General features: G+C 66.5%; 38 protein-coding genes, 1 pseudogene and 2 riboswitches (1 of these 41 cut by a window edge). Of the genes and pseudogenes, 21 read left to right on the forward strand and 18 right to left on the reverse strand.

Going from position 1 to position 57,671, the window contains the following annotated elements; all coding sequences use genetic code 11:
- Positions 1 to 11: 11 nt before the first annotated feature.
- Positions 12 to 839 (reverse strand): LytTR family DNA-binding domain-containing protein, encoded by an 828-nt coding sequence (locus ASE67_RS03515; RefSeq protein WP_055756770.1) that lies wholly within the window; start codon positions 837 to 839, stop codon positions 12 to 14.
- A 136-nt stretch (positions 840 to 975) separates the two neighbouring features.
- Between ASE67_RS03515 and ASE67_RS03520 the strand changes: the two genes are divergently transcribed.
- The 8 genes from ASE67_RS03520 to ASE67_RS18095 all read left to right on the forward strand — a co-directional run bounded on the left by ASE67_RS03520 (position 976) and on the right by ASE67_RS18095 (position 11,386).
- Positions 976 to 2,121 (forward strand): acyltransferase family protein, encoded by a 1,146-nt coding sequence (locus ASE67_RS03520; protein ID WP_055756773.1) that lies wholly within the window; start codon positions 976 to 978, stop codon positions 2,119 to 2,121.
- Between the two features lie 407 nt (positions 2,122 to 2,528).
- Positions 2,529 to 4,547 carry an HAD family hydrolase gene (locus tag ASE67_RS03525; protein ID WP_055756775.1) on the forward strand — a complete coding sequence of 673 codons (2,019 nt, stop codon included), beginning with the start codon at positions 2,529 to 2,531 and terminating at the stop codon, positions 4,545 to 4,547.
- Positions 4,544 to 5,686, forward strand: coding sequence for a glycosyltransferase (locus ASE67_RS03530; RefSeq protein ID WP_055756776.1), 1,143 nt, complete (start codon positions 4,544 to 4,546; stop codon positions 5,684 to 5,686). The genes ASE67_RS03525 and ASE67_RS03530 overlap by 4 nt, the downstream gene beginning before the upstream one ends.
- The gene (locus ASE67_RS03535) at positions 5,683 to 6,609 is read left to right on the forward strand and encodes a galactosyltransferase-related protein (RefSeq protein WP_055756779.1); all 927 of its coding nucleotides are present in this window, start codon (positions 5,683 to 5,685) and stop codon (positions 6,607 to 6,609) included. The genes ASE67_RS03530 and ASE67_RS03535 overlap by 4 nt, the downstream gene beginning before the upstream one ends.
- Positions 6,606 to 7,679, forward strand: coding sequence for a glycosyltransferase (locus tag ASE67_RS03540; protein WP_055756781.1), 1,074 nt, complete (start codon positions 6,606 to 6,608; stop codon positions 7,677 to 7,679). The genes ASE67_RS03535 and ASE67_RS03540 overlap by 4 nt, the downstream gene beginning before the upstream one ends.
- A 168-nt stretch (positions 7,680 to 7,847) precedes the next feature.
- Positions 7,848 to 8,384, forward strand: a complete 537-nt coding sequence (locus tag ASE67_RS03545) for an RNA polymerase sigma factor (RefSeq protein ID WP_235511776.1) — start codon at positions 7,848 to 7,850, stop codon at positions 8,382 to 8,384.
- Between the two features lie 107 nt (positions 8,385 to 8,491).
- Positions 8,492 to 10,237 carry a VWA domain-containing protein gene (locus ASE67_RS03550; protein ID WP_235511777.1) on the forward strand — a complete coding sequence of 582 codons (1,746 nt, stop codon included), beginning with the start codon at positions 8,492 to 8,494 and terminating at the stop codon, positions 10,235 to 10,237.
- 132 nt (positions 10,238 to 10,369) lie between these two features.
- Positions 10,370 to 11,386, forward strand: a complete 1,017-nt coding sequence (locus ASE67_RS18095; RefSeq protein ID WP_156348498.1) for a hypothetical protein — start codon at positions 10,370 to 10,372, stop codon at positions 11,384 to 11,386.
- 31 nt (positions 11,387 to 11,417) lie between these two features.
- Here ASE67_RS18095 and ASE67_RS03560 read toward each other — a convergent pair whose 3' ends face one another.
- The gene (locus ASE67_RS03560; protein WP_055756786.1) at positions 11,418 to 12,149 is read right to left on the reverse strand and encodes a glycine-rich domain-containing protein; all 732 of its coding nucleotides are present in this window, start codon (positions 12,147 to 12,149) and stop codon (positions 11,418 to 11,420) included.
- 103 nt (positions 12,150 to 12,252) lie between these two features.
- On the opposite strand from ASE67_RS03560, the gene ASE67_RS03565 reads away from it, so the two are divergent.
- On the forward strand, positions 12,253 to 13,302 hold the full coding sequence (locus tag ASE67_RS03565; RefSeq protein ID WP_055756790.1) for a hypothetical protein: 1,050 nt from the start codon (positions 12,253 to 12,255) through the stop codon (positions 13,300 to 13,302).
- A complete protein-coding gene (locus ASE67_RS03570) occupies positions 13,296 to 14,318 on the forward strand; it encodes a hypothetical protein (RefSeq protein ID WP_055756791.1) in 1,023 nt (340 codons plus the stop codon). Before ASE67_RS03565 ends, ASE67_RS03570 begins: the two co-directional genes overlap by 7 nt.
- A gap of 133 nt (positions 14,319 to 14,451) precedes the next feature.
- Here the strand turns inward: ASE67_RS03570 and ASE67_RS03575 are convergent, their stop codons facing one another.
- The 5 genes from ASE67_RS03575 to ASE67_RS03595 form a co-directional block, all read right to left on the reverse strand.
- On the reverse strand, positions 14,452 to 16,611 hold the full coding sequence (locus tag ASE67_RS03575; protein WP_055756980.1) for a TonB-dependent siderophore receptor: 2,160 nt from the start codon (positions 16,609 to 16,611) through the stop codon (positions 14,452 to 14,454).
- A 227-nt stretch (positions 16,612 to 16,838) separates the two neighbouring features.
- Positions 16,839 to 17,336, reverse strand: a complete 498-nt coding sequence (locus ASE67_RS03580) for a flavin reductase family protein (protein WP_055756794.1) — start codon at positions 17,334 to 17,336, stop codon at positions 16,839 to 16,841.
- Positions 17,333 to 18,343: a bile acid:sodium symporter family protein gene (locus tag ASE67_RS03585; protein WP_055756796.1), complete on the reverse strand. Its 1,011-nt coding sequence runs from the start codon at positions 18,341 to 18,343 to the stop codon at positions 17,333 to 17,335. Before ASE67_RS03585 ends, ASE67_RS03580 begins: the two co-directional genes overlap by 4 nt.
- A gap of 78 nt (positions 18,344 to 18,421) precedes the next feature.
- Entirely contained in the window at positions 18,422 to 19,450 is a 1,029-nt protein-coding gene (locus ASE67_RS03590; protein ID WP_200922149.1) for a methionine synthase, read from the reverse strand.
- A gap of 25 nt (positions 19,451 to 19,475) precedes the next feature.
- On the reverse strand, positions 19,476 to 20,459 hold the full coding sequence (locus ASE67_RS03595) for a DUF1852 domain-containing protein (RefSeq protein ID WP_055756798.1): 984 nt from the start codon (positions 20,457 to 20,459) through the stop codon (positions 19,476 to 19,478).
- Positions 20,460 to 20,586: 127 nt separating this feature from the next.
- A riboswitch (cobalamin riboswitch) is annotated at positions 20,587 to 20,809 on the reverse strand.
- Between the two features lie 127 nt (positions 20,810 to 20,936).
- A riboswitch (cobalamin riboswitch) is annotated at positions 20,937 to 21,137 on the forward strand.
- A gap of 107 nt (positions 21,138 to 21,244) precedes the next feature.
- On the opposite strand from ASE67_RS03595, the gene ASE67_RS03600 reads away from it, so the two are divergent.
- The 5 genes and pseudogenes from ASE67_RS03600 to ASE67_RS03620 form a co-directional block, all read left to right on the forward strand.
- Positions 21,245 to 22,009 (forward strand): acyl-CoA thioesterase, encoded by a 765-nt coding sequence (locus ASE67_RS03600; protein WP_055756800.1) that lies wholly within the window; start codon positions 21,245 to 21,247, stop codon positions 22,007 to 22,009.
- 198 nt (positions 22,010 to 22,207) lie between these two features.
- On the forward strand, positions 22,208 to 24,637 hold the full coding sequence (locus tag ASE67_RS03605) for a TonB-dependent receptor plug domain-containing protein (RefSeq protein ID WP_055756801.1): 2,430 nt from the start codon (positions 22,208 to 22,210) through the stop codon (positions 24,635 to 24,637).
- Positions 24,638 to 24,822: 185 nt separating this feature from the next.
- Positions 24,823 to 27,663 (forward strand): TonB-dependent receptor, encoded by a 2,841-nt coding sequence (locus ASE67_RS03610; RefSeq protein ID WP_055756803.1) that lies wholly within the window; start codon positions 24,823 to 24,825, stop codon positions 27,661 to 27,663.
- A gap of 75 nt (positions 27,664 to 27,738) precedes the next feature.
- On the forward strand, positions 27,739 to 28,824 hold the full coding sequence (locus tag ASE67_RS03615) for an arabinan endo-1,5-alpha-L-arabinosidase (protein ID WP_055756805.1): 1,086 nt from the start codon (positions 27,739 to 27,741) through the stop codon (positions 28,822 to 28,824).
- A 14-nt stretch (positions 28,825 to 28,838) separates the two neighbouring features.
- Positions 28,839 to 29,882 (forward strand): annotated as a pseudogene (locus ASE67_RS03620) (glycoside hydrolase family 43 protein); the annotation flags it as partial.
- Positions 29,883 to 29,938: 56 nt separating this feature from the next.
- Here ASE67_RS03620 and ASE67_RS03625 read toward each other — a convergent pair.
- The 3 genes from ASE67_RS03625 to ASE67_RS03635 all read right to left on the reverse strand — a co-directional run bounded on the left by ASE67_RS03625 (position 29,939) and on the right by ASE67_RS03635 (position 33,886).
- The gene (locus ASE67_RS03625) at positions 29,939 to 31,417 is read right to left on the reverse strand and encodes a glycoside hydrolase (protein WP_082456921.1); all 1,479 of its coding nucleotides are present in this window, start codon (positions 31,415 to 31,417) and stop codon (positions 29,939 to 29,941) included.
- Positions 31,417 to 32,922, reverse strand: a complete 1,506-nt coding sequence (locus tag ASE67_RS03630; RefSeq protein WP_200922150.1) for a DUF5597 domain-containing protein — start codon at positions 32,920 to 32,922, stop codon at positions 31,417 to 31,419. The genes ASE67_RS03625 and ASE67_RS03630 overlap by 1 nt, the downstream gene beginning before the upstream one ends.
- A 226-nt stretch (positions 32,923 to 33,148) precedes the next feature.
- Positions 33,149 to 33,886, reverse strand: a complete 738-nt coding sequence (locus ASE67_RS03635) for a FadR/GntR family transcriptional regulator (protein WP_055756807.1) — start codon at positions 33,884 to 33,886, stop codon at positions 33,149 to 33,151.
- A gap of 143 nt (positions 33,887 to 34,029) precedes the next feature.
- Between ASE67_RS03635 and ASE67_RS03640 the strand changes: the two genes are divergently transcribed.
- The 5 genes from ASE67_RS03640 to ASE67_RS03660 all read left to right on the forward strand — a co-directional run bounded on the left by ASE67_RS03640 (position 34,030) and on the right by ASE67_RS03660 (position 43,810).
- Positions 34,030 to 36,849 (forward strand): TonB-dependent receptor, encoded by a 2,820-nt coding sequence (locus ASE67_RS03640; RefSeq protein ID WP_055756810.1) that lies wholly within the window; start codon positions 34,030 to 34,032, stop codon positions 36,847 to 36,849.
- A gap of 101 nt (positions 36,850 to 36,950) precedes the next feature.
- On the forward strand, positions 36,951 to 37,664 hold the full coding sequence (locus tag ASE67_RS03645) for a DUF6445 family protein (RefSeq protein WP_055756811.1): 714 nt from the start codon (positions 36,951 to 36,953) through the stop codon (positions 37,662 to 37,664).
- Positions 37,661 to 39,187: a tryptophan halogenase family protein gene (locus ASE67_RS03650; protein ID WP_055756989.1), complete on the forward strand. Its 1,527-nt coding sequence runs from the start codon at positions 37,661 to 37,663 to the stop codon at positions 39,185 to 39,187. Before ASE67_RS03645 ends, ASE67_RS03650 begins: the two co-directional genes overlap by 4 nt.
- Before the next feature lie 40 nt (positions 39,188 to 39,227).
- Positions 39,228 to 42,449: a glycoside hydrolase family 2 TIM barrel-domain containing protein gene (locus ASE67_RS03655; protein WP_055756992.1), complete on the forward strand. Its 3,222-nt coding sequence runs from the start codon at positions 39,228 to 39,230 to the stop codon at positions 42,447 to 42,449.
- The gene (locus ASE67_RS03660) at positions 42,449 to 43,810 is read left to right on the forward strand and encodes a family 43 glycosylhydrolase (protein ID WP_235511778.1); all 1,362 of its coding nucleotides are present in this window, start codon (positions 42,449 to 42,451) and stop codon (positions 43,808 to 43,810) included. Before ASE67_RS03655 ends, ASE67_RS03660 begins: the two co-directional genes overlap by 1 nt.
- 49 nt (positions 43,811 to 43,859) lie before the next feature.
- Here the strand turns inward: ASE67_RS03660 and ASE67_RS03665 are convergent, their stop codons facing one another.
- The 6 genes from ASE67_RS03665 to ASE67_RS03690 form a co-directional block, all read right to left on the reverse strand.
- Positions 43,860 to 46,796, reverse strand: a complete 2,937-nt coding sequence (locus tag ASE67_RS03665) for a TIM-barrel domain-containing protein (RefSeq protein WP_235511779.1) — start codon at positions 46,794 to 46,796, stop codon at positions 43,860 to 43,862.
- A 65-nt stretch (positions 46,797 to 46,861) separates the two neighbouring features.
- Complete coding sequence (locus ASE67_RS03670) at positions 46,862 to 47,197, reverse strand: hypothetical protein (RefSeq protein WP_055756816.1); 336 nt, start codon at positions 47,195 to 47,197, stop codon at positions 46,862 to 46,864.
- A gap of 112 nt (positions 47,198 to 47,309) precedes the next feature.
- Positions 47,310 to 48,476 (reverse strand): mannonate dehydratase, encoded by a 1,167-nt coding sequence (gene uxuA / locus ASE67_RS03675; RefSeq protein ID WP_055756818.1) that lies wholly within the window; start codon positions 48,474 to 48,476, stop codon positions 47,310 to 47,312.
- Positions 48,477 to 48,592: 116 nt separating this feature from the next.
- On the reverse strand, positions 48,593 to 49,537 hold the full coding sequence (locus ASE67_RS03680) for a glycerophosphodiester phosphodiesterase family protein (RefSeq protein ID WP_235511780.1): 945 nt from the start codon (positions 49,535 to 49,537) through the stop codon (positions 48,593 to 48,595).
- Positions 49,531 to 52,032 (reverse strand): TonB-dependent receptor, encoded by a 2,502-nt coding sequence (locus ASE67_RS03685; protein ID WP_055756820.1) that lies wholly within the window; start codon positions 52,030 to 52,032, stop codon positions 49,531 to 49,533. The genes ASE67_RS03680 and ASE67_RS03685 overlap by 7 nt, the downstream gene beginning before the upstream one ends.
- Before the next feature lie 86 nt (positions 52,033 to 52,118).
- On the reverse strand, positions 52,119 to 53,261 hold the full coding sequence (locus ASE67_RS03690; protein ID WP_235511781.1) for an ROK family transcriptional regulator: 1,143 nt from the start codon (positions 53,259 to 53,261) through the stop codon (positions 52,119 to 52,121).
- A 64-nt stretch (positions 53,262 to 53,325) separates the two neighbouring features.
- Here ASE67_RS03690 and ASE67_RS03695 point away from each other — a divergent pair, with 64 nt between their 5' ends.
- Positions 53,326 to 54,618, forward strand: a complete 1,293-nt coding sequence (locus ASE67_RS03695; RefSeq protein ID WP_055756823.1) for an MFS transporter — start codon at positions 53,326 to 53,328, stop codon at positions 54,616 to 54,618.
- Here the strand turns inward: ASE67_RS03695 and ASE67_RS03700 are convergent.
- Positions 54,588 to 57,107, reverse strand: a complete 2,520-nt coding sequence (locus ASE67_RS03700) for a TonB-dependent receptor (RefSeq protein WP_055756825.1) — start codon at positions 57,105 to 57,107, stop codon at positions 54,588 to 54,590. The two genes, ASE67_RS03695 and ASE67_RS03700, sit on opposite strands and share 31 nt — an antisense overlap.
- Before the next feature lie 354 nt (positions 57,108 to 57,461).
- A protein-coding gene (locus ASE67_RS03705) for an ASCH domain-containing protein (RefSeq protein WP_268795350.1) crosses the window boundary here: on the reverse strand, positions 57,462 to 57,671 show its 3' portion. 210 nt of this gene lie beyond the right edge of the window; the window shows 210 of its 420 coding nt (coding positions 211–420); its start codon lies off the right edge, out of view; its stop codon occupies positions 57,462 to 57,464.

Raw genomic sequence — 57,671 nt, forward strand, 5'->3', positions numbered from 1 at the left:
GATAACGCGAACTATTCGCTTCTGGTCAGTTGATCGCGGTAGCGGCGGCTTCCCGACAGCACCGTTCCGTCGACCAGGCTCACAGCAAAGTCGCCGCTGCGATCGGTTTGGACGCTGCGGATGGCATCGCGACGGACAAGGCGGCTGCGGTGGATACGCGCGAAGGCATCCCCCAACTCGGTTTCGACGCCGGTCAGCGTCGCACGGTGCAGCAATACCCGACCTTCCATATGTATCTCCACGTAATTGCCCGCCGCACAAATGTGGTCGATGGTACCGATCGGCAGCAGATGCCGCGTCGTGCCATCGACGATGGTGAGGGTTGGCCGATCGAGGGGCGTGGCTGTCGGGTTCGATTCGCTCTTGGGCAGTAGATCGCCATGGGCAAGCAGCCACTGGGCCAATGCTGCCAGTCCGGTAAACTGCAAGTACGTCGCCGCATCCTTGCGGAGTTCGTAGAGATAGGGATGGGCGATGCTGCCCACGAAATGATACCCCTCCCCCATCGCGCCATAGGCGAGGTGGCGCAGGACGATCATCAGGGCAACATGCCACGCCGACGCGACCGGCAACCCTAGCAGGAAAATGAACGCCACTACCGACCAGCCCATGCGAGGCGGGCGAACCCGGGCGACGCACCACCAGATCAGCGGCATGATGCTCAACCAGGCGACGACGCTGCTGAGTTCCCAGATCCAGACGTGCGTGCGCGTTTCGCGCACCCCTGCCGCCGCCAGATCGCTGATCGTGGATTCGGCGTTGCCGATGGTCACTACGCCCCAGATGAACAGGAAGCCGGCGAGCAGCACCGCGGCCAGTTTTCGCTGCCCGCCGCTCATCCCTGCCCACCCGCCGTTCGCCCCAGCCTCCGTCACCACCGTCCCTGCCGCCCCACGCCTTACCCCGGCGCACTTACCGAAGCGCCGGTGGTTTCGCTAGCCGCCGCTACATCGAGATTAGGGGGACGGCAGGCATATGACGGGGCGGCATTACGGGATGGACTGGCTACGCATCGGCGCGTTCCAGCTCCTCATTCTATACCATGTCGGCATGGCATTCGTGCCGTGGGACTATCAGGTGAAGCTGGTGACGCCCGGCATTGCGTGGGCAACGATCCCGATGTTCCTGTTGAACCCATGGCGACTGTCGCTGCTGTTCGTCGTGTCCGGCTACGCCAGCGCGGCCTTGTATGCCAAGCAGGGTAGCGGACCCGGATTCTTGCGGTCGCGGATGGCGCGGCTCGGCATCCCGCTGATCTTCGGCATGGCCGTCGTCGTGGTGCCACAACCCTGGGTATGGCTGGTCACCCACTTCGACTATGGTCATGGCTTCGGCTATTTCGTCGTCCACGACTATTACCGGTTCCAGAAGATCGACGGGGTCGCGATGCCGACCTGGATGCACCTTTGGTTCGTCTTCTATCTGCTGGTCTACACGGTTGTGCTAGTCGGCCTGCTCTCGCTGCCGGTCCGTTGGCGTCGCGCCTGCCTCCGTGTGGCCGAGCGCGTGCTCGCGGGGCCACTGCTGCTCCCGGCGGGCATCCTCTGGGTGTATGCCGCACGCAACATCGGCACCGGGTGGGAGGAAAGCCACGCCCTGGTCGGCGACTGGAGCGCCCATGCCGCGTATCTGCCCGCGTTCCTGTTCGGCGCGGCGCTGCGGTGGTCGGACAGGTTGCTGCCTGCGATCGGTCGCTGGTGGCCTGTGGCGTCCGTGGCCGCCCTTGGTGGTTGGCTGGTGCTGGCGAGTACCGAACTGCTGTGGCCGGGCAACACGGTCGCACCGCAATGGGCGTGGACGTCGTTCCAAATTGCCCGTGCGGTCGAGAGCTGGTGCGCGATCATCGCGCTGATCGGCATGGCTGACCGCTTCGCCAACATCGACCATCGCTGGCGTCCCATGCTGGCCGAGGCAGTGTTCCCCTTCTACCTGATCCACCAGACGATCATCGTCGTGGCCGGCTATGCCCTGCTGTTCACGGCAACCGGCCCCCTTGCCCGTTTTGCTATCCTGCTCGTGGTCACGATGCTGGGATGCTGGGCCTTCTACCTGATAGGCAGGCGGATTGATTGGCTGCGGCCGGCGATCGGCCTCAGCCGCCAAGGCAGCATCGTCCGATGATACCGCGCAGCACCCGCCGTTGATCCGGCCGACGCTTCCAGTGACCTTTCCGCGAGAACGACCGCAGCCGCTCAATCTGCCCGCCCATCAGCCAAAACCGGTCGTTCTTCCGCCGCCCTCCCTGAACATGAACCATATCACCACGATTCCGACATTGATCTTTGAACTGGGTGCCGGGCATCTTTTCACACTCTACAATCGCGCATATCGCGAAGGATATCTGATAAGGGATAATGTTTTACGTCCGCCGATATCCCAGATCATCTGAAAATAGACAATTATTGATCCATGTTATTGTTCGAGCTCGTGATGATACGAAATCCTGACAAGCTGAAGATTTAAACCGAAATCCCCGGATACAATTATATAAAATCCACGTTGAGGCCCGAGAAGCAAAAGGGGCGGGCGTGATTATCATTCATTTGGCGCTCGGCGGTTGCCTGAAGGCACCCCCAGTGCATTTTGGTGTGACGGCAGATACCGGTGGGCACATCGCCTATGTCCTCGATGCCGCGACGCATCAGGCGTTGCGGCCTGACGTCGAAGAGGTGCTGATTGTCACCCGCGCGTTCGTGGATACGCGGCTCGATCCGGTTCATGCGCAGCTCGAGGAAACGGTCGCGCCGAAGGTGAGCATCCGTCGGCTCGACACCTCGGATCGGCGCTATCTGGAAAAGGAGGCGCTCGCCGCCGAACTGCCCGCGCTCACCGACGCCTTCTGCGACATGCTGATGCGGATGGAGCGGTTGCCGGACGTGATCCACGCGCACTTCGCCGACGCCGCTGCGGTTGCAATGGCGGCACAGCGCCGGTTCGGCATTCCCTTCGTCTACACCCCGCATGCCCTTGGCATCGACAAGCGGACGCAACGGATCGAGTGCCCCGGCCTCGACGCCCGGATCGCCTCGGAACGCGCCGCGATCGTCGGAGCCTCCGCCATCGTCGTATCGACCGGAGAGGAAGCGTCGCGCCAGATCGGTGGCTATGGCGTCGATCTCGGCGATCGGGTGACGGTTATCGCGCCAGGCGTGCCACGCCGCGGCCGTGTGGCCGGCCCGAATACGCTGGCCGAGCGACTGGGTGACTGGCTCGACCGTCCGGAACTGCCGATCATCCTCGCCATCGCGCGACCGGTTGCCAAGAAGAACCTCGCCACGCTTGCCCACGCCTATGCCGCCGATCCCGTGCTGCGGGCACAGGCGAACCTCGTCATCCTTGCCGGACAGCACGCCCATGTTTCCGGCGAAGAGCGCGCGTCGCTGGATGAGTTGCACGCGATCGCTGCCGCGCCAGGTGTGCGCGGTCGGATAGCCCTGCCGCCTCATCACGATGCCGATGACGTTGCCGCGCTCTATGCGCGGGCGGCGCAAGGGGGCGTCTTCGTCAACCCCGCGCTGCACGAGCCGTTCGGTCTGACACTGGTCGAGGCGGCGGCGGCGGGTGTGCCCGTGGTCGCGACGCGCAACGGCGGACCGGCCGATATCGTCGCGACGATCGGCCACGGATTGCTGGTCGATCCGGAGGACACGGCGGCGATCGGCGAAGCGATCCGCTCGATCATCGGCGATCCCGACCGTCAGCGCGCGTTTGCGACCGCAGCCCGCACCAACGCGGATCGCTATTGCTGGCATCGATACGCCGCCGCGACCCGCACACTCTATGCCGGTCTGGCATCTACGCGTCTGCTTGCCTGCGACATCGACAATACACTGACCGGCTGTGCCGAAGGTGCGCGTGCCTTCGCGGCGTGGCGCGGGACCAGCCCCCTGCCCTTCGTCATTGCGACCGGGCGGGGCTTCGATGCGGCACGGATGATCCTGAAACGTTGGCGGCTGCCGCTGCCGGACGCCTTTATCGTCGATGTCGGCACCCGGTTGATGCTGCCCGATGGCATGGGGGGATGGTACGCCTGCACCGATTACGCGCAAACGCTGGACGCGGGCTGGGATCGGGCGGGTGTCGTCGCGACGCTCGCGCCGCTGGGCGTGACCCCGCAGCCCGCCGCAACGGCAGGACCGCACAAGATCAGCTTTTATGGCGACGCCGACGACGCCCGCCGCATCCGCGCGGTTCTCGCGACCGAGGCGCTGTCAGCCCGCGTGATCTTCTCGCACGGCCGGCTGATCGACGTACTCGCGCCGGCCGGCGGCAAGGCCCAGGCGATCGCCGCCTATGCGGCGCGGTGCGGGCTGACGTTGGCGGACTGTATCGCGGCGGGGGACAGCGGCAACGATGCCGACATGCTGGCAGCCTGTGGCCATGCCATCGTCGTGGGCAATGCCGGGGATGAGCTCGACGATCTTCCCCCGCGACCCGGCCTGTTGCGGGTCGGCCGCCATCATGCCGGCGGCGTGCTGGAGGGACTGGCGATGCTGGGACTGGCGGCAGAAATCTCGACCGATCTGAGCGTATCGGCGGCGGCATGATGCGTCCCTTCGGCTATTTCGTGCATCATCAAGGCCGCGGCCATGCCGAACGCTGCGCCGCGATCGCCCACGCGCTGCCGCCGACGCGGCCGATGACGATCTTCTGCGCGCGCGACGACATATTTCCCGCGCTGCCGCCGCAGGTCGATATCGTCCGCCTGCCCTCACTGTTCGAGGCGACGGGTGACGAGGCGACGACGATGGACTGGGTGCCGACGCCGCAGACGTTGCATTGCGCGCCGCTGGGCTGGCCGGGCATCCGCCGCGCGATGGCGGTGCTGGCGGGGTGGTTCGACACTGCTGATCCGGCGCTGATGATCTGCGATGTTTCGGCGGAGGTTGCGCAGTTGGCACGCATCTGTTCGGTGCCACACGTCAAGATCTTGCAACATGGCGATCGCGGCGATGCCGGGCACCGCGCCGCCTATGACGGGGCGGCGGGACTGCTCGCCCCGTTCCACGCCGATCTTGCCCAGCTCGATTGGGATGCATCGTTCCGGGCGCGGACCTGCTTTGCCGGCGGCCTGGGCGTCGAAACCCACTCGACCGAGCGTGACGTCGCCCGGCAGCGGATCGGCATCGACGCGGGCGAGGAAATGATCCTCGTCTTGTCGGGCGGTGGCGGCGATGGCTTTGCACAGGCACCGATCGGTGTCGGTGCGCGCGCACGTCCGACCGCGCGCTGGATCACGATCGGCAAGGTGCAACGCGACTGGCACGCGACCGAACCCGCCAATGTCGAGCATCGCGGCTGGGTGGACAACGCCGCGGACCATATCGCGGCGGCGGACTGCGTGATTTCCTCGACCGGCAACACCACCTGCCAGCAGGCCCTTGCCGCCGGCCGCCCCTGGCTCGCGGTGCCCGAATGGCGCTATTTCGACGAACAGCATCGCAAGGCCGATGCGCTGGCCGCCGCCGGCGTGGCTACCGTCCGGCCGCACCTGCCCTCGTCGGCGCATGGCTGGACCACAGCGCTGGCCGACACGTTGCGCGATCATCGGCCTGACCGGCAGCGCGCGATGATCGACGACGCGCCTGCCGGGCGTGCCGCCCTTTGGCTCGAAGCACTGGCCGATCGGTTATGGACGCCAAGCGCCAAACCCCATTCCCTCTCTCTGGAGCCTGCCACCCTATGACTTCCGTTTCCGTCGTGACGTTGGCGAAGGGCCGCCCCGATCATCTCGTCAATGTCGTGCGCGGGTTGACGCGCCAGACGATGCGGCCGACCGAGCTGATCGTCGCGGTGATGCAGGACATGCTCTACGACCTGCCGCAAGCCCCCTTTCCCATCCGGCAGATCCGGATCGAGGCCGATGCGCTGCCGCTCGCGATGGCGCGCAACGTCGCGGCAGGTGCGGCGCAGGGAGAAATCCTCGTCTTCCTCGACATGGACTGTATCCCAACCCCGGAACTGGTCGCGGAATATGCCGGCTTCGCCACCAGCTTCGACGGGCTGCTGATGGGTGAGGTGATGTACCTGCCCGGCGGCGCGACGGCAGGCGACTGGTCCTATCCCGGTTTCGCCGCGGTCGCCGAACGGCATTCGGATCGGCGCGGCCCGCCGTCCGAGGGGCTGGAACTCTGCAACGATTATCGCTGCTTCTGGTCACTCAACTTCGCCATGCGGCGCGACACGTTCCTGCGCATCGGCGGGTTCGACGACCGCTATGTCGGCTATGGCGGCGAGGATACCGATTTCGGCAAGACGCTGGATCAGGCTGGGGTGCCGATCGCGTGGATCAAGGGCGGTCTCGCCTACCACCAGTATCACCCCCACCATATGCCGCCGGTCCACCATCTCGACAGTGTCGTCCGCAACGCGCAGCTGTTCGAGGCGAAATGGGGCTATCGCACCATGGGACACTGGCTGCGGGCGTTTAGCCTGATGGGGCTGATCGACGATCTGCCCGGTCGGCCGATCCGCATCCTGCGCGCACCCGACGAGGATGATCGCGCCCTGACCGGCCAGCAGAGCCACCAGCCCTATGCGAACACCGCACGCGTGCTGCGCCAGCTGGAGGCCGCCGCCGCCGGTCCCACGACGGCGGCCGCCGCGTGAGGATCGCCATCCTGGCCCATGTGCGCCAGCCGATCGCCCAGCCCTTTGCCGGCGGCATGGAGGCGCATTGCTGGCAACTGGCGGCAGGATTGCAGGATCGCGGCCACGACGTCGTGCTGTTCGCTTCGGGCGACAGCGATCCGCGTTTCGTGATCGATCCGGTGCTGGCCGAGCATTACGAGCAGACCTTCCCCTGGGCCGAGCATCGCGGCTCCGCACCGCTGATCGCCCATCTCGATGCGGGCTATGCGGCGGCGTGCGATCGGATTGCGACGGGCGGGTTCGATGTGGTCCACAACAACAGCCTGCACCGCTTTCCGCTCGAACGACGGCGGACGGCGGTGGTGCCGACGGTCACCTCGCTGCATGTCCCGCCCTATGACGCGCTGCACTGGTTCGTGCGGGAAAGCCCGTCGCCGCGCCACCGGCTGACCGTCACCTCCGCGCGCCAGCGCGAGGCATGGTGGCCGGGCGGCGCACCGGCGGAGGTGTCGGTACTGCACAACGGTATCGATATCGAGCGCTGGCAGTATTCCCCGCATGGCAATGGCGAAGGCGTGTGGTGCGGCCGCGTTACCCCCAACAAGGGTCCGCACCTCGCCGCGCAGGCCGCCCGTGTCGCCGGCATCCCGCTGACCTTGTTCGGGGTGATCGAGGACCCCGAATATTACGCGGCGGAGGTCGCACCGCTGCTCGGCGACACCATACGCTACGCCGGGCATCGCAACGCCGGGGAGCTGTCGGAGGCGCTGGGCCACGCGTCGCTGTTCGTCTTCACCCCCTGCTGGGACGAGCCGTTCGGCCTTGTCGCAGCGGAGGCGATGGCGTGCGGCCTGCCCGTCGCCGCGTTCGACATGGGTGCCGCACGCGAAGTCGTGGGTGGAGCGGGCCGGTTCGCACCCCCCGGCGACGTCGCAGGGCTGGCCACGGCGATGCGCGCGGCGCTGTCGATCCCACCCTCCGTGCCGCGCGAGCGCGTACTGCGTCTGTTCACGCAAGACCGCTGGCTCGACCGGTGCGAGGCGCTGTACCGCAGCGTGATCGCGGGCGACGGCAGGCTGGCGGCGTGAGCGACATCCTCCACCCCTGACAAGCGGCAACCCATCCCTCCGCCCATCCAGCACGGGAAGGTGGTGACAGCGCCCCCCGGTTTGCGGCACAAGGCGCGGCGGTGACAAACGGGGCGATCGCTTGGGGCAGGACTGTCGATCGACCCGGTACCGGGGGCGGGGGCTGACGTGAGCGATGCCGACCGATCCGATGCGGAGCTTGTCGCCGCCGCCATTGCCGGCGATGCCGCGGCGTTCGAGCAGCTGTTGCGGCGTCATTATGACCGTATCCACGGGCTTGCGTGGCAGTTGACCGGCACGCGGGCCGACGCCGATGATATCGCGCAGGACGTATGCTGCACGCTGGTCGAACGGATCGGCAGCTTTCGCGGGGACGCGAAGTTCACCACGTGGCTGTGCCGGATCGTCTTCAACGCGTGCCGCGATCAACGACGTCGGCGGCGCTCGTTCCTCGGCCTGACCGAACGGCTCGCGGTGCTGGCCGGCCTGTCGCCGCCACCCGACGGCCGCGATCTGCATGACACGATGTGGGTGCGCAGCGCGGTCGCAAAGCTCAAACCCGCCTATCGCGACGTCGTGATCCTCGTGGCCGGACAACAGCTGAGCCATGGCGAAGCGGCCGAAATCCTGGGCGTGGCCGAAGCGACCATTGCGTGGCGGCTGCATCAGGCGCGGCGCATGCTGGGCGTCGGAGAGGGTGTGTGACCGCGCACGTCAGAAAAAATCTTCAAGGGTCCAAAGGAATGTGCGCGCAGCGGCGTCGAAGGTACAGGCGGACGATGGTGTTCCGCCGTTGCCCGAAGGAACCTGCCATGTCCCGCTATCCTGCCCCGATCGCCATCGGCCTGACCGCGATGCTGCTCGCCTCCTGCGCAAGTCCGCAAGGGTCGACCGCCATCGCGCCGCCGCGATCGTCGGAGGACATGGCCGCCGTCGCGCCGCCGCCGCCCAGCATCGACGCCATGACGACGCGCGCACCGATGCCGGTATCGCCCGCGTCCGCACCCCCGGTCGTTATCCAGTCGATCACGACGCCACCGCCCAGCTATGCGCCATCGGCCGAGGTGGTGGTGAGCGGCGCACGGTTTGTCGGGCCGCGCGAGCCGTCCTTTCCCCTGCCGCCCACGGTGGGCCGCGACCGGTTCGTCGCGCCGGCGCAAAATCCGTTTCGACAGGTGCGGCAGGAACCGGTGTCGACCTTTTCGATCGACGTGGACACCGCCTCCTACAGTTTCGTCCGCGCCTCGCTGAACCGCAATGTCCTGCCGCAGCCGGCGGCGGTGCGCGCCGAGGAGATGGTGAATTACTTCCCCTATGACTATGCCGCGCCGACATCGGCGGCCCGGCCGTTCAACTCGGACATTGCGGTGTTCCCCAGCCCGTGGACGGCGGGGCGCAAGGTGGTTCGCATCGGGATCAAGGGCTATGCCGTCCGCCCCGCCGAACGTCCGCGTGCCAACCTCGTCTTCCTGATCGATACGTCGGGGTCGATGCAGGCACCGAACAGGCTGCCCCTGCTGAAGCAATCACTGGCGATGCTGGTCGAACAACTCGGTGCCCGCGACCGGGTGGCGATCGTCGCCTATGCCGGGTCGGCGGGCACCGTGCTGGCACCGACGCCGGCCAGTGACAAGGGCCGCATTTTAGCCGCGCTCGACCGGTTGTCGGCGGGCGGCAGCACGGCGGGTGCGGAGGGCATCCGCCAGGCCTATGCCCTGGCCGCGGCGAATTTCGATCCGCGCGGGGTCAACCGGGTGATGCTGGCGACCGATGGCGACTTCAACGTGGGGATCACCAATACTGACGAGCTGAAGGGCTTCGTTGAACGCGAACGCAGCAAGGGGGTGTTCCTGTCGGTGCTCGGGTTCGGGATGGGAAACTATAACGACGCGCTGATGCAGGTGCTGGCGCAGAACGGCAACGGCGCCGCCGCGTACATCGACACGATCGGCGAGGCGCGCAAGACGCTGGTCGAGGAGGCGTCGGCCACGCTGATCCCGATTGCGAAGGACGTGAAGATCCAGGTCGAGTTCAATCCCGCGACCGTCGCCGAATATCGGCTGATCGGTTACGAGACGCGGATGCTGGCGCGCGAGGATTTCGACAACGATCGCGTCGATGCGGGCGATGTGGGATCGGGCCAGTCGGTGACGGCATTGTACGAGATCGTGCCCGTCGGCGGCCCCGGCACGGCAGGCCCGCTGCGCTATGCCCCCGCGAAGGCGGCGGCACGGGGCACGGGCGAATATGGCTTCGTAAAGATCCGCTACAAGCTGCCGAAGTCGGCGAAGAGCCAATTGCTGTCGACCCCGATCGACCGGACGCGCGAGGTGGCCCGGTTCGCCGACGCGCCGCGCGATGCCCGGTTCGCGACCGGAGTCGCCGCGTTCGCCGATCTGCTGCGCGGAGGGAAATATAGCGGGTCGATCGATTACGACCGGGTGCTGGCGATCTTGAACGGCGCGCGCGGCGACGATCCCTACGGCTATCGCTCGGAACTGGTGCAGCTGGTCCGCGCCGCCAGGACCGCGCCCGGCCTCACCCCCCTCGAACGATAGCCGCACGGGCGGGTCGATCGGCAACGGTCGACCCGCCGAGCGTTGCAGGTATAAGGAACCGATGTCCGCCAGCCGCCCGCCCCTCGATCGAACCCCGTCGCCCCCTGCGGCGATGCGGCGGGGCATGCGCTGATGGCCGATAATCGCGACCTCGGCCGGGAATTGCCCGATCCCCCACCGCCCCGGCCCGACCGGCGCGAGGCAGCGATCGACACCGCCGTCGCCCGTTTCAGGGGTGAGGCGGCAGCGGCCCGCCCGATCCCGCCAAGGCGACGCTGGACACGGGTCGGGCCACAGATCGGGGCCGTTGCCGCGACCGCGCTGGTCGTCGTCATCGGCCTGCCGGTGTGGCGTTCGGGCACGATCGAGACGCCCGCGCCGCGACCGACGACGGCCGCTGCAACCGATCGGGTCGCTGCCGCGCCACCGCCTCGGGTCGAGGTCGCTCGTCCGGTCGCCACGCCGCCCATCGCTGTGCCCAAGGCAGCAGAACCCTCCCCGGCCGCCAAACCGGCTGCGGCGGCCGAGACGTCGACTCCCCCGCCCCAGGCCGTGATGGCTGCCCGCACCGCTGCGCCGCCGGTCGTCGTGCAATCGGTTACGACGCCCCCACCCGTCTACGCCCCCCTGCCATCGCCTCCACCGCCATCTGCTGCGGCCGCGCCACAGCGGATGGCGGCGATGCCGGCGGAGGACGTGGTGGTCACCGGTGCGCGGGTGGCGCGCCGACAAGAGCCGGTGCGGACCGATTGGGCCCGGTGCACGGTCGAGGACCCGCGACGGATGCTGGCCGCATGTCGTGCCCGGTTCGGGCTGGCGAAGCCGGGGGCGAAGGGACGGGCGGAGGCGTTGACCGGCGACGGGGTGCTGCGCGCGTGGCAGGGCGACCGCGCCGGCGCGCTGGCGACGCTGGACCGGGCGATCGCGGTCGAGGCGACGGCCGACGCGCTGGTCAACCGTGCGCTGCTGCGGATGGCGGCCGGCGACGATGCGGGTGCGCTCGCCGATCTGGACCGGGCGGTGCGGCGCAGCCCGCGCGATGGCCGCGGCTATCATTATCGCGGTATCGTCCAGGCCCGGCTTGGCAAGTCGGAGCAGGCTGCTGCCGATGCCCGCCGTGCGGCAGCGCTCGATGAGGAGGCGCGCTAGGCCGGGCCGCGCTGTCGTCTTGGGTGCTCGCTCAACTGCAGCCCCCACCACAGCCGCTGCCACAGCCACCGTCGCCACCGTCGCCGCCATCCGATCCGTCGAACCCGCCGAAGTCCCATTCGAACCCGTCCCCGTCGCCGTGACGAAACCGGCCAAGCGACCGGCACAGCGCGACGACAGCGATGACGGCCAGCAGCGCGGCGACGACCAGATGCTGCCCCGCGATCACCATCATCGCCATCACCCCCGCGCCGATCGCCGTCGGTACAGCCCCAGCCAAATGGGGCGGCTGGGTCATGTCGACGCGGACGAACCGTCCAACAAAGCGCTCGGCTGGGTCGGGCCAGATATCGGCCGGGGGGACTTCGTCAAAGGTGGCGCGATACCGGTCGAGGGTACGGGCATAGCAGTCGCGATATCGTTCCAGTTGATCGGTACCGCCGCTGGTCGGTTCGTGATGGATCGCGCGCCCCACGATGTCGCGGCACAGCCCTTCCCAATAATCGCGGGTATAGGCCAGATGCAGGTGCCACGCCTGATCCACGGCATCGGATGGGGTGAGCGGTTTCTCGCCCGTGGCGATCAGCGCAAGGAAGCGGCGATATTCGACCGCGACCCGCGCCGCAAAGGCTTCGCTCCAGCCATTCTCTGCGGCCAGCCTCCCTTCGAAGCCGAGCGTTGCGTCGGTCTGGCCGATGGCCAGGGTTTCGATCCTCCCGATGAGGACCCTTCGCGCCGGATGCGCGGAGCTGTTCGTTTCCATGTCCCATTACAATAGTAGGAATATGTTGCAGCAAGATGACGGCCGCTGGAGGAACCGAGCGGCGTCGCGGACGCTATCGTATCGATACCGGCGTGAGGCGTGGGTGATCGGCTATCTGGTCTTGCTACTATATAGCGTTGCGGTCGGCGGTGTGGTCGCGCTGTTGCTGCGGTATCGCCCGGCATGGTCGCGGCGGCGGGTGTTCTGGACGGTGATCCTGCCGGCACCCTCAGCCGCAATGGTCGCGGCGGCGGTCGGTGTTGCAATGCTTGGCCCGGCCAAAGCGGGAGAGATCGACGCGACGGGCATGGCAATGGCCGTCTACCTGGTCGGAGGAAAGGTGCTGGCCTGCGCATTGCTCGCGCTGGGCGGCTTCGCCGCGTGGATCGCGATCCGGCTGACCCCAACCCCGGTACCGCGTCCGGAACCCGCCGCCCCCAACCCCGCATTCGATGCGTTGCTGGTTCCCCTGCCTGACGACGTGCAGGTTGAACTGCGACGACGACTGACGCCGCCGCTGCCCACCTCGGCGACCCAGCTGCTGCATGAAATCCATGGATTACTGGTGAGCGCGGGGATCGCAGAGGGCCGTGGAGGCTATCCCGGCGGGCTGACCGCGCCAGGTTGGAGTGCCTATGTCGCGGACCAGCGCCGCAGCATCGCCATGTTCCGCGCCGTGGTGGCGGCATGGGGGGACCCGCCCGCCGACCTCGCCGAAGCGATCGACGATTACGACCGCCACTTCCCGCCGCCGGCACGATTGCTGGGGGATGGGTGGGAGCCGCATGTCGAAGCGGTCGCCGGGCGGCATATTTATGCCTTCCCGGTGGCATCGGGCCACGCCACCTTCGGCATAGACTTTCCGATCCGCCAACCCGACGTCGATGTGCTGTTGTCCGATCCCTACCGGCGGGCGGTATTGGAGGTGGTGACGCATACCGTGTTCCAGCAGTCGTCGGTTGCCGGCAATCCGGCGGCGACCCAAACCGGCTTCGAAGCGACGGTCGGCAAGGTACTGCATGGGCCCGAGGATGCGCTGGCAGCCTATCTGCTGGCATTCGACCGTGAGCACCACATCCGCACCGATGTGTTTATCCGGCAAGCGATGGCGCGCCATGCCACCGCTGCGAAGAAAGGCGACGTGGCATGCTGAAATGGCTGTTCGGCGGTCGTCCGGCCGCGACCGCTCCTGTCGCTGCGCCCGGCCCGCAGCCGGCGCGCCTGGAGATCACGGAAGCGGGCAATCCACTGCACCGGCTATTCGACGCGTGGGGCCTGCCGTGGCGTGATCCGCGCGCGGCGGTCGAAGCGCGCGAGGGCATTCGCCGCGATCCGCTATATGACTGGGACACCATGTTCGTTTCGGGCGCTGCGGCGCTGCCCGGTGTGTTGCAACCGTGGAATGCAGGGGTCTCCGACCGCTTTGCCCCGACGCTGCCGATCGTTCGCTTCAGCGCGATCACCTGGACATGCGACGATGCGGAGGCGAATTTGCGCCAGATCGCGTCGCATGTCGCCAAGTGGATCGGCCCCGCACCGATCGGGGCGGAATATAATACCGAGGTGTGCCGGTGGCAGGCAGGCGCCGCCGGGTTGCAACTGACGACATGGCCGCCCGCGCGCCAGTCGCCTGGCCTGTCCAACGACGTCCATGCACGCGAACCACGACTGCGCACCGCCGTCCATCTTACCGCGACGACAGGCTTCCGCCTGCCCCTGACCGCGCGCGAGGAGGCATGGATAGAAGCGTTCCAGGCGGTCGCAACGGTAGACCCGCAAAGGACGGTCGCACAGGCTCGTATTGTCGATATTGCGCCGGGCGAAACCGAACTGGAATATGCGCGGGAACCCGGCAAGCATGTGACCCGGATCGCGAGCCGGATCGGTTATCCGCCGGACCTCGCCGCGCTGATCTTCTGCACCCACCAGCTGTTCGTCGTGCCGCGAGAGGACGTGCTGGGCTTCACGGTCACGCGACTGCACCGCGCCAAAGGGCCGGGCGGATCCTATTTGCAGGTCCGGTGCCGGACGCCATGTTACGATGTGCCCGACAAGACGCTGTTCCTGACTCAATCATCCGATCCCGAAGGCGTCACGGCGTTGGGACAGGCGCTGGCGGCGACGTTCGATCGCCCTTGCGACATCGGCCCCCTGTTCGCCGATGCGTAAGCGCCGGAACCGACGGCGCGGTGATCGTCGCCACCTACCATGGCCGTCTCATGCTGACGATCGATCCGCTGACGACCGGCTGATCCGATCCATCGCGCCGTAGCCGCGCGGGCGCCGGCATCGTGGTCGCCGCTCAGAAGCTCGCGCGTAATCCAACCGACGCGGTGCGTGGCGTTCCCGGCTGCACCCACAGCCGCGCATAGCTGCTGGCGTACCATTGTTCGTCGAACAGGTTCTGCACCGCGGCAAAGGCGGTGACGCCCGGCGCCACGTCGATATCGCCGAACACCCGGACCAGCGTGTGCGACGGGAGGAAGAAGTTCGTGCCCGTCTCCCCCAGGCGGCGATCGACGGTCTGGACGCCGGCACCGACCTGCCCGGCCCGCTTCCCCACCGTGAAGCGCTTCGCCAGCTGGACGTTGATATTGTGTTCCGGAATGTTGATGAGCAGATCGCCCGGCCGGATTTGAGCCGAGAAGCCGGGGTCGAGCACGCTGGAGCGCGCCTCTGCGTCGATATAGGCGTAGCTCAGCAGCATCTCCACGCCGCCCGGCAGCTGCCCCGTTAGGTCCAGCTCGATGCCCCGGCTACGCGCCTTGCCGATCGCGACCGAGAAGCCGGGATTGTTGGTGTCGCTCGCCAGCACGTTGGACTTGTCGAGCTGGAACACCGCGACCGTGCCGTTCAGGCGTCCGCCAAGCGCGGTCAGCTTGATGCCGACCTCCTTCGACCTGCTGGTTTCGGGATCGAAGATCACGCCGGTCACGTCGGTACCGATATTGGCGCGAAACCCCTCGCCATAGGCGGCATAGAGCGACACCGGATCGGCCAGTTCGTAGACGATCCCCGCCTGCGGGCTGTAACGGCTGCGGCGACTGCGGCTCTCAACCTGCGTCAGCCGGTTGTCGGTGCGCAGTTGAACGTCGTCGTAGCGCCCGCCGAGCCGTAGCTGCAACCGGTCGGTCAGGCGAATCTGGTCCTGGACGAACATCCCGGTGGAGCGCTGCACGTCCAGCCGGTCGTTCTGCGCTGCCGGCACGGGCAACGGAAATCGGCCATAGACCGGCGCGGCGATGTCGATGACGTTGCCCGCCCGGTCGGTCGTCGTCCCCGTCACCACCGCCGGGCGGACGCGGCCGAATTGCTGGTCGTTGTCGAACACGTCGTGATCGGCACCGATCAGCACCCGGTGTTCGAGCGCGCCGGTATCGAAGCGGCCCGACAGCTCAGCCCGGATTACCCATTGGCGCGAGTCATAGCGGCGCGAGCGGCGCTGCCGCGACAGCGACCGGCCATCCACGAACAGCTTCTGCCGCGCCGTGGCGAGCTCCGCGTCCGACGAGAAGCCGGTCAGCAGCGTATCGCGCAGCGTCGCCCCGACCAGCATGCTCCAACGATCGCTGAAATCATGTTGCAGGCGCAGCTGGTGCCCGGTCGCGCGTGCCACCGTGTCGCCGTCGCCCGGCTCCCCCAGGAACCGTTCGCGTGGCACGGTGCGGAAATCATTGCCCAGCACGACGATGCCACGGTCGAAGGGTACTTCGGTGCGGGTATATTCAAGGTCGTAGGTCAACCGGGTGCGGTCGCCCAGCGCCAGCCCGATCGACGGCAGGAACCCCCGTCGCCGCTGGTGCACCGTATCGCGAAACGTTTCGCCGGACTCGGCGTAGGCGATCAGGCGCGCGGTCAATCCGCCGGTGATGGCGAGGTTCAGGTCCCCCTCCGACCGGACGCGTTCGAAGCTGCCATATTGGATCGACGCCGACCCGAAGGTGCGGCCAAGCTGCGCCTGCTTGGTAACGAGGTTGACCGTCCCCCCCGGCTCTCCCCGCCCGAGCAGCGCTGCCGCCGGGCCCTTCAGCACCTCGACCCGCTCGATCCCGGCAACGTCGCGCGGCCCGCCAAAGCCACGCCCGCCGTTGAAGCCGTTGACCAGATAGCCGGTCGGAATATTCTCATCGCCGGCAAAGCCGCGCACCGCGAAGCTGTCGAACAATCCGCCGAGCGCATTCTGGCGCGATATCGACGCGTTGAGATCGAGCGCATCGGTGATCCGCAGGAGGTTGCTGGCTTCCAGCGTCCTGGCATCGATCTGCGCGATCGCCTGCGGAATTTCGGACAGCGCGAAGTCGCCGCGATAGGCCTGACGCACGCCATTGACCACGATGTCCTGTGCCGGATCGCGGGCGCCGTCGGCCGGATCGGAAGCAACCACCTGCGCCGCTGCGCCTCCGCAGCCCAGCACCAGCGGCACCGCTCCGGCCAGCAGCATCCCACGCATCATCGAACGCATCGTCATCGGTCCCTTTTCCCCGCCGGCCTGTCGCCGATCGAGCGCGTCCCATGGCGATATGACGTAACATCGTCAAATGATATGTTGTCTCATTTCATTTTGGATTGACGGGGCGGCACGCCGCCATGCGGTCGCTTGACTGGATATGCCCTCGACCGAGGTGCGATAGCCGGCGCCGCCTCACCCAATCATTCGGCGATGATGGCCTGGTGGTCTCGCTATCAGCGCTACCCGATCGGCATCAGCGTGTGAAAGCCGCTGGCGTGAAAGATCAGCGGCATCACCGCATCGGCGGTCGCTGCGCGGTGGAGCCGGAACAGGATGATGTCGTGATCGCCCGCCGCGATCTCCTGCTCGACCGTACAGTCCAGCCATGCACCGGTATTGCTGAGGAACACTGCGCCGTCGGGGGTCGTCTCGTATTCCAGCCCCCGAAAGCGATCGTCGCCCCTTTGTGCCAGCTGCCGCGCCGTGGCGGCGTGCCCCGCGCCAAGGAACGAGATGCCGATCCGCCCAAGGCCGCGCAATTGCTGCCACGTCGCCGAACCATGCCTGATGCAAACCGACACGAGCGGCGGCGTGATCGATATCGCGACGAACGCGCTCGCGGTCATGCCGATGGGCGTGCCCCGATCGATCGCACACAGCGCGGTGACGCCGGTCGGGAACCGACCGAACACGCGGCGCAGGTCGGCTTCGTCGCCCATGGGCGTCAACACGTTCATCGCTTGCGCTCCACAACCGCCAGATCAACCGCAACACCGTCCGCGACCCGCCGGGCATAGCGCCGGGCAAGTGCGGCGCAGACCATCAGCTGCATCTGGTGGAAGAGCATCAGCGGCAAGACGATCAGCCCGACCGCGCCGGCGGGAAAGAGGATGTTCGCCATCGGCAGGCCGCTCGCCATGCTCTTCTTCGATCCGCAGAACACGATCGCGATCTCGTCCTCGGTGGTGAAGCGCAGCAGGCGGCTTGCCACCGTGGTGGCGACCAGCACGACCGCCAGCAGCACGAGGTCGAGCACAATGACCAGCCCGAGGCTTTGCGGCGTCACCCTGCTCCAGATACCGGCCACGACACCCGCGCTGAATGCGGAATAGACGACCAGCAGGATCGAACCGCGATCGACGAGCATCGTCAGCGTCTTCTGCCGGTTAAGCCAGTCGCCGATGAAAGGCCGCGCGCACTGCCCGACCACGAACGGCAGCAGGATCTGCAGCGCGATGTCGCGTACCGAATCGAGCGACATGCCGCCCGTACCGGCGCTGAGAAACAGCGTCGCCAGCAACGGCGTGATGACCACCCCCGCCAGATTCGACAGCGACGCACAGCACAGCGCGGCAGGCACATTGCCCCGCGCGATCGAGGTGAAGGCGATCGACGACTGCACAGTCGAGGGCAGCAGCGACAGGAACAGCAGCCCGGTCACCAGTCCGTCGTCCAGATGCCCGCGCAGGAGCGTCGTGATCCCGAGGCCCAGCAGCGGAAACACCGCGAATGTCGTGGCGAACACCAGCGATTGCAGCCGCCAGTGCAGGATGCCGGTCCAGATCGCCTGCCGCGAAATCCGTGCACCATAGATGAAGAAGAGCAGCGCGATCGCGGCGTACACCACGATGTCGAGCACGTTCTTGCCAGCGCCACGCGCAGGCACGATCGCCGCGACCACCACCATGGCGACGATCGCGAGGATATAGGTGTCGATCCGCAGCCGACGAAGGATAGCCTTCATAATCGATCTTCCGCTTTGTCCATACGCCCCCCTACGCCGTGCCTGCCCGGTCGTGAATGGGCTGGCACGGCACGGGGATCAGGCCGTCAGTTCGCCCCGAACGATTGCCGCGCCGGCCCCCAGCGCCGCCAGCTTGCCGCGTGCGACGTCGCGCGACAGCGGTGCCATCCCGCAATTGGTTGCGGGCAAGAGCTTGTCGGCATCGACGAAGCGCAGCGCGTTGCGCAGCGTGTCGGCGACCTGTTCCGGCGTTTCGATCGTGTCCGTCGCGACGTCGATCGCACCGACCATCACCTTCTTGCCCCGGATCAGTTCGATCAGGTCCATCGGCACGCGCGAATTGCGGAATTCGAGCGAGATGATATCGATCGTCGACGTTTGCAGCTTGGGGAAGGTCTGCTCGTACTGGCGCCACTCGGAACCGAGCGTCTTCTTCCAGTCGGTGTTGGCCTTGATGCCGTAACCGTAGCAGATATGGACGGCGGTCTCGGCCTTCAGCCCTTCGGCGGCGCGCTCCAGCGTGGCGATGCCCCAGTCGTTCGCCTCGTCGAAGAATACGTTGAAGGCGGGTTCGTCGAACTGGACGATATCGACGCCGGCCGCCTCCAGTTCGCGCGCTTCTTCGTTCAGGATGCAGGCGAACTCCCAGGCCAGCTTTTCGCGGCTGCGGTAATGCGCGTCGTACAGCGTGTCGATCATCGTCATCGGGCCCGGCAGCGTCCACTTGATCGGCTGGTCGGTCTGCGCGCGCAGGAACCGGGCATCGTCGACGAATACCGATCGGGGACGCGAGACGGCACCGACGACGGTCGGCACGCTGGCGTCATAGCGGTTGCGGATACGCACCGTCTCGCGCTTCTCGAAATCGACGCCGTCCAGATGCTCGACGAAGGTCGTGACGAAATGCTGGCGGGTCTGTTCGCCGTCGCCCACGATGTCGATCCCGGCCTGCCGCTGGTCGTCGACCGCCAGGCGCAGCGCGTCGCGCTTGCCCGCGACCAGCTCCTCACCCTCCAGCCGCCACGGCGACCACAGGGTCTCAGGCTGGGCGAGCCAGGAGGGCTTGGGCAGGCTGCCCGCGGTCGTCGTCGGCAACAATATCGTCATGGGAATACCTTCGTATGCGTGGGGGTCAGAGGCCGCAGGTCGCGGACCAGCGCTGCAGCGCGTCGCCGTGCGGCTTGATGAAATGTTCTTCGGCGAACCTGCCCTGCTCCGTGGCGAGGCGGCTGCGTTCCTCGCGGTCATAGACGATGCGGGTCAGCGAATAGTCCTGGTACGTCAGGCTCGGCCGATACTGCTCCGCCGCGACCGAATTGGCGTTGTAGATTTCCGGACGATAGATTTTCTGGAATGTCTCCATCGTCGCGATCGTGCTGGCGAGTTCGAGGTTCGTGTAATCGCTGACCAGATCGCTGATGTGATAGAAGGCGAACGGCGCGACGCTGTGCGGCGGCATGAAATAGCGGACCCTCATGCCCATCTTCGCGAAATAGCGGTCGGTCGGCGAAAAATTGTCGTTGCGATATTCGACGCCGAGGATCGGATGGACGTTGGCGGTGCGGCGATAGACTTCCCTGCTCGATACGCTGAGGCAGATGACCGGGGGTTTGCGGAAATTGTCGCGGTAGGCGCTAGACGCCAGGAAATGCTTGAACAGATTGCCGTGGAGGTCGCCGAAGCCCTCGGGCGCATCGCCCCCCCCGGCCTTGCGATGGTCGGGCAGGACCACGCTGAAGTCATAATCGCGGATGTAGGACGAGAAATTGTTGCCGATCATTCCGTCGCTACACTCGCCGCTGGTCCGGTCGGTGACGGTGGTGTGCAGGATCTCGATCAGCGGGAACGCCTCCGCCTCCGCGCCGTCCCCCAGCGTGAGCGCGGCCGAGACGATGGTCAGCTCCAGCGCGTAGCGATCGCCCGTGGGATTGTCCCAATGCATCAGCGCGTTGAAGCGGTGGTCGATCATCACCAGCGTGTTGCGCAGATTTTCCCGGCGGCTGTCCCCGCGTGCGAGATTGGCGAAGTTGGTGGTGATCCGCGTGTTGTCGCCCGGACGATATTCCTCGTCGAACGGGATACTGCTGATCGAGAATGTGAACCCGCTATTCGTCATGACTCACCCAGGCTTTGCGGGCGGGAAGTCAGGCGAAAGCGCGCAAGGCACGGACGGGCCCGAACGGCATCAAGCCATGGACCGCACGCATCAAGCGCGATCCACCGGAGGAACCCCCGTCCGAGGAACGTTATGGCGTCGAAAGGCAGGTCTCCTGGCTCACGGGTCAACGCGGTGGCTCCGGCCTTCCCAGGCTCCTTGCGGGAACCCAGTGACACGAAATGGAGCCGCCGCTCGCCGCTTACAGTTGCGGGGGCAGCGCCGGATTCTGCCCTGAAGGACACCACCGGCTTCCCGTCTTAGCCCCATCGCCTTGCATGGGATGGGGAACCTCGACCTGGCCCTTCAACATCATCCCCTTGCCCATGTCAACATACATATAAAGATATCTTTATATCCTGTATCGCGGCGTGATTGCATGCCGTGCAGCGGTCGGCGGAGAGCGAAGCTGGCCTTGACGGGACGGGCCACTTTCTGCGACCGCCGTCCGGTCGAGGTTCCTTCGCCCCATGGCCGAAGGCTAAGACGGGAAATCGGTGCGATGCCGATGCTGCCCCCGCAACTGTAAGCGGCGAGTGGATTTCCCCTGGTGTGCCACTGGTGCTTCGACACCGGGAAGGCCGGGATTTCCATGACGACCCGCGAGCCAGGAGACCTGCCTTCGACGCCATAACGACCACCGGCGGGGTGCCCGGTCTGGCCGCTGCGTCGCTGTGGGGAGGAGGTGCCTTCCTCCCACTGGCCTCTGGCGTCTGGATATCCTCCGCGAATGATTGAGGATCCGAATGTCACACGACGCGCGCCACACCCCCATCCAGCTGGTCGACATGGTATTCCCCGGTGACGCCAATCACCACGGAACGCTGTTCGGTGGCGTGGCGCTGGCGCATATGGACAAGGTGGCGTTCCTTGCCGCCTCGCGTCATGGCCGCGCATCCTTTGTCACCGCCGCTTCGGAAAAGATCGACTTTGCGGCACCGGCGCGGATCGGCGATATGGTCGAGGTGACGGGCCGCGTCGTGCGGGTCGGGCGAAAATCGCTCGATGTCGAGGTCGAACTGATCGCCGAAGCGCCGGTTTTGGGCGAACGCCAGCTGTGCACGCGGGGCCGCTTCACGCTGGTCGCGGTCGGCACCGAACAGCCGCTGCCGCCGATGGCGGAGGCGATCACCAACGATGCTGCCGCGCCGCTGCGGATGGTCGACATGATCTTGCCGAACCAGACCAACCATTATGGCACGCTCTATGGCGGCGATGCGCTGCGCATGATGGGCAAGGCGGCCTTCATCGCGTCGACCCGCCATGCGCGGGCGGTGATGGTGATGGCAGCCTCCGATCGGATCGACTTCGTATCGCCCATCCGCGAGGGTGAGATGGTCGAACTCACCGCCGAGGTGCGGATGACCGGGCGCAGCTCGGTGCGGATCGGCGTGGACCTCAGCGCCGAGTACCTGATTACCGGCGAGCGGCGACACGCGGCCACGGCGCTGTTCACGATGGTTTCGGTCGATGAAGCCGGCCGGGCCAAGCCGTTTGCCGACGTTCAATAGCGCTGGTCGGAAGGGCGTGTGCGATATGCCCGCCGCCGCCAAGAAGCGATGACTGCCCTGCCCGTCCGAACGACCATTGCAGCCCCGAGCAATTCCTATTCACTTAATAGATTTTCTTTGGCTACCTTTCCGCTCCCCTGGAATAGGGAGGCGCCTTGCACTGTTCCGCAGTGCGGAATCGAACAGGGAATTCAGGGAATGACTCAGGGCCGTACCATCGCCCTTCTCGGCGCGTCGCTGCTCACGCTGGCCGCGACCTCCGCCTTCGCACGCCAGGCACCGCAGGGTGAGACGAGCGAACCGGCTGCCGACGCCGCCGACACGGGCGACGAAATCGTGGTGACCGGCACCCGCACCGCCGGCCGGACCCGGCTCGACAGCGCCTCGCCGGTCGACGTGCTGAGCGGTGCCAGCCTGCAACGCCAGGGCACGACCGAACTTGCCGCCGCACTCGCGACGGTCGCCCCGTCGATCAACTTCCCCCGCCCCTCGGCCAATGACGCGACCGACGCGATCCGCCCGGCGACGCTGCGCGGCCTGGCGCCCGACCAGACGCTGGTGCTCATCAACGGCATTCGTGGGCACAGCTCGGCCAATCTCAACACCAACGGCACGGTCGGGCGCGGGTCGGCGGCAGTCGATCTCAACACCGTGCCGACCTCCGCGCTCGACCGGATCGAGGTGCTGCGCGACGGTGCCTCGGCGCAATATGGGTCCGATGCGATCGCGGGCGTCGTCAACCTGCGCCTGCGCGAAGCCCGCTCGGGCGGCGGCGCGGGGGTCACCTACGGCTTCTACGATACGCAGGTCGACACCGCCGCGAACCAGCGCAGCGTGACCGGCGAACCGGTCGTCACCGCGACCGCGTGGCAGGGGTTCGGCTTCGGCAGCGACGGCTTCGTCACCGTGTCGGGCGAATATACCAAGCGGGAACCGACCAACCGCGCCGATATCGACCGCCGCGTCACGCCCAACCGCGTGACCGGCCGCTATGGCGATCCGGCGGTCGAGCAATATACCGGCTTCGTCAACGCCGGCACCTCGCTGACCGATAGTATCAGCCTGTACGCCTTCGGCGGCTATCAGGACCGCGACACGCGCAGTGCCGCCTTCCCCCGCAATGCCAGCGCGCAGACGACGCTGGCGGGCTATCCCAACGGGTTCCTGCCGCTCATCAACACCAAGACGAAGGATATCAATTCGGCGGTCGGGCTGCGCGGTGACTTTGGCGGGTACAAGGTCGACCTGTCGTTCAGCTATGGCCGTAACACCGTCGATTTCCGCACGCTCAATTCGGCCAACTATGCCTATGGCGCCGCGACCCCGCGCAATTTCTACGACGGGCAGGTCGCCTATGACCAATATGTCGCCGGGCTGGACGTCACGCGCAAGTTCGACGTGTTCCAGTCGCTGAACGTCGCCTTCGGGATCGAGGGGCGCCGCGAGGGCTATACGATTTCGCCGGGCGAGCGCGCATCCTATGACTATCCCGTAACCGGTGCGACCGGCGCGGCCCCCGGCGCGCAGGGCTTTGGCGGCTTCAGCCCGCTCAACGCCACGCAGCGCAGCCGGCGCAGCGGCAGCATCTATGCCGATGTCGAGGCGCAACTGACCGACCGCCTGCTGATCGGCCTCGCCGCGCGGGGTGAGAAATATTCGGACTTCGGATCGACCGCGACGGGCAAGGTTTCCGCCCGGTACGACGTCACCGACTGGTTCGCGCTGCGCGGCACCGCGTCGACCGGGTTCCGCGCGCCGTCGCTGCAACAGCAATATTTCACGCAGGTCGCATCGGTCGTGACCAACGGCGTGCCCGTGCTGACCGGCACTGTCCCGTCGGTCAGCACGGTCGGATCGGCGCTCGGCGGCCTGCCGCTCGAACCCGAAAAGTCGACGAACCTGTCGGTCGGCACCGTGATCCGGTCGGGCGGGTTCGACCTGACGGTCGATGCCTATCGCATCCACATCCGCAACCAGATCGGCCTGTCCGAAAATATCAGCGCGGCGACGGCCGGATCAGCGGCGGTCGCGACCCAGATTCGCAACCTGCTCGCCGCGACCAACACCGGGGCGAGTGCCGCGCGCTTCTTCATCAACGGGCTGGCCAGCACGGCGCAGGGAATCGATGCCGTCGCCCATTACCGGACCCGCACCGCATCCGCCGGCACCTTCGACTTCACCGTCGCCGGCAACATCAACAAGGTCGACGTGACCCGCGTGCCGACCTCCACCGCCACGCTCGATCCCGCGCCGACGCTGTTCGCGCGCAGCCGTATCCTGACGCTGGAGCAGGGAACGCCGGGCGAGAAGGTGACCGGCACGATCGACTGGTCGCTCGACCGGCTCGGCGCGCTCGCCCGCGTCACCTATTACGGGAACGTCAACCAGCCCGGCACGACGCCCGCCGCCGACGTACTGACCGGGAATCGTGCGATTACCGACCTCGAACTGCGCTACAGCGGGCTGAAGGGCGCACAGCTGGGATTCGGCGTCAGCAACCTGTTCGACGTCTATCCCCGCGCAACCCCGACCGCCAACAACTCGACCGGGGTCCTCGGCTTCCCGTACTATTCGCCATTCGGGTTCAACGGCCGCTATCTCTATGTCCGCGCTGGCCTGAACTGGTAGGTCCGGGGATCGGACAGGCTGTCGGGGGCGGGCACATCCGTCCGGCCTACCCCCGCCACGCCTGAACACCGGAATTTTTTTTGATGTTAGCGATAACTCCTACAATTGCCGATTGCGTGTTCTGAATATCGCGATATTTGTCCGAGTATAAGAACCCGGAAGGGGTTCGTCGGAGGGGACAAATCGTGTTCAGCAGAACCGCCATCCTGGCGTCGGTATCTCTTTGCTCGTTGCTGAGCGCCGTGGCGGCGGAGGCGCAGACGGGCAATCCGCCCGACGGCACTACCCCTGCAGTGCAACCGTCCAGCGCCAGTCCTGCCGGCACCGTTGCCGAAGACGACGAGATCGTCGTCACCGGCGTGCGCGCATCGATCCTCGGCGCGCTCAACATCAAGCGCAATTCGACGCAGGTGGTCGACTCCATCGTTGCAGAGGATGTCGGCAAACTGCCCGACAATAACGTGATCGAGGCGTTGCAGCGCGTCAGCGGCATACAGGTGACCAACCGCACCGGCGGCGAGGCGGCGGGCATCTCGATCCGCGGCCTTCCCGATGCGCTGACCACGATGAACGGGCGGAACATCTTTACCGCGTCGGGGCAGGCATTTGCGCTGGCCGACATTCCGGCGAACCTCGTCAAGCGGATCGACGTCTACAAGACCCGCGCCGCCGACCAGATCGAAACCGGCATCGCCGGGCAGATCGACGTATTCACTCGCCGCCCGTTCGATTTCGACGGGTTCGCGATCTCGGGCGTGGCGCGCGGCATCTACAACGAGCAGGCGGATTCGTTTAACCCGAACGTGTCGGCACTTATCAGCAACCGCTGGGAAACCGGCATCGGCGATATCGGCGTGCTGGTGAGCGGAAGCTATTCGCGCACCAAGTTCCGCGACATGAGCGTGACGTCAGGCGCGATGGTGCCGTTCGTCACGGAAAACCCGCCGCCAGGCTACACCCCCTTGCAACGTGTTTTCCCCGAGACCGGGGCTTGGGAGCCGGGAACGGAGCGCGGATTGCCGACCGCTGCCGGCTCGACGTTCCTGCTCGATGGCCGGCAGGTGCCCTACTATCTCTCGCGCGACGCGGTGTTCAGCCCGGACGTCAGCGGTACGCGCGAACGCCCGGCAGTGAACGCCGCGGTACAATGGTCGCCGAACAACAGCTCGACCTACACCGCCGAATTCTTCTGGAACCAGTTCAGCGCGACCACGCAGAACAGCCTGTTCTTCAGCTTCGTCGATTGGTGGGGCGGGCTGGGCGCGAACCCCAAGTCGACGTTCGAGCTGTATCCCGGCACCAATATCATCAAGGCGCGGTCGGTCGGCGACGTCTATGGCTTCAACAGCGGCGACTATACCCGGTCGAAGACGAACAGCTATATCTATGCTCTGAACGGAGACTGGAAGGTCGGCGACAATGGCCGCATCACCGCCGACCTGTCATACCAGAACAGCCAGTTCGACACCCAATTCCTGGCAATGCGCATCGACCGCGTCGCTAAGCGGATCGACGTCGATTTCAATACCCGCAACGGCATTCCGGCGTACAACTTTGATAACAACGCGCTGTTGACCGACCCGACCCAGTGGAATGTCGGCGAATTCTACGACAATGCCAACCGGTCGAAGGGGGATGCGATTACCCTGCACCTCGATGGCGAAAACAAGTGGGACGATGGCTTCTTGCGCCGGGTAAAGGCGGGCATCCGCATCGACGATCGCAACGCGACCGATTCGGTGCGGTCACAGGATGCGCGCGGGCTCGGCCGGCGCCTCTCCACGCTCGATCCGGGGCTGCAGCTGACCAACAAGAACTTCTTCGACGGACGCGCCAGCGTGCCGACGTCGTGGCTGGTGCCCAATGGCAGCTATATCTACGATAATGTCGACGCCATCCGGCAGCTGTACAAGGGGAGCGTCGCCCCGAACTTCAAGCTGTCGGACCAACTCGCGCTGACCGACGTGTTCGACATCAACGAAATCACCATGACCGCCTATGCGATGGCGGACGGGCAGATCACCCTGTTCGGGCGGCCGCTCGATGTGCAAGCCGGGGTACGCTATGTCGATGTCGACACCGATTTCGTGTTCACCGATCGCTATAACGGCACGGTGTCGCGCGCGTCGAACGGCACCAGCCGTTTCCTGCCCAGCGCCACGCTGCGCTATGCGATCACCGACGATGTTCGCCTGCGCTTCAACTATGGCGAAACGCTGCGCCGTCCGGCGTTCGGCGACCTGAACCCCAACCCCAATCTGGTCGGCGACCTGACCGGCGTTGGGCGCGGCAGTGGCGGATCGGGCAATCCCAACCTGCGCCCCACCACTTCGCGCAACTATGACCTGTCGGCCGAATGGTTTTTCGAACGCAACAGCGCAATCTACGCCACGCTGTTCCGGCGGGAGATCGACGGGCTGGTCGTGCCGCTTACCTCGCTGCTGGTGATCCCCGGCACCGGGCTGAACACCGATCGCTTCGCCGTCACGCGGCCGGAAAATGCGTCGAACGGCGTGCTCAAGGGGCTGGAGCTGGGGCTGACCTATTTCCCGACCTACCTGCCCTCGCTGCTCGACGGGTTCGGGTTTCAGGGCAGCCTGACCCTGCTCGACTCCAAGCAGAATATCCCGATCTCGGACCAGACGGGGCAGATCGTCGGCGAGACCGAATCCGGTTTCTTCGGGGTGTCCGACCTGTCGTACAACGCGACGCTGGCCTATGAGAAAGGCGGCCTTGGCGCGCGCCTGTCCTATGTCTGGCGCAAGCCGTTCCTCGCGAACAACGAAGCGCGGCTGTTCGCAAACCCGATCGGCGTATGGCGACGCGCCGAAAGCAGCCTCGATTTCCAGCTGACCTGGGGCATCACCGACCGGCTCGGCCTGACGCTGGATGCGGTCAACCTGACCAACCAGACGCAGCAGAACTACTACCGCTTCCAGGACGCGGGCAATGCCGAGCAGTTCAACCTCGGCACGACCTTGCTGTCGCGGACCTTTGCCGTCGGGGTGCGCTTCGCGCTCGACTGATCCGGTGCCGGGCGGGGCGATCATGTCCCGCCCCCTCGCCACGACTGCCCGATCCCTTTTTCGGAGTGACCATCCATGACCCGGTTCACCCTTCCGTTCGTCGCGCTTGCCCTGTCCCTTCCCGGTTGCAGCGGCATTTCCGGCGGGGAGGCGAGCGGCAACATCGCCGCCCCCGCCGCCCCTGCCCCCACGCCGACGCCGACCCCCACGCCGACTGCCGCCGCGACCCCGGTCGGCCTCGCGCTCACCGGCGACACCATGCCGGTTCACGACCCGGCGATCATCAAGGACGGCAGTACCTATTTCCTGTTCACCACCGGCGCGGTCGGCGACAAGGAAGGCTTGCTCGCCACCCGCACCTCGTCAGACCTCAAGGCGTGGACGTGGCGCGGGCCCGCCTATACCGCGCTGCCGGCATGGGCGACGGCGGCGGTGCCCGGCACCTCGGGCATCTGGGCCCCCGATATCGTCAAGCGCGGCGGCGAATATCGCCTCTATTATTCGGTCTCGACCTTTGGCTCCAACCGCTCCGCTATCGGGCTGACGACCAGCAACGCGCTGAACCAGAATACGCCGTCCAGCGGCTGGACCGACAAGGGCGCGGTGATCCAGTCGACTACGAGCGATAATTTCAACGCGATCGATCCTGCCGTCTTTACCGATGCCGACGGGCGCGAATGGATGGCGTTCGGGAGCTTCTGGTCGGGGATCAAGATGGTGCGGCTCGATCCCGCCACGGGCCTGCGGCTCGCCAGCGACCAGACGGTCTACGCGCTGGCGTCGCGCCCCGCCCCTACCGCGATCGAGGCGCCGTTCGTCGTCCGCCACGGCGGCTTCTATTACCTGTTCGCCTCGTTCGACAATTGCTGCAAGGGTGCGGACAGCACCTATAACACCGTCGTCGGACGGTCGGCCTCGCCGACCGGGCCCTATGTCGACAAGGCGGGCAAATCGATGCTGGACGGCGGCGGGACCCTGGTACTGGCATCGGGACAGGGCACCAACGCGCGCTATGTCGGCCGCGGCCATGTCGCCGTGCTGCAGGAGACGACCGGCGACCATATCGTCTATCACGCTTATGACCGCGAACGGAACGGCGCGCCGACGCTGCAGATTCAGTCGCTGACCTGGGATGCCGATGGCTGGCCGGTGGCGCAATGAAGGAGAGAATGCCGATGACCCACCCTTTGTCGCGCCGCGCGCTGCTCGGCGGCCTCGCCGCCACCGGCACGGTTGCCGCGCTGCCCTCGCTTGCCCAGCGTCGCGCGCGGGCGGGCGGGATCGTCAATCCGCTGGTGAAGAACCGTGCCGACGCGCAGGTCTTTCGCCACACCGATGGCTGGTATTACCTGACCGGATCGGTGCCCGAATATGACCGGCTGGTGCTGCGCCGGTCGAAGACCATCGGCGGCCTCACCAACGCGCCGGAGAAGGTGCTGTGGCGGCACGAGACGAAGGGGCCGATGTCCGGGTTCCTGTGGGCGCCCGAACTGCACTGGATCGATGGCAGGTGGATCATGTATTTCGCCGCCGGCCCCAGCGGCGGCGGGGAGGATGTGTTCCGCATCCGCACCTATGCGGTGGTGTGCGACGGACCCGATCCGATGACCGGCCGCTGGACCGTGCTGGGGCAGTTGCAGACGCCGTGGGACAGCTTCAATCTCGATTCCACCAGCTTCGTCCATCGTGGCACCCGCTACCTCGCCTGGGCACAGCGCGAGCCGGGGATCGAGACCAACTCGAACCTGTATCTCGCGCCGCTTGCCACCCCGCTGACGCTGGCCGCAAAGCCGGCGCGGCTGACCGTCCCGACCCTGCCGTGGGAGGTGCGCGGGTACAAGGTCGCGGAAGCGCCCGCGCTGCTGGCGCGGAACGGCCGGCTGTTCATGACCTATTCGGCGAGCGCGACCGACGCGCGCTATTGTCTGGGCATGCTGACCGCGCGCGACGATGCCGACATCATGGACCCGGCGGCATGGACCAAATCGCCGGTACCGGTGATGCAGACGTCGGTCGCGCACAAGATCTACGGTCCCGGCCACAACAGCTTCACGGTCGACGAACGCGGCCGCGACATGCTGGTGTTCCATGCGCGCGATTACGAAAAGATCACCGGCGACCCGCTGTTCGATCCGAACCGTCACACCCGGGTCCAGCCGATCCGCTATGACGCGGCGGGCGTCCCGCAGTTCGATCCTCCGGTCGCCAACGGGCCGCTAACCTGAATCCTTCCGCCCCGCGCGCCCGGTGCGGCGCGCGGGGTGGGCAGTTGCGATCAGCGCTCGAGGATCAGGGTCGCGATCGACCGGGCCGGAACAACGCTGCCGGCCACTGGTGCGGCCTGTCGCGTGGCGTCGGTCACGATCATCCGCGCCCGCCATCCCGCCGGCCACGTCATCCGCCGCGCGACCGGCGCCGGATTGACGTGGACGAGCGCCAACGTCCGCCCGTCCGGCGAGATCGCTCCCACCGTATCGAGATCATCGACCGGCACGAGGCGGTAGCCGGGGCGGATATATCGGCTGAACTGCGCCATCGCCCAGTATTTGCGGGTGACGGTGATGCGATGCGGCGCGGTCGGCCCGACGGCGAGATCGGCCTTCACCAGACCCCAGTTCGACCCGGCGTTACCACCGCGCGCGCTCCAGTCCTCGACCGCCTGCCAGAATATCCAGGCCGCCGGTTCCAGCCGCTTGAGGTCGAGCACGACATGCTCGGCAAAGGCCAGCGGGCTTTCCATTCCATCAACCGCCTCCGGATCGCCCGCCAGCGGCGCATCGTTCTCGCTCATCCACAACCGGATGCCGCTGGCCCGTGCGACGTCGCGCACGCCGGTCTGGTGGATCGCGCCATAGCTGTGGACGTTCAGCTGGCCGATCCGCGCCCGCGTCGCCGCCGGATAGCCCGCCCAGTCGGCAAGGAAGGTGTGCGAGTTGGTCTCATCGGGCGCGGCGATCACCGTCTTCAGGCCGAGCGCCTTCAGCGCCGCATCGCTCGCGTCGATCATCGCCGCCTGCCGCGCCGGGCTCCAATGTGCGCCCTCCTGCTTGTTCGCGGCGAACCAATAGTCGGTATTGGGTTCGTTGACCGGCGAGAGCGTGCGAAAGGTGATGCGATGGCGGCGCTGCAATTCGGCTAGGGCCCGCGCGAGATAGGTGGCGAATGGCCGTTCGAAACCGGGGCGCAGATTGTCGTCGGTCGCCTTTTCCGCGCCCGACACCCGGCCCGACACGGTCATGAACCAGGGCGGCGAGTTGGAGAACGCTTCGAAGATCGGCGTCTTCACCCGGTCGCGGATCGCGTCGAGCCACCAGCGCTGCCGCCCGTCCTGCGACCAGTCCCACATCGCGGGATCATCCGCCCGCCACCAATCGCGCCCGGTTACGCCCGGCGGCTGTCGCCAGAACCCCGGCACCGCCCCGCCCGGACGCAGATAGGGCGGCGTGCCAGCCGCATTGCCACCGCCGATATTATAGCGGGCGATCGTCCAGCCCAGCCCGTCGGGGCCGTAGAAGAGGTCGGCCAATCGGCGTCGCTCCGCATCCGGCCAGCCGCCACTGACATCGGCGAACCAGGCAAGCGCGGTGCCCCACCCCTCGAACACCGTAGACGGTCGATCGACCGCCGGACGCAGGGTGATCGCAACCTCGCCCTGCTCGACCCGCTGTGCCTGAACGGGCGCGGCGATGCCGATGCCCAATGCGAGGAGCGCGCCCGCAAAGCCCCGGTGGGCGGCGGAAGGACGGAACCGCATCACCGGTTCACCTGCACAGTCACCATCAATGTCCGTCCCTCCGTCGGCAGGATCAATCCAAACGCGGTTTCGTCGCCGTTGAGCAGCCGGTCGCGCACGAACCGGCCGCGATCGACATGGCCCTCTTCCACCGTCACCAACTGCACCGACCCCGCCTGTCCCAGCGGCAATGCGAAGCGAAGATTGGCGCCCGCACCGGTCAGCAGATAGCGGTCGGGCGCCACCTGCGCAGCGATGACCCGGCCTGACAGGTCGGCATTGCCCTGCCCCCGTGGCCCGCCATAACCGTCGCGCACCGCCCCGAACCGCGTGGCCAGTTCCATGCCCGGAAACGCCATCGGGACGTTCGCCAGGCCATCCTGCTCGATCGCTACCCGGACCCGGCCCGCATCGCGCAGCGGCAGCAGCAGCGGCGCGACATCGCCCAGCAGGCGGTAATCGAGCGCGATCGGCTCCTCGCTCTCCTTGCCGTCCTTCATCCCGAAATCGGGACCGATGCCGAACTTGCCGATGCCCAGCGCATGGGGCCGTGCGACGGTCCAGAAGGCGTTGCGGGCATGCGCCATGCTCCCGCCCGTTTCGGGCACGAACAGCGGATTGCCCGGCACGTCATAGGCCTCGGCAATCTCCGTATAAGGTGCGATGTTGGTGTCGTAATTATCGACCCCGACGACATCGATCGCGGGGGCAAGCCTGCGCCACTGCGGCAACAGCCACGACACCGCCCCGCCCGATGGCGAACTGTCCCCCGGTCGCAACAGCCCCGGCTGTTCGCGCGGCCACACATTGACGTAGAGCGGCAGCCCATAGGCCGCCTTCCCCGCCGCCGCGACCGCGCCGACATAGCGCGCGGTGTGATAGGCCATGAATGCCTCGGGCGCGCGTTCGGCATAGTTGACGGTCCAGTCGCCCGGCTTCGCGCCCGGCATGTCGGCGGGCACCTGCGCCCGGAACAGCGCCTCTGCGGCGGGCGAATGGTCGCGATCTGCGCCCAGCGTCCCCGCCTCGTTCTGCACCTGCACAAGGATCACCGTGCCGCGCGCCGCGTCGACCGCCTTCAGATGCGCCATGAGCGCGGCAAAGGCACGGGCATCGGCATCGCGGCTGGCTGCCCCGATCGGCGACAGCACCTCGATCGGCCGCCCGTCCGCGGTCATCACCCGCGGAAAGCGTGCCGTATCGCGCTTCACCCATGCGGGGACATAGCTCATATTGCCGTTCTTCCACGTGCCGAACCATAACAGCACCAGCCGGACATTCTGCGTGCGCGCCTCGGCGATCAGGCCGTCGACGACGCTCCAGTCGAACCGCCCCTCTTCCGGCTCGACCGTTTCCCAGCCGATCGGGGCCATCACCGTATTGGCATGACTGCGCGCGATGGCGGGGGCGAGCCGTCGGAACTCGGCCGGAAAGCCGCTCGAATTGTTCAGCTGGACACTGAGCAGGAGATAGGGCGCGCCATCGACCTCCAGCGTTGGCTTGGTGCCGTTGTTCGACGCAACCATTCGGCTGTGCTGCGCGGACGCGGGGCAGGACAATGCCACTGCGGCACATCCCGCCAATATGCGCCAAACCGGCCGCCATGCACCGCGCCCGGCGGCCGTCAAACGGCGACCCTGCGCGCCTCGATCGACGAACATCATCGACTCCTCCCCTGCTTATCTTGTCAGACAATTGCAGAAAAGAAGCCGACGTCAAAGCGATTGATCGTTCCGACAACGGTGTCGGACCCTATTTGCCCGACATATTTTCGCCACCGGTCGCGATGGCCATCGCCCGCTCCGTATCCTGACGCGCCAGTTCGACCAGCGTTTCGGTCGCGGCGCGTGCATCGGGGCCATCGCTGCGCGCGATCGCCTCGAACAGTGCCTGATGCTCGGCGACGGGATCGCGAGGCGCGCCCGCGCGATATTTGAAGAAGGTGGTCCAGCGCACCGCCGCGGCAATGCTCGCCGACAGGCTGACCAGCAGCTCGTTGCCCGTCGCCTCCAGGATCGTCGCGTGAAAACTCTGGTCCGCCGCACGGCCAGCCTCGCTGTCAAGGCCGAGCGTCGCCATTTCTTCCAGCGCGTGGCCCATGCGGGTCAGTTGCCGCGACGTGCGCGATACCGCCGCCAGTTCCGCCGCCGCCGGCTCCACGATCATCCGCAACTGAAACAGGCTGCGGACAAAGGCGAGCGGCGGCGGCTCCCCCTCGAACATCCAGCCGAGCAGTTCGGGATCGAGCAGATTCCACGCCTGCCGCTCGCGCACGCGGGTGCCGGCCTTGGGCTTGCTTTCGACCAGCCCCTTTGCTGCCAGCATCCGCAGCGCCTCGCGAATCACGCTGCGCGAAACCTCGAACCGTTCGGCCAGGTCGATCTCGCCGGGCAATCCGCTGCCCGGTTCATGCCGGCCGGTGACGATCGCCACGCCGATCCTGCGTGCCAGCGCGACGTTCGCCGGCTGCCCACCCTTACGTACCGCCATGTCGGCGCCTCTCCCCTGTTTCGGCGATCTTGGCCGAAAGCATCGCATCCGTCGACCGCTCGATTTCATATTGTCAGTCAAATGATATACGGTAATATGTCAGACAAGGCTCGATTCAGGGCACATATGAGGGGGAGAGGAATATGAAAGCGATCAGGTGTGCCCTGTTGGCGGGGGTTTCGGTCATGTCGGTCGGCGGGTTTGCCGCGACCGCTTCGGCACAAATGGCCGCCGCACAGCCGGCCGATGACGCCGCCCAGAACGGGGACGATATCGTCGTCACCGGCGTTCGGGCCTCGCTGCGTTCGGCACAGGCGATCAAGCAGAATTCCAACCAGATCGTCGATTCGGTCAGCGCGCAGGACATCGGCAAGCTGCCCGACGTCAACACCACCGAAGCGCTGCAGCGGATCACCGGTGTGCAGATCCAGCGCCGCTATGGCGAAGGCGCCACCGATTTCGATCACCGTACCCAGCCGGCAGTCACCGTGCGCGGCCTGACGCAGGTGCAGAACTTCCTCGACGGTCGCGCGGTCTATTCGGCATCGGGCGGCCGCGCCTTCGACCTTGAAGGGATTCCGCCCGAGCTGCTCTCGGGCATCGACGTCTACAAGAATGCGCCGGCCAACATCATCGAAGGCGGCGTCGGCGGCGCGGTCAATCTGCGCACGCGCCGGCCGTTCGATTCGGCGGGCCAGGTCATCAGCATGACCGCGCGCGGCAACTATTACGACCGCGTCGACAAGCCGGGCTATGCGGTTTCGGGCCTGTACAGCAACCGCTACGACACCAGCATCGGCGAAATCGGTTTCCTGGTGAACGCGGTCTATTCGAAGAGCCATTATCGGCAGGACGGGTTGCTGGCCGGGCCGTTCGGTGAATCGCGTCCGGGATCGATCGCCAATGCGCCGAGCAATGCGCAGATCCCCTATGGTTTCGAAGTCTATGACGACAAGGGCGACCGCAAGCGCTTCGGCATCGCAGCCGCCGTGCAGTGGCAGGCAAGCGATGCCGTGCTGGTTACCGCGCAGTATCAGGGCACGAAATACTGGTTCAACCGTACCGGCGCCTATTATTACGACTTCAACAACCTGCCGGGCAACCAGTACAATTCCGCCGGTCAGGTGACGCAGTACAATACGCTGCCGACGCCGGGTGCGGCCTTCACCTTCAACAAGGATGGCTATGCGACCAGCGGTTCGCTGTCGCCACAGACCTTCGAGACCGGCCGTTTCGACCAGGAATTGTGGAGCGCCAGCCAGAACTACACGTTCAACGTCGGCTGGCAGGCGACCGACCGGGCAAAGGTCAATTTCGACGTCCAGTATCTGACGTCCTATTACAATGCCGATCGCAACGGCCACGTCCTGTCGCTGTATAACCGCACCAACCAGAACGCGACCGGGCAATATGGCGGCACGGTCGCCCCGCACCCGTCGACCGTCGTGTTCGACCTTCGCGGCAAATATCCGCGCTGGAACGTCACCGACCCGTCGGTGCTCAACAACCCGGCGAACTATTCGCTGCCGTTCATCGCCGACTCGCTTCAGCGCAACGATGCCGAAACGCTCGCGCTCGCGTATGACATCGAATATGATTTCGAAGGCGGCTTCCTCGAAAAGCTGCGCGGCGGTGGCCGCTATTCCGACAACAGCATCGACCTGCGCGGCACGTGGAACGGCGTCAGCCTGTTCCGCGACTATGCACCGGGCGCCAGCGATGTGCCCGCCGGCGCGGCGCTGATCCCGCTCAGCCGTTTCCCGCAGCTGGCGATGAAGGGGCCCTCGAAGAACTGGTTCGACGGCAACTCGGTCACCGGCGGCATCCTCTATCCGGCGTTCCCGGCCGGCAAGGGCGTGTGGGAACAGACCAAGGCGCTCTACGCCCTGTTCGGTGCCCAGACGAAGGATGCGTTCACGCCGGGCGACCTCAATCGCCAGACGGAAAAGACCTATACCGCATGGGGCATCGCCGATTACGCCTTCGAACTCGGCAGCATCCGCTTCGACGGCGGTGCCGGCGTGCGCATTGTCAAGACGCGCACGACGTCGGTCGGTACGCAGTTCAACAATGACGGCAGCTTCACCCCGATCTCGCTTGGCAACGACTATACCAACGTCCTGCCCAGCATGAACATCCGCGCCCGCTTCACCGACCAGTTCCAGATGCGCTTCGCCTATTCGAAGGGCGTGGCGCGGCCGAACTTCGACGTGCTGTCGACCAACGTGACGCTGCAGAACCCGAACCAGGTCGATCCGAACAACGGCCTGCCCTTCGCCAATTCGGGCAACCCGTTCCTGCGGCCGATCAAGTCGGATAATTTCGACCTGACCGCCGAATGGTATTTCGCACCGACCGGATCGCTGACCGCGGGCCTGTTCTACAAGAAGGTCAACGGCTTCCTGTCGAGCGGCCGCTTCATCGGCACCTATGGCGGGCGGCAGTACAACGTCAATTCGACGCTCAATTCGGGCGACGGAACGGTCAAGGGCCTCGAAGCCGGCTATCAGCAGTTCTTCGACTTCCTGCCCGGCCTGCTCAGCGGCTTCGGCATCCAGGCGAACTACACCTATGTCGACTCCAACGTCGAAAATCCGTTCTCGTCGTCGAGCAACAACCTGCCCTCGACCCTGCCGCTCGAAAAGCTGTCGAAGCACAGCTACAATCTGATCGGCCTGTACGAAAAGGGTCCGGTGACCGCCCGCCTCGCCTATAACGGCCGGTCGAGCTACCTCGAACAGACGACGGGCAGCGGCGCCAATGGGCAGGGGCAGTTCGCCAAGCCTTATGCCTCGCTCGATGCGTCGATCAGCGTCAATCTGAACGAACATGTCGCGGTGTCGGCCGACGTTGTGAACCTGAACAACCGGATGAACGTGCTCTACATCGGCACGCCATCGGCGCCGCTGCAGTATCAGCTGAACGACCGTCGCTTCGGCCTGTCGCTGCGCGCGACCTATTGAGGATCGGGCGACGGGGCGCCTGTCGCGTCCCGTCGCCAACCATGTCCCTCCCTGCCGGCGTGGTTCGCCACGCCGGCCCTTTTTGGTCTATCGGTTATTGCATGTCGTCCGTTCCGATCGCCATCGCCCCGCCCGTCGTCACCGTTCGCCATGTCGGCCGCGAACGCGAGCCGGTGGTCGTCATCGATCGCGCGACCGGGCAACGTGACGCGCTGGTCGATTTCGCCGCGACCCGATCGACCTTCGCACCGGCGGATAGCGTCGGCAGCTTCTATCCCGGCCTGCTCGGCCCCGCGCCGACCGCCTATGTCGATGCCATGGTCCGCATGGTCCTGCCGCTGATCGCCGCGCATTTCACCGGCACGCCGGTCCAGCCCGCCCGCGCGCGAGGCAATTTCTCGCTCGTCACGCTGCCGCCCGAGGCGCTGGTGCCCGACCAGCGCGTGCCGCATGTCGATTCCGCCGACCGGCTGCAATTCGCGACGGTCCATTTCCTGTCGGCGACCAATGGCGACGGCACCCGCTTCTTCCGCCACCGCGCGACCGGGTTCGAGACGATCGACGCCGATCGCCTGCCCGCCTATCGCGCAGCGCTGGATGCCGAATTGGCCGCGATGCCCGCCATCTATCCGGCTGGCGAGGATGGCCCGTTCGAAGCGATCGACTCGATCGACGCCGCCCCCGACCGGCTGATCCTGTACCGCGCGGCACTGCTCCATTCGGGCGCGATCACCACGCTGCCCGCCGATGCCGCCGATCCGCGACGCGGGCGATTGACCGGCAACCTGTTCCTGCAATGCCGGACCCCGGCATGAGCGCGCGCGCCGACGGCCCGTTGCGCCGGATCGCAATCGTCGGCGGCGGCACCGCCGGCTGGATGGCGGCCGCCGCGCTGTCGCGCGTATTGGGGCCGCACGGCCCGGCGATCACGCTGATCGAGTCAGAGGAGATCGGCACCATCGGCGTGGGTGAGGCGACGATCCCGCCGCTGCAGGCGTTCAACGCGATGCTCGGCATCGACGAGGATGATTTCGTCCGCGCGACGCAGGGAACGTTCAAGCTCGGCATCGACTTCCACGATTGGGGCCAGGTCGGGCACCGGTATTTCCACCCGTTCGGCGTCTATGGCATCGATTCGGGTGCGGTCCCGTTCGAGGCGATGTGGCGTCGCCTGCGCGCCGCCGGACAGGCCGGGCCGCTGGCCGATTATTCGATCTGCACAGCCGCCGCGCGCGCCGGCCGGTTCCAGCGTCCGCAGCCGGGCAACACGCCGCTCGCCCAGATCGGCTATGCCTTTCACTTCGACGCCGGTCTCTATGCCCGCTTCCTGCGCGCCCATGCCGAGGCGGCGGGCGTGGTGCGGCGCGAGGGGCGGATCGTGGAGGTCGTCCGCGACGGCGCGAGCGGTTTCATCGACGCGGTGGTGCTCGCCGATGGCGGCCGGGTCGAGGCGGACTTCTTTATCGACTGTTCGGGCTTTCGCGGCCTGCTGATCGACGAAGCGATGGGCGCGTGGTTCGAGGACTGGAGCCACTGGCTGCCGAACGACCGCGCCGTCGCGGTGCCCAGCGCCAATGTCGGCCCGCCCAGCCCCTTCACCCGCTCGACCGCGCGCGATTCCGGATGGCAATGGCGCATCCCGCTGCAGCATCGCACCGGCAACGGCTATGTCTATTCCAGCGCGCATGTGTCGGATGACGAAGCGGCGGCGACGCTGCTCGCCGGGCTGGAGGGTGAGGCGCTGGCCGATCCCCGTCCCATCCGCTTCCGCACCGGACGGCGCGACCGGTTCTGGATCGGCAATTGCGTGGCGCTGGGGCTGTCGGGCGGGTTCCTCGAACCGCTTGAATCCACCTCGATCCATCTGGTGCAGGCGGGCATCGCGCGGCTGCTGGAAATGCTGCCGACGCAGGCCTGCGACCCGGCCGACAGCGCGCGCTACAACCGGTTGATGGCGGCCGAGTTCGATCAGGTGCGCGATTTCGTGATCCTACATTTCCACGCCAGTGCCCGGCGCGACACCGCCTATTGGCGCGATCAGGCCGCGCGCCCGATCCCCGAGACGCTGGCCGAGCGCCTCGCCATCTATGCCCGCACCGGCCGGGTATATCGCGAGGGCGACGAGCTGTTCACCAAGACCAGCTGGCTGGCGGTGATGGACGGACAGGGATTGACCGCAGCGACCCATGATCCGCTGGCCGATGCCATGCCGATCGATGCCGCCGCCGCGCGGTTGCAGCGGATCGGCGCGGTCGTCGCCGCCGCCGCCGCACAGATGCCGCCGCATGAAGCCTTTATCGCCCGCCACTGCGCCGCCGCCACCGGGCAGCGCGCGTGACGCCATGACCTGCATAATGTTCGAAAATGGGGAGAAGTCGATGCGTACCATGTTGAGGATCGGTGCCGCCGCCGTGGCGATGGCCGTTGCCGGGTCCGCATCGGCGCAGAGCGACGCGCCGCGGGTCGATCCGGTACAGGTCGATGCCAGCCGCCCGGACTGGGAAAATCCGGCGGTGAACTATGTCGGGCGGATGCCGGCGCGGGCGACCGCTTTCCCGTTCGAAAGCCGGGAAAAGGCGCTGGCCGGGGTTCGCACCACGTCCGATCGGTTCCTGTCGCTGAACGGCGACTGGAAATTCGCTTTCTCGCCCAACACGACCGACGTGCCCGCCGGGTTCGAACGTCCCGACTATGACGTGTCGCAGTGGAAGAGCATCAAGGTGCCGGCCATGTGGCAGACCCAGGGGTACGACCAGGCGCGCTACAACAACATCACCCATCCCTTTCCCGCCAATCGCCCGTTGATCCCGCATGCGACCAATCCTGTCGGATCGTACCGCCGCGACGTGACGCTGCCGGTGGGCTGGGCCGGCGACGACGTGGTGCTGCATATCGGCGCGGCGGGTGCTGCCTATTACGTCTGGGTCAACGGGCAGAAGGTTGGATACGCCGAGGATTCGAAGCTGCCGAGCGAGTTCGACGTCACCCGGTTCGTAAAGCCGGGCAGGAACGTCGTCGCGATCCAGGTCATTCGCTGGTCGGACGGCAGCTATCTGGAGGATCAGGATTTCTGGCGCGTGTCGGGGATCGAGCGCGAAGTCTATCTGATGAGAGCGCCCGCCACGCGGGTGCGCGACTTCTTCGTCCATGCCGGGCTGGACGCCGCCTATCGGGACGGCATGCTCGCGGTCGATGTGGCGGTGACGCCGGGGGCGGCAACCAGCGCGCGCTATGTCCTGCTCGACGGCGATCGCACGGTGATCGAGGGCCGGGCGGCGGTGCCCGCGGGCAAGACCGAACGCACGGTCACCCTCAGCGAAAAAGTGCCGGGGGTGAAGCCGTGGACTGCCGAGACGCCCAATCTCTACACGCTGCTGGTCGAGCTATATGATGCGCAGGGGCGGATCGTCCAGTCGACCTCCACCCGGATCGGGTTCCGCACGGTCGAGATGAAGAACGGGCTGGTATCGGTGAACGGCAAGCCGATCACGATCCGCGGCGTCAATCGCCACGAACACGACCCCGAAACCTTTCACGTCGTCAGCCGGGAATCGATGGAGCACGATATCCGGCTGATGAAGCGCAACAATATCAACGCGATCCGCACCTCGCATTATCCGAACGACCCGTATCTCTACGAACTGGCCGACCGTTATGGCCTGTACGTGATGGACGAAGCGAATATCGAGAGCCACGCGTACATGGATTACGCCAACAAGCATCCGGACGAACGCGGCCGGTTGCAGATCGGCTTCGATCCGGCGTGGCGCGACGCGCATGTCAGCCGCGTGACCAACATGGTCGAACGCGACAAGAACCACCCCTCGATCATCTTCTGGTCGCTGGGCAACGAAGCGGGCATCGGCCCCAATTTCGAAGCCGCTGCCGCGGCGGCAAAGGCGCGCGATCCGAACCGGCTGGTCAGCTATCTCGGCTGGGGCACGTGGGACGGCATCCACGACCACCGGCCCAACTGGTATGCCGATATCTATGCGCCGATGTACGATCCGGCGGTGAAGCTCGCCGACTATGCGCGGAACTGGAACTTCAAACAGCCGCTGATCCAGTGCGAATACAGCCATATGATGGGCCAGTCGGGCGGCAACCTGAAGGAATATTGGGACACGATCTACGCCTATCCGGAAAAGCTGCAGGGCGGTTTCGTGTGGGATTGGGTCGACCAGTCGATGTACCGCTATACCAAGGACGGTCGTCGCTATTGGGGCGATGGCGGCGAATACGGCCCCAATCCAGGGGGTGAAATCGAGTTTGGCGACGGGTTGCTGCAAGCCGACCGTACCCCCAATCCGCAGCTGTACGAACTCCGGAAAGCCTATGCCCCGGTCCAGCTGGACGGATTCGATCCGGCGACCGGCCGGGTCACGGTGCGCAACCGCCACGATTTCCGCGACCTGTCGGGCTTCGCGCTCGACTGGGACGTGACCGAGAATGGCGTGTCGATCGCGAAGGGCGTGATGCCCGCGCTCACCACCGCCGCGCGCCGGGCGGAGACGATCGCCCTGCCGCTGTCGGCCATCCCGCGCCGGGCGGACGCCGAATATTTCGTGACCGTCAACGTGCGGACAAAGGACGGGGCGGTGCCGCTGGTGCCGGCGAACACGCTGGTTGGTTTCGAACAATTCTCGCTTTCGCCCACCCCCGCTGCCGTCGCGCCACCCGCCGGGGTCGCGGCGCTGCGCCAGAGCGGCGACGCCTTTGTCCTGACCGCCGGGCCGGCGACGCTGGAGATCGATCGCAAGACCGGGCTGATCCGCCGCTATGCCCGTGACGGACGCGCGCTGGCGACCGGGGGCACCCCCCATTTCTGGCGGGCGGTGACCGACAACGACATCGGCATCGGCACCGAAAAGCAGCTGGCCGTGTGGAAGGCGATGAGCGACACCCGCCGCGTCGCGACGATCCGCGCCGATCGCGACGCCGGCACGGTCACCGTCCGCTACGACCTGGGCGATGGCGCGGCGCAGTTCGACACGCGTTACGCGATGGCCGCCGATGGATCGGTCGCGATCGACGGCACGCTGACCCCCCTGAAGGCCGACCTGCCCCCGCCGTTCCGCGTCGGGCTCGCCTTTGCCCTGCCGACTGACATCACCGATGTCGAATGGTATGGCCGCGGGCCGCATGAAAGCTATGTCGACCGCAAGGATTCGGCCCCGATCGGGCTGTGGCGCGGGCGCATCGCCGAACAGAATCACGACTTCATCCGTCCGCAGGAAACGGGCAACAAGGTCGATGTCCGCTGGATGGAGCTGTCGGGTGCCGGGCGCGGGCTGCGGGTGCAGGGCGATCGGCCGCTGATGATGAACGCGCTCGCCTTCCCCTATGCCGATCTCGATCGTCATGCGCCGGGGACGTGGAAGTCGACCGATATCGTGCCGCACGATCAGGTCACGCTGCTGGTCGATTCCGCGCAGTGGGGCGTCGGCGGCGATACGCAGTGGAGCGAGTTCGGCAAGCCGCTGCCCGCCTATCGCATCGGCACCGTGCCGACCCGCGTCGCCTTCCGCCTGACGCCATTCGCCGGTACCGGCACCACGCCCGACAAGGCCCGCCCGGCCAGCGCGACGGGGGAGGAATGATGCGCCGCCGCCTGATCGTGCTGGCCGCCGCGCTGCTCGGCGGGGCGGCACCGGCCGCCGACGTGCCGCGCTGGGACGCGGCCGGCGCGGGCAACCCGCTGCTGCCAGGCTATTTCGCCGATCCCTCGATCGTGCACGATGACGGGCGGTGGTATGTCTTTGCCACGATCGATCCGTGGGGCGACGACCGGTTGGGCCTATGGACATCGGACAATGGCCGCGACTGGCGCTTTTCGATGCCCGACTGGCCGACCAAGCGCGCCGCGACCAGCCCGACCTCGGGCGATGCCAAGGTCTGGGCACCATCGGTCGTGAAGGCGCCCAACGGACGCTGGTACATGTACGTCTCGGTCGGCAGCGAGGTGTGGGTCGGCACCGCCCCCTCGCCCGCCGGGCCGTGGCGCGACGCCAATGGCAGCAGGCCGCTGATCGCCCGCGACTTCGCGCCGGCCTATCACATGATCGATGCCGAAGCGTTCGTCGACGACGATGGGCAGGCCTATCTCTATTGGGGATCGGGGCTGAACTGGGTCAACGGCCACTGCTTCGTCGTACGGCTGAAGCCCGACATGGTGACGTTCGACGGCACGCCGCGCGACGTCACCCCGCGCGGCTATTTCGAGGCGCCGTTCATGGTGAAGGCCGGCGGGCGCTACCTGCTGACCTATAGCGACGGCAACACGACCAAGGACACCTACAAGGTCCGCTATGCGGTCGGTGCCACGCCGTTCGGCCCGTTTACGGAAAGCGCGAACAGCCCGATCCTCGAGACGCACCGCGACCGCGATATCATCAGCCCCGGTCACCACGCGATCTTCCGTTCGGGCGCACAGAGCTACATCCTGTATCACCGACAGGCATTGCCATGGCCGCAGGGCGGCGATGCGGTGCTGCGCCAGGTCGCGGTCGATCCGATCGACCTGCGTGCCGATGGTTCGATCGCACGGGTGACGCCCGGCCATGGCGGGCCGGTCGCGGGCTTTGCCGCGCACCGTGCGCGCGGGCTGGCATGGCGGGCCAGCGGCACCACGACCACGCCCGGCAACGCACCGTTCCGCGCCGCAGACGACAATTACGCGACGCTGTGGCGCGCGCCTGCCGACGGCTCAGGACAGGTCATCGCCGATCTCGGTCGGCGCAGGGCCGTCGCCCAGTCACTGGTCCGGCCCGAATATGCCACCCGGCCCTATCGCTTCGCAGTGGATGCGTCCGACGACGGCCGGCGCTGGCGACCGTTCGTGGCGGCCGCGACGCGCAGCGGATCGCCGATCACGCTCGATCACGCCGTCACCGCCCGCTATCTGCGGCTTCGTACCGAGGATCGCGGGGCCGGCGTCTGGGAATGGACAATCCTGCCCTGAGCAGGCCGGCCATCCCAGATGGCTGACTGCGCCGCCCCGTCCGGCAGCGCTAGAATCGTACCGTCATCGGCTGCCCGGTGTAGTTCACCGTCCGCGTCGCCGGCATGTCGGCGGTGCCGCCGGGCGTGCCGGGACGGACAAGGACCAGCTTCAGCTGGCGCGTAGCGGTCATGCCGGGAAAGCTGCCCTGTCGGCCGCCGATCGTCAGCGTCCGGCGCGCATCGTTCCAGTCGAGCGTGTAGGTCGCACGCGCACCGCGTTCATACGCATAGGTCTCGTTATCGTCCTCATACAGCGTGAACGCGCCGTTCGCGCCGGGATAGACGCGGATTTCATACGCGGCGTCGGGCTTTTCCGTCGCATATTGCTGAGGCGGCCCCAGCGGCAGGATCGCCCCGGCCCGGACATAGAGCGGCACGATGTCCAGTGGCACGTCGCGCGCAATATCACGCCCCCCGGTCAGGCGTTCGTTGGTCCAGAAATCATACCAGCCCCCCGCGGGCAGATAGGTTCGCACCGACAGGTCCGGCCCGCCACTGGCCTTCACCGCCGCCGCGCGCAGCTCCGCCGGCCGCCGCCACGCGAAGCGCAGGTCGCGCTCGCCGGTGCCCTGATAATATTCGATTCTGACCGGCACGCGCTGCCCCTTGCGCAGCGTCACCTTCGCGCTGCTGTAGCGCGAGCGGCCACTGGCCCAGTCCTCGATCAGCTTGCGGCCGTCGACATACAGGCGGACGCCATCGTCGCCCTGCAGGCCCAGCTCATATTCGCCGTCCTCCGGCGCCTCCAGCATCCCTTCCCAGCGGGCCGAGAAGTCGTCGAGCTTGTTAAGGCCCGGCGGCATTGCCTCCAGCGGCGGCGCGGGCCAGCGCTTGTCGATCGTCGCGTCGATCACCTTGCCGACCGGCTTCCCGAAGCCCGTGTCGGCGAAATAGGTGCCGGCCAGCCCCGGCTGCCCGTCGGGCGTCGTCAGCGCACTCGCCGGGACGGTCGTCGCCGGTTCGGGTTCGGGCCGGTACATCGCGCGCGTCACGGGATGGACCAGCAGCGCCCCGCCGAACATGAAGGCATCGTTGACCGAATGGACCCGCGCATCGTCGGGGAAGTCCATCGCCAGCGGCCGCATCAGCGTGTAGCCGTTGGCCGTCACCTGCCAGCCGTTCGCATAGATATAGGGCAGCATCCGATAGCGCAGGTTCACCGCACCGAGGAGCGAGGCATAGACCTGCGGATCGAGCGTCTTGAACAGGTACGGCTCGCGTTCGATGTCCGTGCCGTGGACCCGCATCAACGGATTGAACGCGGCATATTGGAACCAGCGCGCGAACAGCTCGCGATAGATCGGGTTGCGATGCCCGCCGCCATAGCCCCCGACGAAGAAGCCGCCGGTATCCTGCGTCCAATAGGGGTTGCCGGTCACCGTCACATTGACCCCGCCCGCAACCTGATGGCGCAGCGTCTCCCAACTGGCCAGCGTATCGCCCGACCACGACGCGGCGGCGGTGCGCTGCGCCCCTGCCCACGCCGATCGGGTCAGCGTCAGCACCCGCTTGTCGCTGCTCGCGCGCTGCCCGTCATAGGTGCCCTGCGTCGTCATCAGCGAATAGACGTTCAGGTAGCGTGAGAAATCGCCTAGCGCATTCCGGCCCAGCGACTTGATATCGGTCACCGCCGCCTTCGCATCGTGCATGGCGGTGCTGACCTCCACCTCGGTCCCGTCCATCCACAGCGCATCGACGCCCTTGTCGAGCAGCCCGGCCTTGGCATGCTTGAAATAGATCTGCCGGCCAAGCGGGCTGAACGCATCGTAGATCCGCGCCTGTTTCGATATCCAGTGGAGCGGTGCGAAGCGCAGCCCGTGCTGGTCGAGCTCCCTGCCCAATGCGGTATCGTTGCCGACCGACGGCCAGATTGACACCATCAGCTTCAGATTCAGGTCATGGATGCGCTTGATGGTGCGCTCGGGATCGGCGAAGCGGGTCTTGTCCCACGTCATCCCGCTCCAGCTACCGTCGTTGCCGCCCCAATATTGCCAGTCCTGCACGATGTAATCGAGCGGGAAGCGTTCGCGGCGAAACGTCTCGGCCACCTCCAGCAGCCGGTCCTGCGTGGGATAGCGTTCCTTGCTCATGAACAGCCCGAACGCCTGCTTGGGCACCATCGGCGCGGCACCGGTCAGCGTGCGATAGGACTGGACCACCCCGTCCATCGTGTCGGCGCCCATGAAATAATAATCGACCCCGCCGGGTGCGCTTTCCGCCCACAACCGCGTGCCACGCGCATCGTCGGCGAAGCGCATGTGCGAATAGCTGTCCCACAGCACGCCGTAGCGGCGGCTGGACACCATTACCGGAATGATGATCCCGATATTGGTCTGCACCAGGTCGAGCGCCGTGCCCCGGCGGTTGATCGTAGCGTCGTCGGTAAAGCCAAAGCCATAGATCGCCTCGTCCGGGCGCAACGCGAAACGGTTTTCGGCTTCGTAAGTCGGCGCGTCGGCGATCGTGATCGGCTTCACCGTTTGCGGCTGCGCGGCATCTTCCCGCGTGAACAGCTTGCCGCCCGCATCGAAGAAGCTGATCGCCCCGCTGCGCTTGTCGACCGACAGCCGCAATCTGGCGGTCGCGATGGTCAGGGTCCCTGCCGCCTCGGTCACGGTGAACGGCACATCTGCCGGCGGCGGGAGCACGACCAGGCTGCGGGCGGTCCAGTGGTTACGCCCGGCATTGCTGTTGATCCGTACCGTCGCCGGACCATAGAACAGGATCGTCTTCACCACCCCGTTCACGCGCAGCTGCACGCCGTTCTGCAGCCGAACATGTCCGAACGCGCCGGATGGCAGGGTCGGGACGGCGTTGGGATGCCCGTTCGCATCCAGTCCGGTCGGTGCCGTCACCGCCGCCGCGGCCCATGCCACGCCCCCGCCGACCATCGCCACGGGCATCGCGCCCGCCAGCAACGCGGCTTGTGCCATTCGACCGATCATCATCCCCGCCCCTTTTTATAAGATAATACATCCTATCGCAGCGGGGCGGAATGCCAAGGGGGCGATCAGCGCTGCTTCTTGGTGATCGTCGCGGTGAAGTCCGGGTCCTTCTTTGCCACCCAATCGACGAATTTGCGGACGTTCGGATTGTCCAGCAGGCCCGTCACATCCATGCCATGGCGCTGCAATTCGGAATTGGTGAAGTTGGAGATCACCGTCTGCTGGCAGATCGGGTGCATCGGCACGACGTCGCGACCACCGCGGCTCTTGGGCACCGGATGGTGCCAGACGATGGTCTTGCCGGTCGGGCGTCCGCACAGCCAGCATGGGACCGGCGCGGGCGGCGCGTCGTCCTCCTGCGGGAGGTGGTCGTAAGGGTCCTGCTTGGAACGTCGTGCCATGGTTCGATCTGACTGCCTTGATGTGCCCCGCCTGTAGCGAAGCAATCCGCCGCGTCCTATGAAAAGCTGCTGCCCCAGGCGCCGCGATGCGCAGACGGCCGGGGCGTCCCGGCTACCCGCCCCGATAAGCGATGCCACGCTCCAGACCGCGCAACTCCGCCAGCCCGCGCATCCGCCCGAGCAGCGAATAGCCGGGATTGGTGATCCGGTGCAGATCGTCGAGCATCTGGTGGCCATGGTCAGGGCGCATCGGGATACTGCGCCCCTCGCGCAGCGATAGCCGGTGGACCGCCGCCATCACCGCCGCCATGTCGGCATCGCCGCCCAGATGGTCCGCCTCGTGAAACGCACCGCCCGCTTCGCGCTGGACCGATCGCAGGTGGAGGAAACCGATACGGCTGCCCAGCCGGTCGACCATGCCCGGCAGATCGTTGTCGGCACGCACGCCGAACGATCCGGTGCAGAAACACAGCCCGTTCGATCCATGGGGCACCCGCGCGAACAGATCGGCGACGTCCGCCTCGGTACTGACCACACGCGGCAGGCCGAAGATCGGAAACGGCGGATCATCGGGATGGACGACCAGCCGGATGCCCAGCGTATCGGCGAGCGGGCAGACCGCCTCCAGAAATGCGACGTGGTTGTCGCGCAGCCGGGCTGCATCAATCCCGGTATAGGTTTCGATCGCGCTCCGGAACTGCGCGGACGTGAACCCCTCCTCGCTGCCCGGCAGGCCGGCAAGGATCGTGCGCTCCAGCGCTCCCTGCGCGGTGGCATCCATCGCCGCATGGCGCGCCTCGGCCGCCGCGCGCATCGCCTCCGGATAATCGGCCGCCGCGCCGGGCCGGCGCAGGATGAACAGGTCATATGCCGCCACCGCCACCGGATCGAACCGTAACGCCCGCGCGCCATCGGGCAATTCCCAGCCAAGGTCGGTGCGCGTCCAGTCGAGCAGCGGCATGAAATTATAGGTGACGACATCGATTCCGCACGCCGCCAGATGGGTCAGGCTCTGCCTGTAATGGTCGATCAGCCGGTCCCAGTCGGCCGAGCGGGTCTTGATCCCCTCGGCCACCGGCAGGCTTTCGACCACCCGCCATTCCAGACCGGCCGCGACGATCATCGCCCGGCGGGCTGCGATCGCGTCGCGTTCCCAGACCGCACCGTTCGGGACATCGTGCAGCGCGGTGACGATGCCGGTCGCGCCGGCCTGGCGAATGTCGCGCAGGCGAACCGGGTCCTTCGGGCCGAACCACCGCATCGTCTGGGTCATCAACATGGGTCTTCGCCTTTCGAACCACCGGGCGATACGCGGCGTAGCGCGCGGCGGGCGTGGCGAAAAGACAGGGACGCCGCATGGGCGCCCCTGTCCTGCATCGTTCATGTCCTGCGTCGTTATCGGCGCATGGATCGGCTCCGCTGCTGCCGCCAGTCGATGAACGCCTCGACCGCATCGGTCTGGATCAGGCGCACGCCGCTGTCCGCCAGCCGACCCCATATGGCGTCGGGATCGCGCGCCGCCTCGACATCGCCGCCCAGGTCGGTGACGAAGCCTTCGAACAGGGTGTTGACCCACACCGTCATGCCGGCCCGCCGCGCCGCCGCTACGCTGGCGGGCAACGTCGCCAGCGGCAGGCGGGGCAGTTCGACCGCGATCGGCTTGCGCGGCCCGCGCGCCTGCGCGACGATGATCGCCGGCACGTCGACCGCCTGGGGCGCGCCGGTGATCGGGATGATTGCAAAGGGTACCCGATCGTACGGCGCCATTGGCGCGAGCGGCGATGACCCGATCCCGGCAAAGGTCTTGACGATCACCCGATCGGTGGCACCCGACCGGCGGACGGCATCGACGACCTCGGCATAGATCGCATCCTTCACATCGAGGTTCAGGACCACCCGCCCCCTGGCCAGCGTCAGCAGTTCGTCCAGCGTCGGCACCCACTCGTCGGTCAGCCGCGCATCAGCGCCACCTTCATCCTCGCGCAGCCGCAGTGCGCGGATCTGGGCCAGCGTCAGGTCGGCGACCCGCCCCTTGCCATCGGTCGTGCGGTCGACGCCTTCGTCATGGACCATCACCAGATACCCGTCGCGGGTGCGCCGGACGTCGGTTTCCATCACCTCGACGCCCATCGCCGCACAGCGCAGCAGCGCCGCCCGCGAATTTTCGGGCGCGGTGCCAAGGCCGCGCTTGGGAGCAGCAGCATGGCACCCGCGATGCGCAATCGCGATGATCCCGCCCCTGGGGTCACCGATGCGGCGCATGGTGTCGCCCGGGGCCGCCTGTGCCGCCGAAGCGACGACACAGGCGGCCAGCGTGGCGATCAGCGACCGGATCACCACTTGCGGCTCACGATCAGGCGGAAATTGCGCCCGAACAGCGGCCGTCCGAAGATCGCGGTCGGCACGCCCTGTCCGAAACGGTCGCCCGCCGTATTCCCTTCGGTAAAGCCGTGTGCATTGGTGATGTTGTCGCCGACGACCTGCACCTGCCAATCGCCGCTGGTTACCGTGCCGCCAAGACCGAACGCGCCATAAGCGGGTAGCGCGGTGCTGTTGAAGAAGTCGGTATAGCGGCGGCTGACATAATCATAGCGGCCATAGACGCTGACCGCCGCCCCGCCCACGTCGAGGTCGACGGTCGGACGGACGTTCAGGAACAGCTTGGGCTCGCGGATGATCTGCTTCCCGCTCGCCCGGCTGCCATCGGCGCCGGTATTGCTGCTGAAGTTCAGGTAGCGCGGGTTCTGGAACGTGACCGATCCGGCGAGCGAGAACGGCCCGGCGACGCGCAGCTGCCCATCGGCCTCCAGCCCCCTCGTCTCGGCGGTGCCGATGAAGTTCGTCACCTGGTCCGCGCGGCCGGTCGCCGGGTTGAACGCGGCAAAGCTGGCGTTCAGCGGATCGAACTTCGTGTAGAAACCGGTGACGTACAGGTACGACCGCCCGGCGGCGAACTTCACGCCCGCCTCATACAGCTTCGCCTTGGTCGATACGATCGCGGCGGTCGGATAGGTGAGCGTGATGGTGGTGTTGGGCGGCACCTCCAGCTGCGACGCGCGCAGATACGCGCCGATGTTGCCGGGCGCGTCGTAATTCGCACCGATCGTCCAGTTGGTCGCCTGCTGCTTCAGCTTCAGCGTACCGATCGCGCCGGTAAACCCGCGGGTGCTGTTGTCGGCCAGCGTGGTGGGATCGCCCAGATTATAGTTCGCCGCGATCCGCCCGAACCCGTCATAGCTGTACCATTCGTGCCGCAGCCCGGCATCGATGCGCAGCCGGTCGGTAACGTCCCACGTGTCGGTGCCGTACAGCGCGACGAGCTGCCCGTCGGCCGCGCCGCCGCCCAAGGTCGATGCTTCCGCCAGCGCGCCCCTGTCGGTGACGAAGCCCAGCACGTTGCCGGCGGCGTCATAGGCGGCGAGGTCCAGCGTGCGCGGCCGCGACTTCACCTCGACCAGCAGGTTCTGATACGCGTTGAACGTCTTCTGGCCCCAGAACGACGTGTAGATGCCGGCACGCAGGTCGTGGCTGCCAAAGCCGGTGTCGAACTTGCGCGTGACCGACAGGTCGCCCTGCGTCGAATGGAAGTCGTTCTCGATCGACCGATATTGCGCCTGCATCACCAGCCCGGAATCGGCGGCGGGATCATAGGCGGTCGCACCGTTGGTCGCAGCGACGCTGTAGCCCAGCCGGCTGACATTCGCACCGAACGCGGTGGTTGCCGCCGCACGGAAGTTGTTGGCGAACGTCGTCGCGTCGACCGGGTTCGACGTCGAATAGAAGGCGTCGAAATGCAGCTTGCCCTGCGTCACGCCGCCCTTGGCCGACACATGCCAGTCGCCGAAATCCCCCTCGTAATTCAGCGCGACGTTGCCGAAGCGGAGGTGCCGGCCATTGGCCAGGTCGCCCCGCTGGTTCTGGATCACGCCCGCGCCGTCGCGATACTTGATGTTGACCTGCCGCAACGACGGGCTGTTCAGCGTGCCGTTGAAATAGTCGATATATTTGTCGAGGCTGACCGACGGATCGCGCGGATCGGCGGTCGGGATCGACAGGTAAAAGACATTGTGGTCGTCGGTATATTGCCCCGACAGCTTCACGAACCCGTTCGACAGGTCATGCCGGATATTGGCGCGGATTTGCCCACCGCGATCCGATGGAAAGCCCGAATCGCGATAGCCGTCATGATGGCGCAGGAAACCGCCGACCGCGTAATAGGTGTCGTCGGACACCGGCCCTGCCTGATAAGCGTCGAGGCGATAGAGGCCGGTATCGCCCAGCGTCAGCTGCGCCTTGCCCCGCGTGGTCGCGGTGCCGGAGACGGTGATGACGTTGGCGATCGCCGCCGCCGTGCTGGCATAGATCGGCGCCGGACCGCCGCGCACGACCTCGATCCGGTCGGTCATCAGGTCGAGCCGGTTCATGCCGTCGCCCTGGTTGAAGAAATAGCCGTCCAGCTCCTGGAACAGCGGCAGGCCGTCCTGCTGGTAATACAGGAACCCGCGATCGGTCGGGATGCCGCGCACGCGGGTGATGTTCTGCACCTCGCCACCGGTCGCCTCGGCATGGATGCCGGGCAGCGTGCCGATCAGGTCGGTCGTGCTCTTGGGCGCGATTTTCTGGATTTCGGCCTGGCTGAGCGAATTGACCGCATAGGATACGTCGAACCGGCGCTGCTGGCGGGCGGAGCCGGTGACGATGATGTCCGAAGGCGGCGCATCGTCGGCGGCTTCGGCCGTGGTGGTCGGTGCCGCCGGCGCGGTCTGCGCGAAGGCGGGCTGGGTACTGACGAGCAGCGCGACAAGCGCGACGCCCCCGTGGAAACTGGTGTGCATTGGTAAACCCCCGGTCATTTCGATGGAGGCCCCTTGGTCGCGTTGCGTGACAGTTTTATTTGCTTACACGCAATTAAATCGCCCGCTCACAGCGGGGTGTGTTGCGCGGTGACGGCGTGGATCGGGATCATCGCCGCGCCGATCACCACCGCCTTGCTCCCGATCGGCGACGCCAGCACCGGCGGCAGCGCGGCGCGATAGTTTTCGTCGCGGTGCCGACCGATCTCGTCCAGCCCCGCAGCGATCGTCTGGAGCAATCGCAGTGGCAAGGCACCCGACAGGATGATCGCGCCGGGGTCCAGCCACACGATACCGCTCAGCACCGCCTGTTCCAGCTGTTCGATCACCCGCCGGGTCCAGCGGTCGATCACCGGGCGGTGCGTCTCCATCAGCGCATCGATGTCCGCCAGCGAATCCACATCGATCCCCGCCTCGCGCAGGGTCCGGAGCAGGTCGATCCCCGACGGCCGCGCGTCATGCCCCGGAAACAGCCGACCGACCTCGCCGGCATTGCCATGTTCGCCCAGGAACAGGTCGCGCTCGGCGATCAACCCGCCGCCAACGCCATGCCCCAGAAACAGCGTCAGCACCGACCGATAGCGACCGATGATCCCGTCCTGGTAATATTCGGCCAGCGCCGCGACGCTCGCGTCATTCTCAATCCAGACCGGCATGCCTAGCGCGTCGCCGATGATGTCGGCCAGCGGCACGTCGTCCCATCCCGCCAGCCGGTCGACCACCGCCCGGCGGTTTCGATCGCCCGGCAACGCATAGCCCGGCACGGCGACCCCCAGCCCCAGAAACTTGCCGCGCATGAAACCGTGCGTCGCTGCCAATGCCTGCAACCGTGTCTCGACGACCTGCGCAAAGACACGCGGATCGGGGCTGTCGAACGGCGTCGTGTCGTGGACCAGCGGCCGCCCCCGGAAATCCACCAGCACCAGTTCCAGCCAGCCGAGATGCGGCGTCGCGCCGATCGCCCAGCCGCCCCGCCCCGATACGGTCAACGGCACCATCGGTCGCCCGCGTGCCACCGCCTCCGGCGTCTCCAGTTCCTCGATCAGGTCCAGCGCCAGCAGCGATTGCGTCAATCGCGTCACCGACGCCCCGTTCATCCCCAGCGCCTGTGCCAGCCGGGTGCGCGGCGCCGCCCCTTCGATCCGCAACTGCATCAGCAGGCGACGTTGTGGCTCGCTCAGCGGGATCGGCGGTCGGTTCGGGCGGGTCATCCGGCCGCGATATAGTTGCAGCGTGTCAAATAAATGAAATCGCCGGCCGGTAGGGGCCGGGTCCATGCAGCGTGCCGCCGCCCCTTCCCGATCGTCCCTGCCGACCAAGATCGGGTACAGTGTCGGCAATCTGGGCAAGAGCGTGGTGTGGACCAGCTTCGATAATTTCATGCTGTTCTACCTGGTGACCATCGCCGGGCTGCCCCCGCTGCTGGCCGGGGGATTGCTGGCGGCGGCGATGCTGTGGGACGCGCTGTTCGACCTTGGCATCGCACTATGGGCCGATGCGCATGGCGGCGGCGACCGGCTGGGACGCCTGATCGTCATGGGTGCGCCGATGTGCGCGATCGGGTTCTGGCTGGTCTTCGCGCTCGACCGGCCGCTGGCGATCGCCGGGGCGATCCTGCTGTGCCGCATCGGTTATTCGCTGTGCGATGTCGGGCACAATACGCTGCTGGTGCGGGTGGCGCGGACGCCCACCGATGCGACGTCGGTGTCGGGCTACCGCCTGATTTTCAGCGCGTGCGGCGCGGGCCTCGTCGCGCTCGCCTCCACCTGGAGCCTCGCGCCGGCCAGTGCAGCCGCACGGCAGGACGCCTTTGCGAGCGGCGCGGTGATCGGCGGTGCGCTCTATGCCGTGACGCTGGCCGCCGCGCTGATCGCGACGCGGCATCTGGGCGGGCGGACCCGTGCGCCACACGCGTTGTCACCGCTGGTCAGGCTGCGCGGGCTATGGGCCCACCAGCCGTTTCGCGGGACATTGCTGGTCATCGCGGTGCAGGCCGGGCTGGTGCCGCTGTTCCTGCGCACGCTCCCCTTCTTCGGACAGGCGGTCCATCAGGATGCGGGCTGGGCGGGGCCCGCACTTGCGACGATCACGCTGGGCCAGTCGCTGTCGCTGCCCGGCTGGATGGCGCTGTCCCGCCGCCTGCCTCCGGCCGCGATCGCGCGGATCGGGCATGGCGTGGCGGTCGTCGCGATGGTCGGCTTGATGATCGGATCGCGCGGCATCGGCGGGACGCTGTTGCTCCTGCTGCTCGGTAGTGCACTCGCCGCGATGAACATCGCGATCTGGGCGATGCTGACGCTTGCGGTACAGCGCCCCGCCCGTGAAGCCGCCACGGACGAAGCAACCCCGGTCGGCCTGTTCCTCGCCGTGCTGAAGGGCGCCGCCGCGGTCGGCAACCTGCTCTCGGCGACGATCGTCACGATGACGGCGTCCCCGATGGCAGGTTCCGCCGACCGGTCGCTGCTGGCGGGCAGCGTCCTGTTGCTCCCGGTCGCAGGGTGCCTGCTGGCGCTATGGTTTCTCCGCGCGCCGCCCGATCAGAAGTTCAGCCGCACCCCCAGCGCATAGCGCGGGCCATAGGTCTCGAACGAAATCACCCGCTCCTTGTAGACCGAATAGAGAAACGTCTTTTCGTTGAACAGGTTGAGCCCCTGCGCGAACAGCGTAACCTTGTCGTTCAGCGCATAGTTGATGCTTGCGTCCCAGATGCCATAGCCGTCGACATTGACGGGTTGGCCGCGATTACCCTGCTCGGTCTGCTGGTACGCATTGCGGTAATTATACGCGATACGCGCCTGGAGCGGTCCCTTTTCATAAAAGGCGACGGCGTTGTACGTTGTCGCATCGGGATCGACGAGGCTGATGTTCGCCTGCACCCCCAACCCATCCAACGGCGCGGGCAGCCCGGTGAAGGTATACTGGCCGGAAAACTCGATACCCTTGTAGCTGCGGCTGCCGATATTTTCCGGCCGCGTCCGCCGGAAATCGAGGCCGAGCACCTGGATCGTGGTCGTCGTCGATTCAGAGATGTTGCTCAAATCCTTGGCGAACAGCGCGACGCTCAGATAGCTGGACCGGTCGAGATACCAGGTCAGCGCCGCATCGTAATTCCACCCGATCATGGGCTCGAGACCCGGATTGCCGTCGGTGATCGCCCGTTCGCGCGGGCGCGGGTTGATGTTGCGGATGAGCAGCAGGTCCGAAAGCGTCGCGCGGGTCAGCGTCTTGGCAACCGCCGCCTGGAACACCAGGTCCTGCGCCACGTCGAGTTTGAAGTTCGCGCTGGGCAGCCACTGGCTGTACGACCCCTTGGCCGTGATCGGTTGGGGGTTCGACAGGTTCACGATCGGATCGCCCCCGCCCGGCGGCGTGGTGATGTCGAGAATCTCCTGCCCGACCCCGCGCGAGGTGACGTCGGTGCGGGTATAGCGCAGCCCGATATTGCCACTCCATGGCCGCGACCCGAAGTCGCCACCGAACGATGCCTCGACATAGCCGCCGATGGTGCGTTCCTGCGCCGACCCGCTGTTACCCGGCACCGGAATGACGCCGAAGCCGCCGCCATTGGCCGCCAGCGCCGCACGCGCCGCCGCCGGATTGGCCAGTTGGTTGATCGCCGCATCGCTCAGCAGATATTTGGCAAGATCGGCGGCCGAATAGGTTGGATAGGCGCTATCGAACATGCCGGTGCCGAGGAAGTTGGTGGCATCGGCCGTCCCGGTGAACACGCTCGACGGGATCGACACCCCCGCCCCGCAATACAGGCATTGCAGCGCATCGGGCGTCTTGAACGAGAAACGCGATTTCTTGCGGTCGGAAACGTTCACGCCCCCCGAAATCCGCCGGACGATGCCGCTGTCGACGTTCCATTTCAGGTTCGCATTGCCCTGATAAATCTCGTCCTCGACGCTGACGCCTTCATAGGTCAGGAACCCGGCCTTCGCGTTCGACGTGTCGAGGATGTTGCCGAGGCCCGTATAGACCGGCATGCCCGTTGGCCCGATCGCGAACTTCACGGCAGCGGGCGAATAGCTGGGCGTCGCCAGATTGCTCTCGAACCACGCCTGGTTCCCGCCGGTATCGTCCTTCGCCTTCGACCAGGAGAAATCGAGCGTGCCGGTCAGCCGGTCGGAGGGCGTCCACGCCAGATTGGCGCCCGCCTGATAGGTAGTGGCAAGGCGCGGGCGGATCTGGTTGGTGAACATGGGGCCGGACGCGATGCCGGTATAGCTGGTGACGGTATTGTTCCGGTCGACCGTGGCAGCGGTTACGTCACCCGGCCCGCCATAGACGAAGAACACCTTGTTATCGTCGTTCACGTCCAGCTTCGAATACAGCCCGTCGAGCGTCAGCAGCAGCGCGTCGCTCGCCCGCCACTGCGCGGTCAGCAGGCCCGACATGCGCTTGCGATTGGTGCGGTTGGTGCCCCATTCGACATAGGTCGGAATGGAGACGCCGCGAAACTCGGGCGTGCCGTCCTTGTTCAGATCGAGATTCTGGTTCGCTTCCCACCCGTCGGTGAAGATGCGCTTCCCCTCGATCGTGCGGTCAATATACGAAAACGCGCCGAGGATGCCGAAATCGCCGCCGCCAAAGGTCTTGCTGACCAGCCCCGAAAACTGCGGCGAGAATTGCCCGCGCAGCTTGTCGTAATTGGCCTGTGCCGACAGCGCGACCTTGCCATCCTTGAAGTCGAACGGACGCGCGGTGTACATGTCGACCGTCGACGCGATCCCGCCCTCGATCTGCGACGCGGTCGGCGTCTTCGACACATCGACCCGGTTGATGAGTTCGGCGGGCAGGATATCGAAGCTGAATTCGCGCCCCTGATTTTCGGTCGCAAGGATGCGGCCATTATACAGCGCGGTGCTGAACGCCGGCCCCAGCCCGCGCACGGTGATGAACTGCCCCTCGCCATTGTCGCGCGAGATGGTGACGCCGGGAATACGCTGGATCGCCTCGGCGATATTCTGGTCGGGCAGCTTGCCGATATCGTCGGCGACGATCGAATCGACGATATTGTCGGCATTGCGCTTGATATCCGTCGCGCGGCGCAAACTTTCGCGCAGGCCGGTGACGATGATTTCGCCATCGTCGGTTGCGGTCGCGGCATCCTGTACCGCACCGTCCGGGGCCGTCGGCGGCGGGGTTTGCGCCAGCGCCGCCGGGGTGGTGGTCAGAAAAATGGCCGAGCCGGCCAGGCTGAGCAGGCGGAACCGCTTTACGGGTGATATGCCGTATCCTCTCCCTATCGCTTCCGGTTCGCGGCCGTTCGTGCGGCCATTATCTCGGAAGATGGGCTAGGTTTAACGATCAACCTACCGGGCGGCAAGCCATGTTGTGCGCTGGCGTACCGTAAAGATGGGGCGGGTTAGACCGCCGGACCGGATCGGCTCGACGCGCCGGGGAGGCTATCCGCCTGCCGGAAACACATGGACGACTTCGAATTCCTCGCACCAGAGGTCCATCGTCCCGGAATAGAGGCCCAGCCCCTCGAAGAAGCGCCGATGCTCCTGTCGCCAATAGGACAGGCTCAGGTCCCCTTCGCCCTCCTTGCGGGCGAAATCCTCGGAAACGGCGTTGAACGGGACCATGCGAAGGCTGACCGTCTCGACGATGGC

This window comes from Sphingomonas sp. Leaf23, from assembly GCF_001421585.1.
Taxonomy (GTDB): Bacteria; Pseudomonadota; Alphaproteobacteria; order Sphingomonadales; family Sphingomonadaceae; genus Sphingomonas.

Coding starts and splice junctions, on each gene's coding strand:
- ASE67_RS03590 (WP_200922149.1), bottom strand. CDS start 19,450: ATGACGATATTGTTGCCGACGACGACCGCGGGCAGCCTGCCCAAGCCC.
- ASE67_RS03520 (WP_055756773.1), top strand. CDS start 976: ATGACGGGGCGGCATTACGGGATGGACTGGCTACGCATCGGCGCGTTC.
- ASE67_RS03615 (WP_055756805.1), top strand. CDS start 27,739: ATGACCCGGTTCACCCTTCCGTTCGTCGCGCTTGCCCTGTCCCTTCCC.
- ASE67_RS03575 (WP_055756980.1), bottom strand. CDS start 16,611: ATGCGTTCGATGATGCGTGGGATGCTGCTGGCCGGAGCGGTGCCGCTG.
- ASE67_RS03655 (WP_055756992.1), top strand. CDS start 39,228: ATGCGTACCATGTTGAGGATCGGTGCCGCCGCCGTGGCGATGGCCGTT.
- ASE67_RS03570 (WP_055756791.1), top strand. CDS start 13,296: ATGCTGAAATGGCTGTTCGGCGGTCGTCCGGCCGCGACCGCTCCTGTC.
- ASE67_RS03650 (WP_055756989.1), top strand. CDS start 37,661: ATGAGCGCGCGCGCCGACGGCCCGTTGCGCCGGATCGCAATCGTCGGC.
- ASE67_RS03635 (WP_055756807.1), bottom strand. CDS start 33,886: ATGGCGGTACGTAAGGGTGGGCAGCCGGCGAACGTCGCGCTGGCACGC.
- ASE67_RS03670 (WP_055756816.1), bottom strand. CDS start 47,197: ATGGCACGACGTTCCAAGCAGGACCCTTACGACCACCTCCCGCAGGAG.
- ASE67_RS03530 (WP_055756776.1), top strand. CDS start 4,544: ATGATGCGTCCCTTCGGCTATTTCGTGCATCATCAAGGCCGCGGCCAT.
- ASE67_RS03600 (WP_055756800.1), top strand. CDS start 21,245: ATGTCACACGACGCGCGCCACACCCCCATCCAGCTGGTCGACATGGTA.
- ASE67_RS18095 (WP_156348498.1), top strand. CDS start 10,370: ATGGCCGATAATCGCGACCTCGGCCGGGAATTGCCCGATCCCCCACCG.
- ASE67_RS03535 (WP_055756779.1), top strand. CDS start 5,683: ATGACTTCCGTTTCCGTCGTGACGTTGGCGAAGGGCCGCCCCGATCAT.
- ASE67_RS03550 (WP_235511777.1), top strand. CDS start 8,492: ATGTCCCGCTATCCTGCCCCGATCGCCATCGGCCTGACCGCGATGCTG.
- ASE67_RS03690 (WP_235511781.1), bottom strand. CDS start 53,261: ATGACCCGCCCGAACCGACCGCCGATCCCGCTGAGCGAGCCACAACGT.
- ASE67_RS03630 (WP_200922150.1), bottom strand. CDS start 32,922: ATGGTTGCGTCGAACAACGGCACCAAGCCAACGCTGGAGGTCGATGGC.
- ASE67_RS03560 (WP_055756786.1), bottom strand. CDS start 12,149: ATGGAAACGAACAGCTCCGCGCATCCGGCGCGAAGGGTCCTCATCGGG.
- ASE67_RS03625 (WP_082456921.1), bottom strand. CDS start 31,417: ATGCGGTTCCGTCCTTCCGCCGCCCACCGGGGCTTTGCGGGCGCGCTC.
- ASE67_RS03585 (WP_055756796.1), bottom strand. CDS start 18,343: ATGAAGGCTATCCTTCGTCGGCTGCGGATCGACACCTATATCCTCGCG.
- ASE67_RS03640 (WP_055756810.1), top strand. CDS start 34,030: ATGAAAGCGATCAGGTGTGCCCTGTTGGCGGGGGTTTCGGTCATGTCG.
- ASE67_RS03515 (WP_055756770.1), bottom strand. CDS start 839: ATGAGCGGCGGGCAGCGAAAACTGGCCGCGGTGCTGCTCGCCGGCTTC.
- ASE67_RS03685 (WP_055756820.1), bottom strand. CDS start 52,032: ATGCACACCAGTTTCCACGGGGGCGTCGCGCTTGTCGCGCTGCTCGTC.
- ASE67_RS03660 (WP_235511778.1), top strand. CDS start 42,449: ATGCGCCGCCGCCTGATCGTGCTGGCCGCCGCGCTGCTCGGCGGGGCG.
- ASE67_RS03605 (WP_055756801.1), top strand. CDS start 22,208: ATGACTCAGGGCCGTACCATCGCCCTTCTCGGCGCGTCGCTGCTCACG.
- ASE67_RS03645 (WP_055756811.1), top strand. CDS start 36,951: ATGTCGTCCGTTCCGATCGCCATCGCCCCGCCCGTCGTCACCGTTCGC.
- ASE67_RS03580 (WP_055756794.1), bottom strand. CDS start 17,336: ATGAACGTGTTGACGCCCATGGGCGACGAAGCCGACCTGCGCCGCGTG.
- uxuA (WP_055756818.1), bottom strand. CDS start 48,476: ATGTTGATGACCCAGACGATGCGGTGGTTCGGCCCGAAGGACCCGGTT.
- ASE67_RS03665 (WP_235511779.1), bottom strand. CDS start 46,796: ATGATCGGTCGAATGGCACAAGCCGCGTTGCTGGCGGGCGCGATGCCC.
- ASE67_RS03595 (WP_055756798.1), bottom strand. CDS start 20,459: ATGACGAATAGCGGGTTCACATTCTCGATCAGCAGTATCCCGTTCGAC.
- ASE67_RS03695 (WP_055756823.1), top strand. CDS start 53,326: ATGCAGCGTGCCGCCGCCCCTTCCCGATCGTCCCTGCCGACCAAGATC.